Origin of the sequence: Streptacidiphilus sp. MAP12-20, from assembly GCF_041262525.1 — a bacterium.
Classification (GTDB): Bacteria; Actinomycetota; Actinomycetes; order Streptomycetales; family Streptomycetaceae; genus Streptacidiphilus.
On sequence record NZ_JBGCCK010000027.1, the window covers coordinates 1 to 55,148 of the forward strand.

Consider the following 55,148-nt stretch of genomic DNA (forward strand, 5'->3'; position numbering starts at 1 on the left):
ACGCCCGGTTACATTCCGAACCCGGAAGCTAAGCCTCACAGCGCCGATGGTACTGCAGGGGGGACCCTGTGGGAGAGTAGGACACCGCCGAACAATCATTCCAGTGAAGCCCCCTGACCATCGGTCAGGGGGCTTCACTGCGTTAGAGTCAGCCTGCATCGTTCGAAGTGTTCTACAGGAGGCCCCCGGGTGGAGGTCCAGGAGACGCGCGTCCAGACCGACCGCGTGCTCACCATCCCCAATCTGCTGAGCATGGCGCGCCTCGTCGGCGTGCCGATCTTCCTCTGGCTGATCCTCTGGCCGGTGTTCGGCGGGCCGAAGAACGACGCCTGGGCGATCGCGATCCTGATGCTCAGCGGCGTGAGCGACTACCTCGACGGCAAGCTCGCGCGTCGCTGGGGGCAGGTCAGCCGGCTGGGTCAGCTGCTCGATCCGCTCGCGGACCGGCTGTTCGTACTGTCGACGATCGTCGGGCTGACGTGGCGCGAGATCATGCCCTGGTGGCTGACCGTGGTCCTGCTGGCGCGTGAGGTGTTCATCGCCTCCCTGCTCCCCATCCTCAGGCGTCACGGATACGGCCCACCCGAGGTGAACTTCATCGGAAAGGCAGCTACGTTCAATCTGATGTACGCGTTCCCCTTGCTGCTGCTCACGACCTATCACAACTGGCTCGGGACTGTGGCGAGTGTCATCGGTTGGGCGTTCGTCTGGTGGGGTACGACGCTCTATTGGTGGGCAGGGATCCTGTACGCGGTGCAAACTCGCCGTCTCGTGAAGGCGAGCGCCCTGCCCGATTGAGGAGGAGCCAGCCGAGATGAAGGCCGTTGTGATGGCCGGGGGCGAAGGAACCCGTCTTCGCCCGATGACCGCGAGTATGCCCAAGCCCCTGCTGCCGGTGGTGAACCGGCCGATCATGGAACACGTGCTTCGGCTGCTGAAGAGACACGGTCTCACCGACACCGTTGTGACGGTCCAGTTCCTGGCCTCTCTGGTCCGTAACTACTTCGGCGACGGCGAAGAACTCGGCATGAAGCTGACGTACGCCAACGAGGAGACCCCACTCGGCACGGCCGGCAGCGTCAAGAATGCCGAGGACGCGCTCAAGGACGATTCCTTCCTGGTGATCTCCGGCGACGCGCTCACGGATTTCGACCTCACGGAGCTCATGGAATTCCACCGCTCCAAGGGAGCGATGGTCACCGTCTGCCTGGCGCGTGTGCCGAATCCGCTCGAATTCGGCATCACGATCGTGGACGACGAAGGCAAGGTCGAGCGATTCCTGGAGAAGCCCACCTGGGGCCAGGTCTTCTCCGACACGGTGAACACCGGCATCTACGTGATGGAGCCGGAGGTCTTCAACTACGTCGCGGCTGACACCTCCGTCGACTGGTCGGGTGACGTCTTCCCGCAGCTGCTCAAGGAAGGCAAGCCCATCTACGGCTTCATCGCCGAGGGCTACTGGGAGGACGTCGGCACCCACGAGAGCTACGTCAAGGCGCAGGCCGATGTGCTCGAGGGCAAGGTCGACGTCGAGATCGACGGTTTCGAGATCTCCCCGGGCGTCTGGGTCGCCGAGGGCGCCGAGGTCGACCGCGAGGCTGTGCTGCGCGGGCCCCTCTACATCGGCGACTACGCCAAGGTCGAGGGTGGCGTCGAGATCCGGGAGCACACCGTGCTCGGCAGCAACGTCGTGGTGAAGCGCGGGGCGTTCCTGCACAAGGCGGTCATCCACGACAACGTCTATATCGGCCCGCAGGCCAACCTCCGGGGCTGCGTGATCGGTAAGAACACCGACGTGATGCGGGCCGCGCGGATCGAGGACGGCGCCGTCATCGGCGACGAGTGCTTGATCGAGGAGGAGTCGATCATCGCGGGCAACGTCCGCGTCTACCCCTTCAAGACGATCGAGGCCGGCGCCTTCGTCAACACCTCGGTCATCTGGGAGTCGCGCGGGCAGGAGCATCTCTTCGGTGCGCGCGGCGTCTCCGGCATCATCAATGTCGAGATCACCCCGGAGCTGGCTGTCCGGCTCGCCGGTGCCTACGCGACGACGCTCAAGAAGGGCGCCACGGTCACCATCGCCCGTGACCACTCTCGTGGCGCGCGGGCGCTCAAGCGCGCGATGATCTCGGCCCTCCAGGCGAGCGCGATCGACGTGCGCGACCTGGAGAACGTCCCCATGCCGGTCGCCCGACAGCAGACCGCGCGCGGCAGTGCGGGCGGGATCATGCTGCGCACCACACCCGGCGTGCCGGACTCGCTCGACATCCTTTTCTTCGACGAGCGCGGCGCCGACCTCTCCCAGGCCGGTCAGCGCAAGCTCGACCGCATCTACGCCCGCCAGGAGTACCGGCGCGCCTTTCCGGGCGAGATCGGCGACCTGACCTTCCCGGCCACGGTCTTCGACTCCTACGCCGGCAGCCTGCTCAGCGCCATGGACACGCGGGAGGTGGCGGACGCCAGGCTGAAGGTCGTCGTCGACGTCGCCCACGGCAGCGCCTCGCTGCTGCTGCCCAGCATTCTCGGCCGCCTCGGTATCGAGGCGCTGATGGTGAACCCGGGCATGGACGAGGCACACCCGACGGAGACGATCGAGGAGCGGCGGGTCGGCCTGGTCCGGCTCGGCGAGCTGGTGTCCTCCTCGCGCGCGGCGTTCGGAGTCCGCTTCGACCCGGTCGGGGAGCGTGTCTCCTTCGTCGACGAGCGCGGACGGATCATCGAGGACGACCGCGCGCTGCTGGTCCTGCTGGACCTGATCGCGGCGGAGGGCCGGAGCGGCAAGGTCGCGCTGCCGGTCGCCACGACGCGGATCGCCGAGCAGGTGGCCGCGTACCACGGCACGCAGGTGCTCTGGACGACGACGTCCCCGGACGACTTGACTCGTGCGGCGTCGGCTGACGGCACGGTCTTCGCAGGCGACGGGCGCGGCGGCTTCGTGGTCCCGGAGTTCAGCGGCGTCTTCGACGGCACGGCGGCGTTCGTACGCCTGCTGGGGCTGGTCGCCCGGACACAGCTGACCTTGAGCCAGATCGACGCACGCATCCCGCGGGCGCATGTGCACCGGCGTGACCTGGCCACCCCCTGGGCGGCGAAGGGCATGGTCATGCGCAAGGTCGTGGAGGCGGCGGGCGACCGCCAGGTCGACACGACGGACGGCGTCCGCGTGGTCGAGCCGGACGGCCGCTGGACGATGGTCCTGCCGGACCCGGCCGAAGCGGTCACCCATCTCTGGGCCGAAGGCCCGGACGACACGTCGACACAGGCGCTGCTCGATGAGTGGGCCGCAGTGGTCGAGAGTGCCGGCCGGAGTTAGTTGCACTATCCAGGGGCGCGGGGCTCTGCTCGATGAAATGCGTGCGCGACCAGCCACCCTGTGTGGTGAGTCCCCGAACGAGCAGGGCCATCCCCATACGGCGGTTCTCGCGCAGTTCCTCGCGCCCCTTGGGTGAGTGCAGCGTCCCTTCGTTGCACGTGGGACGATATGCGGCATGTCGACGAACGGTCCCGGTGACGCCAAGCGCGCCGACGCGCGGTTTGCGCGCCCCGACGCGTCGATGTCGCTGCTCACCAATGTGATGGAGCACAGCCTCGACGAGGGCTACGCAGAGGCCGCCCGCCGCAAGGGTGTCTACGGAAGCAGTCGGCTGCCCCGCACCACGCAGGGGCGGCTGGTGTTCGGCATCGGGCTCGCGCTGGCCGCGCTCGTGCTCACCATCGGTGTCAGTCAGGTGCACGCGAGTGCGCCCGTCGCGGAGCGCCAGCGGCAGGCGTTGATCGACAGGATCAACCAGTCGACCTCCAGCGCGGACGCGCTCCAGCAGCAGGTGGTCCAGCTCCAGGCCCAGCTCGACCAGGCCCGGTCCACGGCCGTCGGTGGCGCGGAGAGTGCCAAGCTCGCCGAGCTCCAGCTCGTCACCGGGACGACCTCTGTCGCCGGGCCCGGGATCGAGGTCGTCGTTGACGACGCTGTCTCCGCGGGGACGGACCTCAACAATGCGAGCCCGCGCGCCGGCGCGGGATTCGGGAACACCGGGCGGGTGCGGGACAGCGACCTTCAGCTCGTGGTCAATGCACTGTGGCAGTCCGGCGCCGAGGCGATCGCCATCAACGGTCAGCGGCTGACCAACCTCTCCGCGATCCGGGCCGCGGGTGACGCGATACTGGTGAACGACCGGCCGCTGACCCTCCCCTATACGCTGCAGGCGATCGGGGCCCCCGGGCTGGAGCAGGAGTTCCAGAACAACGCCTACGGTGGCCTCTATCTGAGCCAGCTCGCCCAGAGCTACCAGATCCGCCATCAGGTCTCGGCGAACGGGAATCTCGATCTCCCTGCCGCGACGGTCGGTTCGCTGCAGAACGCACATCCCTCGCCCTCCCCGGAAGGAACGAAGCAACCGTGATCGCCGTGCTGGGCCTGGTGCTCGGAGTCGTCGTCGGGCTGTTCGTACAGCCCGACATCCCGGCAGCCTGGGTGCCTTACCTGCCGATCGCCATCGTCGCCGCGCTGGACGCGGTGTTCGGCGGCGTCCGCGCGATGCTGGACGGGATCTTCGACGACAAGGTCTTCGTGGTCTCCTTCCTCTCGAATGTGGTCGTCGCCGCGCTGATCGTCTTCCTGGGCGACCAGCTGGGCGTAGGCTCGCAGCTCTCCACCGGCGTGGTCGTGGTACTCGGGATCCGGATCTTCTCGAACGCGGCTGCGATCCGTCGCCATCTCTTCCGAGCATGAGGCGTCGGCCGTGACGTTCTGTGACATTCGGAGAGTGCAGGCGGTGAACGGCGGGGGTAGGACGGATGGCAGGATGATCAGCACCGATGGAACGGCGAGAGCGAAAGGAGTGAAGCGGTGAGCGACGAGACCCCCGAGAAGCCCGAGCCCGGTACCCCCGAGCCCGAGAAGCCCGAGTCCGAGCAGCCGAAGCCCGAGACGCCCGTGCCCGACAAGGCCGAGCCCGCCGCCTCCGAGCTCACGGGTCGGCAGCGGCTCGCCGCCGCGCTCTGGCCGCCGCGGGTCAACCGCGCCCAGCTGATCGTCGCGCTGCTGCTCTTCGCCCTCGGGCTCGGCGTGGCCTTCCAGGTGCGGGCCAACACCACCCAGAACCAGCTCCGCGGTGCCCGCCAGGACGACCTGGTGCGGATCCTCGACGAGGTCGGCGCCCGACAGCAGCGGCTGGATCAGGAACGCCAGCAGTTGCAGTCGTCGTTGAACCAGTTGCAGACGAGCTCCAACCAGGCGAAGGAGGCGCAGGCGCAGACCCGCCTGAAGGAGCAGCAGCTCGGCGTGCTCGCCGGAACGGTCGCCGCGACGGGCCCGGGGGTCACCCTGACCGTCAAGGACCCGGGCGGGAACGTCCAGGCGGCTATGCTGCTCAACACGCTGGAGGAGCTGCGCGCGGCAGGGGCGGAGGCGGTACAGATCAACAATGTCCGGGTGGTGGCCAGTACCTGGCTGTCCGATGCGGCCAAGGGCTCGGTGACGATCAGCGGAACCACCGTGGCGCAGCCCTACGTCTTCACTGTCCTCGGCAATCCACAGGACCTCGACACCGCGCTCAACATCCCTGGGGGAGTGGTCCAGTCGGTCGCCCGAAATCAGGGCACCGCCACCGTGGTGCGCTCGCAGTCCCTGGCCGTGACCACCTTGATCCCCTTGAGCACTCCTGACTACGCTCACACGACGCATCCATGAACCAGCTGAACCACCCGCGCACTCAAGTCCCGTCCGCACCAGTCCTGTCCACGATGGCTCCACCTCGCCCCACGGGCGGGTCCGTGTCTCGCAAGGGGAATCGCCCGTGAGTCTGTTCTCGAAGCTGTTCGGCCGGAAGTCCCGCCAGGGCGCGGTCGAGGCGCCTACCGCCCGGCACCGCAGGGCGGACGAGGAGTTCGGCGCGGGCGTCCCCGGAATGCGCGGCGCTCCCGCGTCCGACAGTTACGAGCCCGTCGCCGAGCGGCCGCTCTTCCGCGACGAGGACGGCCGACACGCGGGCGCGGCGAGTGACGGACGCATAGCACCCCAGCCGGTACCCTCAACTTCAGGTGGAGGGTTTGCGGCCGACCCGTACTCCCAAAGCCAGTCAGGCGATCCGCGACAGGAGGCCGCAGGCGTGACGGTGTGCACCCGATGCGGATACAACAACCCGGAGTCCGCCCGCTTCTGCTCGAACTGTGGTGCCCCGTTGCGGGCCCGCGTCGGCGGCGGCGAGCGCGCGTCGGAGCAGACGTCCACAATCTCGATCTCCGGCCTCGAGTCCTACGAGCCCGAGACCGCCGCTGCGGTCACCCCCGGGCTCTCGCCCGAGGCCCAGGCCGCGGTCGACGCCCTGCCGCCCGGCTCGGCGCTGCTCGTGGTGCGTCGCGGCCCCAACTCGGGCAGCCGGTTCCTGCTGGACACCGACCTGACCACGGCGGGCCGCCACCCGGAGAGCGACATCTTCCTCGACGACATCACCGTCTCGCGGCGCCATGTCGAGTTCCGGCGCAGCCCCGGCGGCTTCACCGTCGCCGACGTCGGCAGCCTGAACGGCACCTATGTCAACCGTGAGCGGATCGACGAGGTGCCGCTGAACACCGGCGACGAAGTGCAGATCGGCAAGTACCGACTGGTCTTCTTCGCCGCGCGCCCGGGGTACTGAGACGCGGTGCCCCGCCCCTGGGAGGAGTGAGTCAACCGTCGTGCAAGCTGACAGCGGTACCCCCGGGGCGGTGGCGCCCTTCGTGCCGTCCGGCCGCCCGGCGTCCGGCCAATTCTCGACCGGCCAATTCTCGACGGGCCAGGGCCGGTTCGGCGGCCGGCAGCAACTGCTCAGTATCGGTGCCGTGCTGACGGAGCTGCAGGCGGAGTTCCCCGAGGTCACCATCTCCAAGATCCGTTTCCTGGAGGCGGAGCGGCTCGTCGAGCCGCAGCGCACGCCCTCGGGCTACCGGAAGTTCACCGGTGCGGACGTGGAACGGCTGGCCTACGTGCTGCGGATGCAGCGAGACCACTACCTCCCGCTGCGAGTGATCAGGGAACACCTGGCCGCCCTCGACCGCGGCGAGGCCCCGCCCGCCCTGCCGGGCCCCGGAGCGGCGCTGGACGAGCCGCTCGACGTGTCCGAGGGCGTGATCACCCCGGGGCCTTCCGCTGCCGGCCCGCGCCTGGGCCGGGCGGAGCTGTTGGCCGCCGCGGGGATCACGGACGTGCAGCTGCTGGAATGGGAGTCGTACGGCCTCGTCACTCCGGAGCCGGACGGCGGCTTTGATGGAGAGATGCTGCAAGTCGCCAGGCTGGTGGCCGAGTTGGGCCGCTTCGGACTGGAGCCGCGGCACCTGCGCGCGGTCAAGGCGGCAGCCGACCGCGAGGTGGGCCTGGTCGAGCAGATCGTCGCGCCGCTGCGGCGGCACCGCAATCCGCAGACACGCGCACACGCCGCGGCCATGGCCAGGGAGCTGGCGAACCTCTCGGTCCGGCTGCACGCCGCCCTGGTCCAGGCCGGACTGCGCGCCCGCCCGGGTCTCTGACCGCTCTGTCCTGGCCTCTGACCGCACTGTCCGGGCCCGCTGCGGACCCCGTCGGCGCTCGAAAGCGTGGGGGAGGGACCTGGACAACTGGAGTATCCGCCCCGCGCGCCCTAGGGTTGCAGGTGTGAACGAGCTAGACGTCGTGGGTGTCCGGGTGGAGATGCCTTCCAATCAGCCGATCGTGCTGTTGCGCGAGGTTGGCGGGGACCGTTATCTGCCCATCTGGATCGGGCCCGGCGAGGCCACGGCCATCGCCTTCGCGCAGCAGGGTATGACTCCCGTGCGTCCGCTCACGCACGACCTCTTCCGCAATGTGCTGGAGGCCGTCGGCCAGCAGCTCACCGCGGTGCGGATCACCGACCTGCGGGAGGGCGTCTTCTACGCCGAGCTGGTCTTCGCCAGCGGCGTGGAGGTCAGCGCGCGCCCGTCGGACGCGATAGCGCTCGCGCTGCGCACCGGAACGCCGATCTACGGCGCCGATGGTGTGCTCGACGAGGCCGGCATCGCGATCCCGGACGAGCAGGAGGACGAGGTCGAGCGCTTCCGCGAGTTCCTCGACCAGATCTCCCCCGAGGACTTCGGCAGCAGCGGACCGCAGTAGCGCCGCGCGCGGAAGGCCCGGCGCACGCCACGCGGGAGCGTCCGGGGCAAACCCCCGGATTGGGCCAAGCGGCCCCAACGAGTGGGTTTGCCGCCCGTCATTCGGGCGGAAATACCCCCGTACCGGACACGCGAAACCACTCGCGAGGCTGACGTCACCCGCCATGCCGAGCGTGGCGATCGTTGACGCGCTCCTGGCTACTGCCTACCTTCGACTGTGAACGTCCCGGGTGCGCCACCCCGCGCCCCCGCTGCGGCGGTTCCGGAGTCGAAAGGACGGAGGGTCGTGTTGAGCAGCACGGGTGACAGAACAGCCACGGGCGGCTCCTGCCCCATCCACTCCCCGGTCCGGACGCTGTCGCGTGCGGCCCGGCCCGGGTGGGAGGGCATGCCGATGGTGCCGTTTCCTGCGGATCCGCAGGACGATGTGCTGCCGAGTACGGAGCTGATCGGTTACCGGGGGCCCACCGCCTGCGCGGCCGCCGGGATCACCTACCGGCAGCTGGACTACTGGGCCCGCACCGGCCTGGTCGAGCCCAGCGTCCGCCCGGCCCAGGGCTCCGGCACGCAGCGGCTCTACGCCTTCCGCGACATCCTGGTGCTCAAGGTCGTCAAGCGACTGCTGGACGCCGGCGTCTCACTGCAGAGCATCCGGACGGCCGTCGACCATTTGGCCCAACGCCCGCAGGACGCCCTCCCCGGCATCACGCTCATGAGCGACGGCGCGACGGTCTACGAGTGCACCTCGGCGCACCAGGTCGTCGAGCTGCTCCAGGGCGGCCAGGGGATCTTCGGCATCGCGGTCGGCGCGGTCTGGCGCGAGGTCGAGTCCACGCTGAGCCGGCTCCACGGCGAGCGCACCGACACGGGCGAGACCCTGGTCGGCTTCGACCCCTCCGACGAACTGGCCCGCCGCCGCAACCGCGCGGGCTGAACCGCGCGTCCGCCTCGTCAGGAAGATCGACGAGGCGGGGAGCGGTGGGTCGCGGTGCGGATGCGGGTCGGAGTGGGCGGATGGCTGCGTGCGCTGCGCAGGGAACGCAGGGCACAGCGGCGGGTCTTCCAGCTGATCACCGTGCTGGCCCTCGCCGGACTGGTGCCGACGGCCGTGGTCTGGTTCCAGAGCAGCTGGCGGCTGCGGACCGTCGCCGACGCGCCGGCCGAGCCCGTGGTGGTGGTCTTCGGCGCCGGCCTCGACGCACCGGGCAAGCCCTCGCCCTACCTCGCCCACCGCCTGGACGCGGCGCTGGTCCTGTACCGCGAGGGGCGGGTGCGCGCGGTCCTGGTCTCCGGTGACAACGGGCGCGCCACCTACGACGAGCCCGACGCCATGCGGGACTACCTCGTCGCCCGCGGCGTCCCCGCTGCCGTGGTGGTCCGCGACTACGCGGGCTTCAACACCTGGGACTCCTGCAGCCGGGCCCACCGGATCTTCGGCGTGACCCGGGCGATCCTTGTGAACCAGGAGTACGCGATCCGGCGCGCGGTCTCCCTGTGCGAGACCGCCGGCATCGACTCCTACGGCATCGGCGTACAGGAATGGCACGACCAGACCTGGGACTACGGTGCCGTGCGCGAGATCGCCTCGGCGGACAAGGCCGTGCTGATCGACGAACTGTTCCACCCGGACCCGCACCTGCTCGGTCCGAAGGTCTCCACTCTCGCCTCGCTCGAGGCCGCTGCCGCGCGCTGAAACGCGCTGAAACGCGCTCAAACGCGTCACCAGGGCTGTTGTCGTACCTGTGCGCGATGATCGGGCCATGCGCTCCGTCCCGTCGATCCTGCACCTCGACATGGACGCCTTCTTCGCCTCGGTGGAGCAGGCGTCCAAGCCGAGCCTGCGGGGAAAGCCGGTGGTCGTCGGCGGGCTCGGCGCGCGCGGGGTCGTGGCCACGGCCTCCTACGAGGCGCGGCGCTTCGGCGTGCACTCGGCCATGGCGATGGCCCACGCGCGGCGGCTGGCGCCCAACGCGGCGTTCCTGATCCCGCGCTTCGAGCTGTACCGGCAGATCAGCGACCAGGTGATGGCCCTGCTGCGGCAGCTCTCGCCGCTGGTCGAGCCGCTGAGCCTGGACGAGGCGTTCGTCGATCTCGCAGCCGGGCCCTACGGCGAGCTGCTGGAGATGGGCGGCGCGGAGCTGGCGCGCGCACTGGGGGAGGATCTGCGGGCGGACATCCGGTCGAAGGTCGGGCTGACCGCCTCGGTGGGGCTGTCCACGACGAAGTTCCTCGCCAAGATCGCCTCCGAGCAGGCCAAGCCGGACGGACTGGTCCTGATCGAGGCGGGCCACGAGCAGGAGGTGCTGCAACCGCTCCCGGTGCGTGCGCTGCCGGGCGTCGGCCCGGCCACGGCCGAGACGCTGCGCCGCGCGGGGCTGACGCTGGTCTCCGACGTGGCGGCGCTGTCGCAGGAGGAGCTGGTGCAGCTGCTGGGGCGCGCGCACGGCGCGGGCGTCCACGAGCTGGCCCAGGGCCGCGACGAGCGGCCGGTGGTCCCTGACCGGGACGCGAAGTCCGTCTCGGTCGAGGACACCTTTGAGGTGGACCTCGGCGACCGGGACCGGATCATGCAGGAGCTGGACCGCTTGGCGGACCGCTGCGTCCGTCGGCTCAGAGCGGCAGGGCGCTCGGGTCGCACGGTGGTGGTGAAGATCCGCCGCTTCGACTTCAGCACGCTGACGCGCTCGGAGACCTTGCCGGCTCCGACGGACGATCCGCTGGTGATAGCGCAGATGGCGCGGCGGCTGGTCGACTCCGTGGAGCTGCTGGGCGGCATCCGGCTGCTCGGCGTCGGCGTGACGGGTCTGGCGGACTGGACGCAGGAGGACCTCTTCGCGCAGGCGCAGCGGGAGGAGCTGGAGCTGGAGGAGGAACTTGAGGAGGAGATGGAGGAGTCGGACCCCGAGCCCGGCACGGAACCGGCCTACGGCGGCCCCTCCGGCCCACGCGCGTTCCACCCCGGCGGAGAACTGACAGGCCGTCGCTGGATGCCGGGACAGGACGCGGAGCACGAGGACTTCGGTCACTGCTGGGTCCAGGGCAGCGGCGTGGGCCGGGTGACGGTCCGTTTCGAGTCCCCGGACTCACCTGTCGGCCGCGTCCGCACCTTCTCCGTCGACGACCCGGCCCTGACACCGGCCCCAGCGTTGCCGCTCCGGCATGACTCCGACGAGTAGGTGCACCACCAGGGGCGCGAGAACCACCCTGTGCGGATGGCCCTGCTCTGTTCAGGGACTCACCACATACGGTGGCTTGTCGCGCACGCAGTTCATCGAGCAGAGCCTCGCGCCCCTGAAAGGCGCTACGCGCCCATGGCGTGGTCGGGGAGGTCCGGGTTGTGGCCCATGGGGGTGGCCTGGCGGATGCCCGCCGCCGCGGGGGTGCCGGCGAGGGGCGGGCCGCCCAGAGGGGCTCCCGCCGCAGGGGGAGTGACGGGCGTGCCCGCGGGGCGCGAGCCGTCCTGGACCTGGATGTGCTCGCGGTGGAGCTGCTCGCGGACGACCTCCTCCTCCGTGATCCGCTCGGTCACCAGGCGGATCCGCTCCACCGGGACGATGGTCTTGCGGACGACCAGCCGCTCCTCGTGGAGGGTCACCTCCTCCACGCTCTCCGCGATCTCCGCCTCGGTCAGCTGCGCCCGCTCCTCCGCGCTGACGGGCACCCGCTCCACCCGGATGCGCTCGCGGACGACCGGGACGCGCCGCTCGACCTGCTCGGTCGTCACGTACTTGCGCAGTCGCGCGCGGCCGAGGACGCGCCACTCGGTGCTGATGTCCAGGCGCTCCTCGCGGCAGACGAACTCGACAGGCTCAGGGACCGGATCCTTGGCGCTGGTGGACGTCGCCGGGATGCCCATCCCGGGCAGCGGGTCGGTCAGCGGGTCGGGACGACGCTGCGCATCGGTCGCCGCAGACGTCCGGGTCATGTCGATCGCGCCGGTCCTGTCGGTCGTGCCGGTCGTGCCGGGGAACGGCGCCGCCGGGGGAGCCTGGACCGCAGGGGTCGACATCGCCGCAGCAGCAGGCGCCGCCGCGGCGGCCGCACCTGCCGGGCCGGAGATGTCCGGCTTGGGAGCGGTGCCGGTCAGGAAGGACGAGGTCCGGCCCGCGCTCGAGAGCGGCTCCACCACGGGCGTACTCGACAGCGTTCGTTCCACCGGCTTCTCCTCCGTCTTCGCAGCCGCACCGGCTGCTCCGGCCGCACCTGCCGCCATTCCGGCAGCGGCTCCTGCCGCCGCCGTTCCCGCTGCTCCCGCTGTTCCCGCCATGGCCGTCTTCGGGGGCGCGCCCGCTCCGTCCGGCCCGGCGCCCGCGGCAGCGCTCGCCGCCGCGGTGGACTGTGTCGACTTGTCGGCCAAGCGGGCGCCGGAGTCCGCCGCGTGCTGGCCCGTGCCGGTCGGCACCTCGAGCCCGTAGTAGCGGTAGAGCTGGAGCTCCTGCGCCGGCGACAGGTGCTGGCCCACGCCGAAGTCGGGGGAGTCCTTCACCTGCGACTTCTCGTAAGGAACCCGCAGCTCGTCGGAGACGAACTCGCTCGTCGTCAGTGGCACGAAGGCGTCGCGGCCGAAGAGGCCGGTCCGCACGGCGGCCCATTCGGGTTCTCCGGTGGCGTCGTCGAGGTAGACCTCGTCCACCGTGCCGATCTTCTCGCCGTGCTTGTCGACGGCCTTGTGGCCGATCAGATCCCTGGGGTCGATCTCGGTCTGCACGCTGTTCCACTCCTCCGTCGGCCGCGCCGGTCTTTTCAACTGACGAACGTGCTCAACTCATACGAAAAGGCACAATGATCGCTTTGTCGAACGTACGCAGCTCCACCGGGTGTGTCGCTGCTCCGTACGGGTTGACCAGGGCTCGTTCGACGCTCGGGCCACGCTGGTAGGCTGGCGATCGACCGTCGAGCATGCGCGGGAGAGTCCGAGCGTCCAACTGGACGAGCGGCGCCGAAGGAGCAAATCCTCCCCGGAATCTCTCAGGCCGAAGTACCGCGCAGGCGAGGTCACTCTGGAAAGCAGCACCGCGTCGGCAGGTTCGGGGCGGTGCTCACCGACGGTGAAAGCCGGCTTCGGCCGGTGAAGCTCTCAGGTTCCATGACAGAGGGGGAGGTCGTCCGGGTGCCCCACAGCGCCCACCGGGTCCGACCAGGAGGCCACACTCCCCATGACGTCCTCGCTTTCCGCGCTGGAGCAGTCCAGCCCCTTTGAGAACCGCCACATCGGCCCGGACGCCGAGGCCCAGGCGAAGATGCTGGCGCAGGTGGGTTACGCCTCCCTCGACGAGCTGACCGCCGCCGCCGTCCCGGACGCCATCCGCAGCCTCACCGCGCTGGACCTGCCCGCCGCCCGCTCCGAGGCGCAGGTGCTGGACGAGCTGCGCGAGCTGGCCGACCGCAACCAGGTGCTGCGCTCGATGATCGGGCTCGGCTACCACGGCACCTTCACTCCGCCGGTGATCCTGCGCAACGTGCTGGAGAACCCCTCCTGGTACACCGCGTACACGCCGTACCAGCCGGAGATCTCCCAGGGCCGCCTCGAGGCGCTGCTCAACTTCCAGACCATGGTCACCGACCTGACCGGCCTGCCGACCGCCGGCGCCTCCCTGCTGGACGAGGGCACGGCCGCCGCCGAGGCCGTCGCGCTGGCCCGCCGGATGGGCAAGGTCAAGGGCGGCGTCTTCGTCATCGACGCTGACACCCTGCCGCAGACCGTCGCCGTCATCGAGACCCGCACTGTGCCGACCGGCATCGAGACCGTCGTCGCGGACCTCAGCGAGGGCATCCCGGCCGAGATCGCCGAGCGCGGCGTCTTCGGCGTCCTGCTGCAGTACCCGGGCGCGTCCGGTGTCGTCCGCGACCTGGCCCCGGTCATCGCGCAGGCGCACGAGCTCGGCGCGGTCGTCGCCGTCGCGGCCGACCTGCTCTCGCTGACTCTGTTGAAGTCCCCGGGCACGCTCGGCGCGGACATCGCGGTCGGCACGACCCAGCGCTTCGGCGTCCCGATGGGCTTCGGCGGCCCGCACGCCGGTTACATGTCCGTGCGCGCCGAGTACGCCCGCAGCCTGCCCGGCCGCCTGGTCGGCGTCTCCGTCGACGCCGACGGCAACCGCGCCTACCGCCTGGCGCTGCAGACCCGCGAGCAGCACATCCGCCGCGAGAAGGCCACCTCCAACATCTGCACCGCGCAGGTACTGCTGGCCGTCATGGCCTCGATGTACGCGGTCTACCACGGCCCGGACGGCCTGGCCCAGATCGCCTCGCGCACCCACCGCTACGCCGCCGTGCTCGCCGAGGGCCTGCGCCGTGGCGACGTCGAGGTCGTCCACGGCGCGTTCTTCGACACCGTCACCGTCCGCGTGTCCGGCCGTGCCGCCGAGGTGGTCGAGGCCGCCCGCGTCGCCGGGGTCAACCTGCGCCAGCACGGCGCCGACCTGGTCGGCATCGCCTGCGACGAGACCACCACCCGCGCCGACCTCGCCGCCGTCTGGGCCGCGTTCGGCGTCCCCGCCGACCAGGACGTGGACGCGCTCGACGCGGAGGCGGGCACCGCCCTGCCGGAGGCGCTGCTGCGCACCGACGAGTACCTGACCCACCCGACCTTCCACGCGCACCGCTCCGAGACCGGCATGCTGCGCTACCTGCGCAAGCTCGCCGACAAGGACTACGCGCTGGACCGGGGCATGATCCCGCTCGGCTCCTGCACGATGAAGCTGAACGCCACCACCGAGATGGAGGCGATCACCTGGCCCGAGTTCGCGAACGTGCACCCGTTCGCCCCGGAGCAGCAGGCGGGCGGTTACCTGCAGCTGATCCGCGAGCTGGAGCAGCGCCTGGCCGAGGTCACCGGCTACGACGCGGTGTCCATCCAGCCGAACGCGGGCTCCCAGGGCGAGCTGGCCGGCCTGCTGGCCGTCCGCGCCTACCACCACGCGAACGGTGACACCGGCCGTGACGTCTGCCTGATCCCGTCCAGCGCCCACGGCACGAACGCGGCCTCCGCGGTGATGGCGGGCATGCGCGTGGTGGTCGTGAAGACGCTGGCCGACGGTGACGTCGACGTGGACGACCTGCGCGCGAAGATCGAGCAGCACCGCGAGCAGCTGGCCGTGCTGATGGTGACCTACCCGTCGACGCACGGCGTTTTCGAGGAGAACATCGCCGACATCTGCGCCTCCGTGCATGAGGCCGGCGGCCAGGTCTACGTCGACGGCGCGAACCTGAACGCGCTGGTCGGCCTCGCCAAGCCGGGCAAGTTCGGCGCGGACGTCTCGCACCTGAACCTGCACAAGACCTTCTGCATCCCGCACGGCGGCGGCGGCCCCGGTGTCGGCCCGGTCGCGGTCCGCGCGCACCTCGCGCCCTACCTGCCGAACCACCCGCTGCAGCCGTCGGCCGGCCCGGCCACCGGCGTCGGCCCGATCTCGGCCGCGCCCTGGGGCTCGGCGGCGATCCTGCCGATCTCCTGGTCCTACGTCCGCCTGATGGGCGGCGAGGGCCTCAAGCGCGCCACGCAGGTGGCCGTGCTGAGCGCCAACTACATCGCGAAGCGCCTGGCCCCCTACTACCCGGTGCTCTTCACCGGCCCCGGCGGGCTGGTCGCGCACGAGTGCATCATCGACCTGCGGCCGCTGGCGAAGTCGGCGGGCGTGAGCGTGGACGACGTGGCGAAGCGCCTGATCGACTACGGCTTCCACGCCCCGACGATGTCCTTCCCGGTGGCGGGCACGCTGATGATCGAGCCCACCGAGAGCGAGGATTTGACCGAAATCGATCGCTTCTGCGCGGCGATGATCGCGATCCGCGCGGAGATTGACCGGGTCGGTTCGGGTGAGTGGCCCGCGGAGGACAACCCGCTGCGCAACGCCCCGCACACCGCGGCGGCGCTGGCCGGCGACTGGGACCACGCCTACACCCGTGACCAGGCGGTCTTCCCGGCGGGCGTGAATCCGGCGGAGAAGTACTGGCCCCCGGTCCGCCGCATCGATGGTGCGTACGGCGACCGCAACCTGGTCTGCTCGTGCCCCCCGCTCGATGACTACGAGGGGTAGTTGCACTTACCTAGGGGCGCGAGGCTCTGCTCGCGCACGCGGTTCATCGAGCAGAGCCTCGCGCCCCTGACTACGCCGCTTCCGCGTACGCCCGGCGAGGTGCGATCACGCTGCCGTCGGGGAGGATCTCGCCGGTGTCCTCGAAAAGCAGAATGCCATTGCACAGCAGGCTCCAGCCCTGCTCCGGATGGCTCGCGACGACCGCGGCTGCCTCGCGGTCCGGCGAACCGGCTGACGGACACTCAGGACGGTGCTGGCACATAGCTCGTACCTTTCCAATGCCGGTTTGCGGCGCGGTGGTGTGAAGTGCCTTCTCGCCGGGTAAGACGGTTGGCTGGTCGCGCTGGTTCTCAGTCTCCGGTCTCCGAGACCGAACCGCAGCTATTTGGTGACATGGGTCACGTGAGAACCCGCGCGAGCAGCAGAAACCACCCGTTGTGACCAGATGCGGCATGGTCACAACGGGTGGTGTCGGGGGTGCTGCCGGGTCAGGCCGTACTGGTGAGTAGTGCGCCGTTCGTGAGCGCCAGCAGTGCGAGCAGTTCCTCTGCGTGGTGGGGGATGTGCGCGGTGACTCCCAGCGGTGCCGGGACCAGCGGGATCAGCAGGTCCGGCGTCGGGGCCGGGGAGAGCACGGGATGCAGCCAGAGGGCCGTCATGTAGTGGCCCGGCACGGACAGCAGGCGCGGCAGGTACGTCGTCTGCGCGCCCGCCGCGTGCAGGCGGGCCTGCTGGAGGGCGTGCAGCGTGGACGCGGGGTAGGGGCCCTCTGCGAAATGGGCGAAGGTGTGGGTCTCACCCGACTCCTCGGCCACCCGTTCCAGAGTGTCCGCGGCGGCGACGACCTCGTCGCCCGCCTTGATCAGGAAGCGCCAGCCCGTGCGCCTGGCGCGGGCCAGCGGCGCGGCCGCGCCGTCCGAGGCCATCGGGTCGAGCAGATGGACGGGCAGCGGGTGGGCAGGGGTGAGCGGCCCGATGGCTCGTCGCACGGCCGAGGAGCGGACGGGAAGGGCGTCGCTGAGGGCGTCCAGGTCGTCCAGGGCGCCGAGGACGGCGCGAAGGGCGGCGGCGGGCGGCTGGGGCAGCTGCAAGGACATGTGGATTCGCCTCTCGTGGCAGCAGAGACAGGCGGGGCGTTGGTGGTGCGGGAGCTGCTCGGGCGTGCTGGGAGCGCAGTGGAGGGAACTGCGCCGGGTACGGCTGGTTCAGATCGTGGTGCAGGGCAGGCCCGAGGGGGCCGGGTCTCCGTGCGATCCGGAAGCTCCGGCGGCGTCGGGCCGTGCGTACCTGTATCTCGCGAGTCTATACGAACGGGTGCACGGCGTGACTCTTCTACTACTGTCCGTGCATGGTCGCAAGGGAGATTTCGGGCAGTTCGTGTACTCGGCCAGTTATTGGCACATGCCGTTTTCGCGCGTTCTGTCGGACTGTCGATCACGCCTTCGGGGCATCCTCCCTCTACCGCCGACAGAGGGAGGGGCGCCCTATGGGGGAGAAGGTGGCCGCCGGCAGTGCGGACCTGGCGGACCGTCAACTTTACCGCCGTAAGCTGCGCCAGTGCGTCGAGGCGTTGGAGCGGCTGCTCGCCGAGGACCGCTTCGACCGGGCCCGCGCGATGATGGGCCTGGAGATCGAACTCAACCTCGCCGACGACGAGGGCCTGCCGGCCATGCGCAACGAGGAGGTGCTCGCCTCGATCGCCAGCGGGGACTTCCAGACCGAACTCGGTCAGTTCAACATCGAGGTCAACATCGCCCCGCACCGGCTCGGCGGCCGGGTCTTCGAGGAACTGCGCGAGGAGCTCGTCGTCGGCCTCGGCTACGCCGACCGGAGAGCGCAACGCGCCGGGGCGCGGATCGTCACGGTCGGCATCCTGCCGACGCTGACGCTCGACCACGCGGTCCTGGACAACATCTCGCGCGGGGATCGATACCGCCTGCTCAACGACCGGATTCTCGCCGCGCGTGGGGAGGACATCTCCCTCGACATCCAGGGCGTCGAGCGGCTGCGGGCGGACTCGGTCTCCATCGTCGCGGAGGCGGCCTGCACGTCCCTGCAGCTGCACCTGCAGGTGACGCCGCGCCGCTTCGCCGGGGTGTGGAACGCGGCCCAGGCGCTGACCGGAGCACAGCTGGCGATGGGGGCCAACGCCCCGTTCCTGTTCGGTCGGGAGCTCTGGCGCGAGACGCGGCCCATTCTGTTCGAGCAAGCGTGCGATACGCGTCCGGATGAGCTCAAGGCGCAGGGCGTCCGACCGATCACCTGGTTCGGCGAGCGCTGGGTCGACTCGGTCGTGGATCTCTTCGAGGAGAACCTGCGCTACTTCCCCTCGCTGCTGCCGATCTGCGACGAGGAGGACCCGCAGAAGACCCTCGCCGCGGGCGGCGTCCCCGCGCTGCGCGAGCTGCGGCTGCACAACGGCACCATCTACCGCTGGAACCGCCCCGTCTACGACATCGCGGACGGCGTCCCGCACCTGCGCGTCGAGAACCGGGCGTTGCCGGCCGGTCCGACCGTCGTCGACACGCTGGCCAACGCGGCGTTCTACTACGGCCTGGTCCGCTCGCTCGCCGATCAGCCGCGCCCGGTCTGGCAGCGGCTGCCGTTCGAGCTCGCGACGGAGAACTTTCACACGGCCGCGCGGCTGGGCATCGACGCCGAGCTGTGGTGGCCACGTGCCGGCGGCCGCCGGGGCGGCGGCAGCCTGGCGCGGGTGCCCGCGCGGGACCTGGTCCGCGACGAGCTGCTGCCGCTGGCGGCGAAGGGTCTGGACGCGTGGGGCGTGGAACCGGTGGACCGGGACCACTACCTCGGCATCATCGAGGGTCGCTGCCGCACCGGGATCAACGGAGCGGCGTGGCAGAGCGCGGCCTTCCACGACGGCGTGGACCGGCACGGTCTCGACCGGGGCCCGGCGCTGGTTGCGATGACGCGCCGCTACATGGAGCTGATGCGCTCCGGTGAGCCCGTCCACACCTGGCCGCTGCGCTGAGCTGAGGGCCCGCTGAAGGCGAGCCGATCACCGCTCAGGCTGCTGTGCGATGATCGGGCGAACCGCCAGAGCAACCGCCCCCGGAGTCGCCCCCGTGAGCAACACCGAGACGCTTCCCGCGCCGATCCGCCTCACGCGGCGTCTGCTGGGGCAGGAGCTGATCCTCGTCCTCGCGCTCTCGCTCGGGGCGAGCGGCGTCTCCGCACTGATCAGTTTCGTCGGGTCGCTCACGGCGCCCGTCTCGCTCAGGGCGCAGCACGCGACACTCAACGGCTCCATCACCCCGGGCCGCCCGTGGCTGGATCTGACCTGGCACCTCTTCAACATCGCCTCGGCCCTGGTGCCCGTCGCACTGGTCGCCTACCTGCTGGTGCGGGAGGGCTCCTCGATCCGGGCACTCGGCTTCGACCTGACCCAGCGCTGGAGCGACCTCGGCAAGGGCTTCCTGGTGGCCGCCGCGATCGGCGGCTCGGGGCTGCTGCTCTACCTCGGCGCGCGGGCCTCGGGCGCCAACCTCACCGTCGTGCCGAGCGCCCTGCCGGACGTCTGGTGGCGGATCCCGGTGCTGATCCTCTCCGCCGTGCAGAACGCGGTCGTCGAGGAGGTCATCGTCGTCGGCTACATGCTGCGCCGCCTGGGCCAGCTGGGCTGGAGCTGGCCCGCGACCGTCGCGGCGAGCGCGCTGCTGCGCGGCTCGTACCACCTCTACCAGGGCGTCGGCGGCTTCGTCGGCAACGTGGTGATGGGCGTGATCTTCTGCTGGCTCTACTCCCGCTGGCGCCGAGTCGCCCCACTGGTGATCGCCCACGGGCTCATCGACACGGTCGCCTTCGTCGGTTACGTGCTCCTTGCCGGCCACGTCAGCTGGCTGCCGACCTGATTACCTAGGGCGTCGCTGCTGCCGCCAGCGTCCCGTCCCACACGGTGACGGCCCGGCCGCTCAGCAGCACCCGATCGCCTACCAGCCGCACCTGAACCGTCCCGCCGCGTGCGGAGACCTGACGGCCGGTCAGCTCGGTCACCCCCAGCCGCTCCGCCCAGAGTGGAGCGAGCGCGGTGTGCGCGCTCCCGGTCACCGGGTCCTCGCCGACGACGACGCCGGTGCCGAACCAGCGCGAGACGAAGTCGTAACCGCTTGCGTCGGGCGCCGCCGCGCGGGCGGTGACGATCACGCCGCGCGGAATGTCCGCGTCCAGCGCGGCGAGCCGGGTGTGGTCCGGCGTCAGCGCCCGCACGTCCGCCTCGTCGGCCAGCTCGACCACCAGGTCGCCGAGCGCGCCTGTGGTCCAGACGTCCTTCCAGCCGTCCGTGCCCAACGCCTCCGCGAGACCGCTCGGCGCAGCGCCCAGTTGCCGCGTCGGTCGATCAACCGCCGCCGCCACCCTGGTACGGGCTTGCCGGCGCGGCACGACATTTGGCGTCGCACGACGAGCCGAATTGGATGACGAGCCAGGCGCCGCCGACGAGCAGGGCGGTGATGAACAACATGCCCAGGATCCACATGCCGCAGCAGCCGTAGCTGTCACGCCCTCGTGGTCCGGTCCGATCGGTCCGTGTCATGTCTTCCCCCTCACGTGTCAGGGTCCCAGCCCGCGGGTGCGGTGGACAGTCCGCTGCACCGCTGTTCCCGCCCTGCTGTTTCGAACTGGATCGGCCCCGTGCCGTCGGTGGTTGAGTGAGATCATGGACAGCTTCGAGATCAATGAGAACGTGGTGCGCTCCCTGGTGCGAGAGCAGCATCCGGACCTTGCAGAGTTGGACCTGCGTGAGGTGGCCGGCGGTTGGGACAACCAACTGTGGCGTCTCGGGGACGAGTTGGCCGTCCGCATGCCACGAACGGAGCGTGCGCCGTCCCTCCTGCGCAAGGAGTACCGGTGGCTGCCCGCCCTGGCCCCGCGCCTGCCGCTACCGGTCCCGACCCCCACGCGGATGGGTGAACCGTCCGCACGCTTCCCGCGGCCATGGACCATCGCGTCATGGGTTCCCGGCGAACCTGCCGACCGCGCCCCCATCAGCCACGACCGCGCGGCGGATACGTTGGCGGGCTTCCTCAAGGCGCTCCATGTGAAGGCGCCCGCCGAGGCACCGGTCAGTCCGGACCGCGGCGTTCCCCTCCACACGCTCACGGAAGGTTTCGAAAGGGGACTCGAGGAAGTCGCCTCCGGAGGCGTCGGCGCTGATCTCCGGAACGTCCGGGACGTCTGGGAGGAGGCCGTCGCGGCTCCCGATTGGCAGGGCCCGCCGCTATGGCTGCACGGCGACCTCCACCCGGCGAATGTCGTCGTCTCGGAGGGCACACTCGCGGGCGTGATCGACTTCGGGGACATGTGCGCAGGAGATCCGGCGGTCGATCTCGCGGCTGCGTGGGTGCTCCTTCCCGCGGGGGCGGTTGCACGGTTCTTCGCCGCGTACGCAGACGCTGACGAGGCGATGATCCGGCGCGCACGAGGGCTGGCTGCGGCGAAGAGCCTTTTCCTCATCCTCATGGGCCGGGCCGGCGAGCGGGGCCTGCCCGGCGGCAAGCCGACATGGGGACCCGCGGGCTGGGCGGCGCTGGACCGCGTTCTGGAAAGGGGTTGTCGGACGACAGTTACCGATATATCGTTGATGCATCGAGACAGTCTTTGACTGTCGTCGAGATCATTCATCCACCTGTTTCACTTCACGAAGGAGATCGATCATGCGATCCCGACACCACTTCGATCCGAGGAATGACCTCCGCACCAACCCCGGCCGTCCCGCCTTCGGCGAGTTCGGGCCGCCCGGCTTCGGTGGGCCTGGTCCGTTCGGGCCCGGGTTCGGGCCGTTCGGGCCGCGCGGGCGCGGCGGCGGGGGAGGGCGTGGGCGGCACGGAGGCCGCGCGCGGCGCGGGGATGTGCGTGCCTCGCTGCTGGCCCTGCTCAAGGAGCGGCCCATGCACGGCTACGAGATGATCCGCGAGATCGCCGAGCGTTCCGGCGGGAGCTGGCGGCCGAGCCCCGGCTCGGTCTACCCGACCCTGCAGATGCTCGACGAGGAGGGCCTCATCACCAGTGAGGAGAGCGGCGGCAAGAAGCTGTTCAGTCTCACCGAGGCCGGACGCACCGAGGCCGAGCAGGGGCCGGAGGCCCCTTGGGAGGAGGCCGCGCAGGGCGAACACTGGGAGGTCGTGCGCGAGTTCGGCCGGGCCGGTGGCGCCGTCAAGGACGCCCTGCGGCAGGTCATCATGACCGGCACGTCCGAGCAGCGCACCAAGGCGCTCGCCGTGCTCGCCGACGCCCGCAAGCGGCTCTACCTCATCCTGGCCGACGCGGACTCGGAGGCTGCTCCGGCCCCGAAGGACGCTGGCCCGGAGGCGGGGAGCTGAACTGCGCGGCCGTCGGCGGCCGTGACAGCAGCCGGTCCACATGGCCGCGGCGCAGCCCCTGGCCCGGTTCGACCGGCAGCAGCAGCACGTCGCTTCGGTCCGCGTAGCGACGCAGCAGGCGGGGCGGGATCAGATCGTCCACCCAGGCGAACGGCCGCCCCGCCGCGTGGCGCACGATCGGCGCGAAGTCCCCGTCGGCCGCGCCGGCGCTGCTTCCGCAGGCCACCCACGGCAGTTCGGGCAGGCCCAGCAGCGGCGCGATGCAGCGGTTGGCCCAGACCTCCCACGTGCTGGCCCAGGCGAGTTCGTAGACCTGGGCCAGTTCCCGCAGCCACACCCCGTGCGCCGCGCTGAGCAGCACCTCGCTACGGAGCAGCAGGTGCCGGGTGTAGCCGCTGCCCGGACGCGGGCAGACGGGGTTGAGCACGCCGTCGACGTCCAGGTAGAGCAGCGGCTTCGCGACGGTGGCGGGTGCGGCGGGGGGAGGGGTGATCAGGATTGCGCTCCTGGTTGGCTGCGTGCGGGGCCCACGCTCTGTTCGACGGCTGGGGCACGGGTGTGGTTGCAGCCGAATGGGGGCGTCCGTACGGCGCGCGCGCCGGGCGCATCGAGCGCGCGCCGGTGGCACGCTACTACTGCCCCCGCGCATCCTCGCAGGTCATGCGACCCACCTGCCGGTGAACGCGGGTCACGACCGGTCGAGGACGAGTCGAGGATGAGTCGAGGACGATGGGAAGATCGTATCTGTGGGTTGACGAATGGTCACCCTGCGCAGCAGACTTCCGGAGGTAGCGCAGGGCCGACACTCGCATCGGTCCCGCCCGTCCGCGCGCCCCGGCCCACAGCGGTGGGGCCTGGAAGGGCCACCCCAGCAGAAGCCTCCTCGCAGAACCCTCGCCCCTCGACGACGTGGTGGACGCCCGTGCCTGTAGAACCCCGGCGAAGTCTGTCCGCCGCCGCCCCCCGAGGTGGGCCGGCGCCCGTGGGCGTGCTCGCCTCGGTGGCCGCGCGGGCTCGACGCCGGGCCCTGCGGGCGGGCGACCCCGAGGTCGACACGGGCCATCTGCTGCACGCCCTGCTCGAGTCGGACGACTCGGCGCTCGGCGTCGCCGCGCCGCTCCCGGTGCAGGCGACCCGGCTGATGGGCTACCTGGTGCAGCGCAGCATCGGCTTCGGCAGGTTGTGGCGGCTGGGCGAGGGCGTCGCGGACCGCGAGTCCGAACGCTCGGCCGGGCTCGCCTGGAGCGCGTCCGCCGCGGGCGCGCTGGAACGGGCGGGGCAGGGCGGCGTGGGCACGATGCTGGATCTGCTCGGCGAGCTGGCCGCGATCGCGGACTCCCGCGCGGCGGAGATCCTTCGCGGCGCGGCGATCGACCCCGGCGCCGTCGTCCAGCGCTGCCGCGCGCACGCGGCGGCGGAGCGCGCCAGCTGGTAGCGGATCCTGTCGGGCCCCCTGTAGGGCCCCCGGGGCTGCGAATATTGCTGCCGGACATCGGCGCGCCGGGCGTAGTCTGACGCGGGTGAAGCCCGGCGATGCAGTTCTCCGCACTCCCCGCCTGCTCCTGGCTGCGCCCGGCCCCGAGCATGCCGACGACGTTCTCCGCCTCGCCCGGGATCCGGAGGTGGCGCTGTGGAATCCGCTGCGCGGGGTCGTCGACGAGGCGAGCGCGCTGAACTGGTGCGTGCAGTCCGGCGACTGGGGCGACGGGACGCACGCGACGTTCCTCGTTTTCGAGAGCCGCAGCGACACCGGCAGCGACACGGGCAAGGGCAGCGACGACGGCATCGACCACGGCTTTGACCACGGCTTTGACCGCGGCATCGTGATCGGCAACATCGCCGTGCACAGCATCAGTGAGCGGAGTGCCTCGGCGCAGGTCGGCTACCGGGTCGCGCCGCAGGCGCGTGGTCGGGGCATCGCCGGAGAGGCGTTGCGGGCCGTGTCCGCGTGGGCCTTCGAGGCGTTCGGTCTGGTTCGGCTCGAGTTGTGCCATGCCGCGGAGAACCCGGCGTCATGCCGGGTCGCGTCGAGGGCCGGCTATCTGCACGAGGGCACGCTGCGCCAGTCCTATCGCTACGGCGACGGCCGGCTCCACGACGAACACATCCACGGCCGCCTGGTGACCGACGACGTCAGCTGACTGCTCGCTGACGCGGCCGGACCGCCGGGCGGCCGTGGCTGTTTCGTTGAACGCCGGCCTGTCAGGAGGCCGACTGCCCGCCGTCCACCGGAGGCGGTGCCTGATCGTCGGCCCCCAGCTGCTTCTTGGCCTGGTCCTGGACCATGTCGACCTGGCCGGCGAACTTTCCGCCGGTCTTGTCGTCGACCATGTCTCCGGCCTTGTCCACGGCCTGTCCGGCCTGGCTCTCATGGCCTTTGAGCATGCCCTTGACCTTGTCGAGAACGCTCATGGCAGATCTCTCCTCCCGGATTGCGGTAGCACCACCTTGCGCCGCAACCACCGATGTCGCCACTCGGGTAGCGGCGTACGGTGCGCCGCCGCACGCTGGGGCCATGAGCGAGACTGAGCCTCCGGTGCAGGTCGGCCTCTTCGGCGACGACCACCAGTACCGGCTGATCTCCTTCCGCGGCGCGCATCATGTACCGATGTCGCGCCGCGAGTTCGAGGAGCGCATGGAAGAGGACTATCCGGGTGAGGACCACTACTCCCCGGAACTGGTGGCCTGGCTGGACCGACCGGGGGAGTGGCCGGGGGAGGACTGACCACAGACCCGCCCGAACGGCCCGGCTCACAGCGCCAGGTGACCGCCCGGTGCGAGGCGGTGCAGCCGGTGGACGAGTCCGGCCGCCTCGAAGGCGGCGACCAGGCTGTCGCCGTCCTCGGAGAAGTGCGCCCAGTGCTCGAAGTGCAGCGGAACGACGTGGCGCGCCCCGAGCAGCGCGGCCGCGCGGGCCGCGTCCGCGCTGGTCAGGGTGAGCGGGGCGTCCGGAATCAGTGGCGTGCGCGCGGCGCCCGCGAAGAGGACGGCGATGTCGACCTCGCCGACGCGCTCGACGATCGTGCGGACCACGTCGAGCGAGGCGTTGTCGCCGCTCACGTACACGGTCGGCAGCCCCGCGCCGCTCAGCACGAAGCCGATCACCTCGCCGACCAGCGGCTCGGAGCCGTCCGGTCCGTGCTGAGCGGGGACGCCGGTCACCACGACCTCGTCGCCGCCCCCGACCGGACGCGGCAGCGTCACCCGCTCCCAGTTGGGCAGCGCCCGGACCGGGCCGCCCAGGCGCTGCTCGGCCGAGCCGGTGGAGAGGACCACCGGTGCGGCGAGCGCGACCGCGCGGCCGGCCTCGTCCAGGTTGTCCGGGTGCTGGTCGTGCGAGAGCAGCACCGCGTCCACCGGCCCGACCTCGGCCGCGCTGAGCGCCGGACCCACCGTCTTCGTCAGCACGCGGTTCCCGACGGGGAACTCGCGCGGCGGGTCGAAGGTCGGGTCCACCAGCAGACGCAGTCCCCCGTACTCGATCACTGCGGTCGGCCCACCGAGGTAGGTGATTCCGAACGTGCTCATGCTCTGCCCCTCCCGAAGATCCGATCGCAGTGATCATCTCATTCGATCAGTTGAAGATCTCGTTCATCGGCTGCGCGTAGGCGTCGTTCTGCGTCATGGACGCGAGCCCCAGTGCCTGCTCGATCGTGCGGGCGGTGCTGTAGTGGGTGTAGCGGGAGCCGAAGCGGGAGCCGGCCTTGACCGTGCCCTGCGAGCCGAGCGCGAAGGTCGCGACCTGGTTGGTCTGGCCGGGGCCGAAGCCGCCGGGCAGGTTGTTGCCGTCCTCGTCCCAGGTGATCAGCAGCAGCGAGCGCTGGGTGGTCCAGGCGGGGGAGTTGAGGATGGTCGGCAACGTGTTCTTCAGCCAGGTGTCGCCGGCGGAGACGCCGCAAGCCTCCATGTCGTTGCAGTCGTCGGCCGCGAACCAGACGAAGTTCGGCGTGGTGGCGGTGGACTGCAGGTCGGTGGTCATCTGCGTGAGCGGCTGCCAGTGCGCCTGGCAGTAGGACGGGTTGTTCTTCATGTTCGCGAAGTAGCCGAAGGGCGCGTCATCCGGGTAGTACGAACCGTGGGTCGTGGTGTCGCAGTTGCCGTTGGCTCCGTCGGTGTACTGCTTCCAGCTCTTGCCCGCGGAGACGACCCGGTCGGCGAGGCTCGGCGTGCTGTAGGTGCAGGTCGCGATGCAGTTGCTGGTGCCGCCGTTGCCCGCGCTCTGGCCGAAGGTGCTGCCGCCCGCCAGAGCCAGGTAGTTGGGGTCGGAGTTGTGTACGACGGCGTGGTAGTTCGTGAGCAGCGCGGCGCTCGAGGTCAGGCTGTTCAGGTACGGCGCGGCCGAGTTGCCGATGATGCCCGCGCCGCCGTCGACGGTGTTGCTGGTCGCGGAGTAGTTCTCGTTCTCCATGTAGACCACGAAGACGTGGTCGAAGCCCGGCACGGTGGAGGCCGGGACGTTCAGTACCGGCGTGGGCACGGACGGACTGACGGTCAGTGAGAGTCCCTGCGCGTAGCCGTCGGTGGTACCGCCGGAGGACCAGGTGAAGTTGAGGTCCAGCCGGATCGAGCGGGTGCCGACGGGAAGCGTTCCCGCCGCGGTGCGCTGCAGGAACTCGGTCCTGCTCTTCCGGTCGGCGGCGGTCACCGGACCGATCTGCGAGCTGCCGAGCGCCGCGCCGGTCGCGGACTGGAAGGTGGCCACCAGGGCGACGGTGTCGTTCTGCTTGCCGAAGCCGCCCAGCCAGCCGGAGAGGTTGTAGCTCGCGGTGCCGGTGTCGATCGCCGTCGCGGCGGCGGAGACGTCGGCGGTCTGGCGCAGCCCGCTGCTGCCGTGCGTACCGCCGGTGAAGTAGCCGCTGCCGGACTGGGCGCCGGGGGTGGAGGCACTGGGGAAGCCGCCGTTGTTGACGTAGCAGACCACGTTCGGGGCGCCGGAGGTGACGGTCCAGCCGGGGGCGGTGGTCTCGTCGTAGCCGGAGCCGGAACAACTCGCGTTCTGGCCGCTGCCATCGAGAATCAGGTTCGGACTGCTCGCGGCGCTCGCCGCGGGCGCGCTCGTGGTCAGGCCGAGCAGCGCCGCGAGCAGGGCGAGCACGACGGCGGGCACCAGGTGTCGCTTCGGGGACATGACAACCTCTCTGCCGAGGGAATCGGAGGGAGTTACCCAATGACATGGCCGGAGGGAACGGCCGGGGGAAGTGTGCCGTGCGCGGGTTGGACGCCGAAGGGGCGGCGAAGGGGCGACGAGCCGAACAGGCGACGAAATCCGGGGCGTTGCTCAGTTCTCCAGCTTCGCCGCCACCCAGGCGTGGAACGCCTGGATGTGGTGCTCGCTGGGCACCAGCACGCCGCCGCGCGCGTAGGCGCGCGAGGACATGCCGGGTTGGCAGCGCTCGCAGGCATCGAAATCCTGCAGGTTGACGCGGTGGAACAGCTCCACCGAGCGCGACAGGTCCGTGCCCGCGTCGACGACATCCTTGCGGAAGAGCCAGTCGCACTCCACGATCGTCCGGTCGGCGGCCAGGGGGAACATCCGGAGCACGATGACCTGGTCGGGGACGAGGTTGACGAAGGTCTGCGGCTTGACGGTGATGGCGTAGTAGCGGCGGTCCTGCTCCGGGGTGACGTTCGCGATCCGCGCCACGCCGGCGCTGCCGTCGATGGTGAAGCCCTCCGCCTTCGGCGCGAACTCCGCACCGTGGCCCACGTAGTACTGGGCTGCGTAGCCGCGCGCGAACTCCGGGAGAACGTCGGTGAGTTCGGGGTGGATGGTGGCGCAGTGATAGCACTCCATGAAGTTCTCGACGATCAGTTTCCAGTTGGCCGCGACGTCGTAGCGGATCCGCCGCCCGACCGCCAGTTCGGCGGCCTGGTAGCGCTCGATCGCCTCGGGGTCGCCGAGCCGTTCGGTGGCGGCGCCGACGACGTCCAGCTCGAAGGAGGGCGGCTCGTCGGCGAGGCAGACCCAGACGTAGCCGAGCCACTCGCGGACATGGACCGCGATCAGTCCGTAGGTCGTGCGGTCGATGTCGGGCATGGTGGCCAGGTTGGGCGCGGCGACGAGCCGCCCGTCCAGATCGTAGGACCAGGCGTGGTACGTGCAGCGCAGTGTGCGACGGACCTCGCCGGACTCCTCGCTGCACAGCTGCGCGCCCCGGTGTCGGCACACGTTGAGGAACGCCCGGACCGCGCCGTCGCGCGAGCGGGTGACGATCACGCTCTCGCGGCCGACCTGGACCGTCCGGAAGCGCCCCGGCGCGTCCACGTCGGAGGCGCGGACGGCGCAGAACCAGAGCGACTCGAAGATCCGCTCCTGCTCGGCAGCGAAGACCTCCGCCGAGGTGTAGGCGTCGCCGGGCAGGGTGCTGAGCAGGCTGGGCGGAAGCTCGGTCGCGGTCACGGGCGGGCTGCCTCTCTGCGGGTCTGAAACAACGACTTGGACGGACCGTCTTACGCGCGGATGCGGGCCATGGTCGGGTCGAAGAGCGGCTCGGCGGCGACCCGGGCGGGCAGCAGTTCGCCGAAGTACTCGACCTCGACGCGCGTGCCGGGCGTAGCGACGGACGCGGGCAGCCAGGCGTAGGCGATCGAGGCGCCGACGCTGTAGCCGAACGCCGCGCTGGTCACGTAGCCGACCGGCTCGCCGTCGACGTGGACCGGCTCGCGGCCCATCACCACCGCGTGCGGATCGTCCAGCAGCAGTGGGCAGAGCCGGCGCGCGGCACGGGACTCGTCCAGGCCGAGCAGCGCCTCGCGGCCGAGAAACGGGCCCTTCTCCCTCCGCACCGCGAAGCCGAGCCCCGCCTCGTAGGGGTTGTGCTCGGCCGTCAGGTCGGCGCCCCAGGAGCGGTAGCCCTTCTCCAGCCGCATGCTGTTGAACGCGCTGCGCCCGGCCGCGAGGACGCCGAGCGGCTGCCCGGCCCGCCAGAGCGTGTCCCAGAGCCGCTGCCCGAGATCGGCGCTGGTGTAGAGCTCCCAGCCGAGCTCGCCGACGTAGGAGAGGCGCATCGCGGTGACCGGGACCTCGCCGACGAAAGCCTCCTTCGCCTTGAAGTAGCCGAAGCCGCGGTGCGAGAAGTCCGCCTCCGTGAGCGGCTGGACGAGCTCGCGGGCCAGTGGCCCCCAGACGCCGACGCAGCAGGTTCCGCCGGTGATGTCGCGGACCTGGACTGCGGAATCCACGGGCAGATGTCGGCGGAACCAGTCCAGGTCGACCGGGCCGTTGGCGCCGACCTGGAACCTGTCTGCGCCGAGCCGGGCCACGGTCAGGTCGCTGCGCACGCCACCCGACTCGGCGAGCAGCAGCGTGTAGGTCACAGAACCGACAGGTCGCTCCAGTTGATTGCTGGTCAGGTATTGAAGGAAGGGGAGAGCACCCGGTCCGGACACCTCCAGCCGCTTGAGCGGCGTCATGTCGAAGAGCCCCACGCGTGCGCGCACCGCCAGGGCCTCGGCCCCCGCGATCGGGGACCAGTAGCGCGACGCCCACGCCCCGCGCTCCGGCACCTCGGCGACCTCGGGGAGCGTGGCGTTCGCCTCGTACCAGTGCGGGCGCTCCCAGCCGCCGGCCTCCAGGAAGACGGCGCCGAGTTCGCGCTGCCGCGCGTGGAAGGGCGAGACCCGCAGCGGGCGCGGCTCCTCCATCGGCTGGAGCGGGTGCAGGATGTCGTAGACCTCGACGAAGTTCTGGCAGCTGCGCCGCCGCACGTACGCGGGGGCCAGCTGCACCGGATCGAAGCGGTTCAGCTCGCATTCGTGCACGTCCGTGCCGGGCTCGCCGTCGACCAGCCACTGGGCCAACACCCGTGCGACGCCCGCCGAGTGCGTCACCCACACGGCCTCGGCGACCCAGAAGCCGCGCAGCTCGGGGGCCTCGCCGAGCAGCGGGAAGCCGTCGGGGGTGAACGAGAAGACGCCGTTGATGCCCTCCTCGACCTTCGCGCCGCCGAGCGCGGGCAGCAGCGTGCGCGCGTCCTGCCAGGCGGGCGCGAAGTCCTCCTCGGTGAACGGCAGCACCGACGGCATCGCCATGCCGTCCGGCAGCCTGTCGACGTCCACGGTGAGCGGCCGGTGTGCGTAGGAACCGATGCCGAGGCGGTCCACGTGTTCGCGGAAGTAGAGATCCCGGTCCTGGTGCCGCAGGATCGGGCGGGAGGCCTCCAGCGCCTCGGAGTTGACGCCGGCCAGCGCGGCGAGCGGCGTCGTGCGCGCGTACTGGTGGGCGAGCGGGACCAGCGGCACGGTGAGTCCGGCCATCCGACCGATGCGGGGGCCCCAGAAGCCCGCGCAGCTGACGACGAGGTCGGCGGGGAAGTCGCCCTGGTCCGTGGCGACGCCGCTGACCCGGCCGCCCGCCGAGGCGATTCCGGTCACCGTGTGCCCGCCGAGGAAGCGCGCTCCGCGCGCCATGGCACGGCGGGCCTGCGCCTCGCCGGCGCGGACGGCCTTGGCCAGGCCGTCGTCGGGCGTGTGGAACCCGCCCAGGACCTGCTCGCGGTCGAGCAGCGGGTGCAGCGTCACGCACTCGTCCGGGCCGAGCAGTCGACCGCGTACGCCCCAGGACGCGGCGAAGCCGGCCCGGCGCTTGAGCTCCTCGACGCGCTCCGGAGTGGTCGCGACCTCCAGACCGCCGACCGGGCGGAAGCACCACTCGCCGTCGAGCGTCAGCTCCCGGTACTTGGCGACGGTGTAGGCGGCGAACTCCGTCATCGCCTTCGAGGGGTTGGTCTGGAAGACCAGGCCCGGCGCGTGCGAGCTGGAGCCGCCGGTGGCGAAGAGGGGGCCCTGGTCCAGGACGGTGACGTCGGTCCAGCCGCGCTCGGTGAGCTCGTCGGCCAGCGCGCAGCCGACGATGCCCGCGCCGATCACCACGACCTTCGGTTGGGCTGCCACGTGGTCCGTCCCCTCTGTCGGATGGGCGAGTGTTGCGGATGGCGCATGGCAGTGCGGGATATGAAACAGGGTCGGTCCGGCGCGAGGGGCATGTCAAGGGCGAGTCGGACGCCTCGTCAAAGAGCAGGGTCACAGCGGAAATTGTGGGCCTGCAGTGGCTCTTGACACCCCTTCGGGGCGATCCCCATACTCGGCGGCACGTTGCGCATCGAGGCAGTTGTCTCACTTGGCGCAACCCTCCTGAGGAGGCGGCCATGCGTCCCGACACCACGAGCGCCGTCAGACCCGGCGACGACACCCACGACCTGGCCCGGTTCGGATACAAGCAGGAGCTCGAGCGCTCGCTCGGCTCCTTCTCCAGTTTCGCGGCCGGATTCAGCTATATCTCCATCATGACCGGCGTGTTCCAGCTCTTCGGCTTCGGCTTCGCCTCGGGCGGACCGGCGTTCATCTGGAGCTGGCCGCTGATCTTCCTCGGTCAGCTGTGCGTCGCGCTCTGCTTCGCGGAGATGGCCGGGCAGTACCCGCTGGCCGGCGGCGTCTACCAGTGGTCCAAGCAGATCGCCCGGCCCGTCACCTCGTGGATGGCCGGCTGGATCATGGCCGTGGGCGCGGTCGTCACCGCGGCGGCCGTGGCCGTCGCGTACCAGGTGATCCTGCCGCAGGTCTCGCTCGCCTTCCAGATCGTCGGCGGCGCAGCCGACGCGGGGCAGACCGCCACACCGAACGGCGCGAAGAACGCGATCCTGCTCGGTCTGGGTCTGGTCGTCTTCACGACGGTCGTCAACATGGTCGGGGTCCGGCTGATGGCGAAGATCAACAACATCGGCGTCGCCGTCGAACTGACCGCCGTCACGCTGCTCATCGTCATGCTGGCCGTGCACATCCGACGCGGTCCGCAGGTCGTCCTGCAGACACAGGGCGCTGGGGCGGGCACCTCGCTCGGCTATCTGGGAGCCTTCATGATCGCCTCGATCATGAGCGCCTACGTCTTCTACGGCTTCGACACGGCGGGCGCCCTCGCCGAGGAGACCCGCGAACCGCGCCGCCACGCGCCCCGGGCCATCCTGCGCGCCATCACCGCGGCCTTCGTCGCGGGCGGGCTGCTGATGCTGGTCGGCATGATGGCGGTCGGCAACATCAAGGCCCAGGAGCTCGGCACGCTCGGCATGCCCTACCTGATCAAGTCCACGCTGGGGAACGGCCTGGGTGACGTCTTCCTGGTCTGCTCGGCCATCGCCGTCACCGTCTGCTGTCTCGCCGTGCAGACGGCGGCGATCCGGCTGGTCTTCGCGATGGCGAGGGACGGGCGACTGCCCTTCGGGCGGGCGCTGTCCCAGGTGTCCCCGCGTTCGCGGACCCCCGTGGTTCCCGCGCTGCTGACCGGCGTGCTGACGATCGTGCTGCTGCTCGTCAACATCGGCAACCAGCGGGCCTTCTACATCCTGACCTCGGTCGCGATCATCCTCTTCTACATCCCCTACCTGATGGTGACCGCGCCGATGCTGCTGCGGCGGCTGCGCGGCGACTGGCCCGCGCCCGGTCACGGCCCGTGGTTCAACCTCGGGCGGTGGGGGCTTCCGGTCAACCTGGTCGCGGTCGTCTACGGCGCGGCGATGACCGTCAACCTCGCCTGGCCGCGCCCCGAGGTCTACGGCACCGACCACTGGTACTACCAGTGGGGCGCGATCGTCTTCACCGCCGTCATCGTCGCCGTCGGCCTCGGCCTCTACCTGCGCTACCGGCGCGGGACGGCGGCGAACCCGGCGGCCCCGGTCGTCGCGGGGCAACCTGCCGAGGGCTGACGGGCCGAACGGTCCCGCTAGCCCGCCTGCCACCCGTCCGCGCGAGTCGTGGGTGGGTGGCCCAGGCGCGTGGAGATCTCGGCGGCGGCCGCGCACACGGCGGCCGCCGTCGCCCGCAGCCGCGCCCTGGTCAGGCGGAAGGACGGGCCCGATGCGCTGACCGCGCCGACGACCTGGCCGTGGTAGGCGAAGAGCGGCGCGGCCACGGCGTTCAGGCCCGGCTCCAACTCCTCCACCGTGCTGGCGAATCCGTCGCGCAGCACCGACACCAGCTGGGCGCGCAGCGCGGCCGGGTCGGTCAGCGTGCGGTCGGTGAAGCGCGTGAGCGGCGCGGCCAGGGCCTCCTCCAGCAGGGCCGGGGCGAGATGGGCGAGCAGCACCTTGCCGCTGGAGGTCGCGTGCAGCGGAGTGCGCTGACCGACCCAGTTGTGCGTGGTCAGCGCGGAGGGGCCGAGCACCTGGTCGATGTTGACCGCCGCATCGCGGTCCAGGATGGCGATGTTGATGGTCTCGCCCAGCTCGGCCGCCAGCCGCTCGCAGACCGGACGGCTCTGCTGCGACAGGTCCAGCCGAACCGTCGCCGCCCCGGCCAGCCGGACCAGCCCCAGCCCCAGCCGGTACTTGCCGCGCTCCCCGGACTGCTCCAGCAGCCCGCGCAACTCCAGCGCGGCGGCGAGCCGGAACGCGGTCGATTTGTGCACGCCCAGCTCGGCCGCGATCTCGGTGACCCCCGACTCGCCGGTGCGAGCCAGGAGTTCGAGTATCGTCACGGCCCGGTCGACCGACTGGACCGGGGACTCACCGTTGCTCATCCTTGCCTCATCGCGCTTCGTCTCGGCTCCGCTCCGGCGGGACGCCGGCTTCGTTCGTGCCTCACTACGCCGGCCCCCCACCTGCGCTGCGCCTCGACTCGCCGCTTACCCCGCAACATTATGTCGGTAGAACGGCAAGTCCTCCGGCGGCAGCGGAGTGTTGCCGAGAATCAGGTCCGCCGCCTTCTCCGCCAGCATCATCACCGGCGCGTAGATGTTGCCGTTCGTCACGTAGCGCATCGCCGACGCGTCCACGACGTGCAGGCCCTCGACCCCGTGCACGCCCATCGTGGTCGGGTCGACCACCGACATCTCGTCCGTGCCCATCCGGCAGGTGCAGGAGGGGTGCAGGGCGGTCTCTCCGTCGCGGGCGACCCAGTCGAGGACCTGCTCGTCGCTCTCCACCTGCGGGCCGGGGGAGATCTCGCCGCCGCTGAACGGGGCGAACGCGGGCTGGCCGAGGATCCGCCTGGTGACCCGGATCGCCTCTACCCACTCGCGGCGGTCCTGCTCGGTGGACAGGTAGTTGAAGCGCAGCTCCGGCTTGACCCGGGGGTCGTTCGAGGTGATCCGCACCGAGCCGCGCGCGTCCGAGTACATCGGCCCGATATGGACCTGGTAGCCGTGGCCGCCGGCCGGGGCCGAGCCGTCGTAGCGGACGGCGATCGGCAGGAAGTGGAACATCAGGTTGGGGTAGGCGACCTCCTCGTTGCTGCGGACGAACCCGCCGCCCTCGAAGTGGTTGGTCGCCCCGGGCCCCTGGCGCAGGAAGAGCCACCGGGCACCGATGAACGGCCGTCGCCAGAGCTTGAGCTGGGGCTGCACCGAGACCGGTTGTGTGCAGGCGTGCTGGACGTAGACCTCCAGGTGGTCCTGCAGGTTCTCGCCGACGCCGGGCAGCGCGTGGACCGGCTCGATGCCGAGGGAGGCCAGCAGCTTCGGGTCGCCGACGCCGGAGAGCTGAAGCAGCTGCGGGGAGTTGATCGCGCCGCCGCAGAGAATCACCTTGCCTGCCCGGAGCTGTCGCACCACCCCACCCCGGGTCGCGGAGTACTCGACGCCGACGGCCCGCTTGCCCTCGAAGAGCACCCGGTGCACCAGCGTGCGGGTGCGCACCTCCAGGTTCGGGCGGCCGAGGACCGGGTGCAGATAGGCGCGGGCCGCGCTCAGCCTGCGGCCCCGGTGCAGATTCCGGTCGAAGGGTGCGAAGCCCTCCTGGCGGAAGCCGTTGACGTCGTCGGTCAGCGGGTAGCCGGCCTCCTGCACGGCGTCGAAGAACGCCGCGAACAGGGGACTGCCCGCCGGGCCGCGCTCCAGGACCAGCGGGCCGTGGTGGCCGCGGAAGCTTGCCTTCTCCTCCTTCTCCTCGCCCTGGTCGGCGAGGCAGTTCTCCATCCGCTTGAAGTAGGGCAGGCAGTGGGCGTAGTCCCAGCTCTCCATGCCCGGATCGGCGGCCCAGCGCTCGTAGTCCAGCGGGTTCCCGCGCTGGAAGATCATGCCGTTGATGCTGCTGGAGCCGCCCAGCACCTTGCCCCTGGCGTGGTAGATCCGCCGGTCGTTCATGTGCGGTTCGGGCTCCGACTGGTACTTCCAGTCGTAGAAACGGCTGCCGATCGGAAAGGTCAGCGCGGCCGGCATGTGGATGAAGACGTCCCACAGCGAGTCGGGACGTCCGGCCTCCAGCATCAGGACGCGGTGGGTCGGGTCGGCGCTGAGGCGGGCCGCGAGCGCGCAGCCCGCCGAGCCGCCGCCGACGATGACGAAGTCGTACTGACGCAGGGTCATGTGGGGTTCCTCCGCAGAGTGACGACGGGTCAATGTTCGACGCAGTGTTGATGGTTACGCAACCCATTGCGTAGTCTGAAACAAGCACGAGGAGCCCAACGCACCATGCCGACCGCCTGCCACCAGGAGTCCGGTGATGTCCTCTCAAGCGCCCGACACCGCTGCCCAGCTGCCCGAACACCCCGACTGGCTGTGGCGCAACCCCGATCCGAAGCCCGGCTACGACGTCGTGATCGTCGGCGGGGGCGGTCACGGCCTCTCCACGGCCTACTACCTCGCCCGCGAGCACGGAATCCGCAACATCGCCGTGCTCGAACGCGGCTGGCTGGCCGGCGGCAACATGGCGCGCAACACGACGATCATCCGCTCCAACTACCTCTGCGAGGCCAGCGCCGCGATCTACGAGCACGCGCTGGGGCTCTGGGAGGCGTGGCCGCAGGAGCTCGACTACGACTTCCTGTTCAGCCAGCGAGGGGTGCTCAACCTCGCGCACACCCTGCAGGACGTGCGCGAGGGCGTCCGCCGCGTCAACGCCAACCGGCTGGGCGGCGTGGACGCCGAGTGGCTCGAGCCCGACGAGGTGAAGGCGTTCTGCCCGATCGTCGACGTCTCGCCCGACGTCCGCTACCCGGTGCTCGGCGCGACGTTGCAGCGGCGCGGCGGCATCGCCAAGCACGACCACGTCGCCTGGGCCCTCGCCCGGCAGGCCGACGCGCTGGGCGTGGACCTGATCCAGGGCTGCGAGGTCACCGGCTTCGTGCGGGACGGCCGGGACGGCGGCCCGGACGGTGGCGGCGCCGTCGTCGGCGTGGAGACGACGCGTGGACGCATCGCGGCAGGCCGAGTCGCTCTGGCCGCAGCCGGCCACACCAGCGTGCTCGCCGACATGGTCGGACTGCGGCTGCCGCTGCAGAGCCACCCGCTCCAGGCGCTGGTCTCCGAGCTGTTGGAGCCGGTCCACCCGTGCGTGGTCATGTCCAACCACGTCCACGTCTACGTCAGCCAGGCCCACAAGGGCGAGCTGGTGATGGGCGCGGGGGTGGACTCCTACAACGGTTACGGGCAGCGCGGCTCGTTCCACTTGATCGAGCATCAGATGGCGGCCGCGCTGGAGCTGTTCCCGGTCTTCGCGCGCGCGCACGTGCTGCGCACCTGGGGCGGGATCGTGGATGTCACCCCCGACGCCTCGCCGATCATCGGGCCGACGCCCATCGACGGCCTCTACCTCAACTGCGGCTGGGGGACCGGCGGCTTCAAGGCGACGCCCGCCTCGGGCCGCGTCTACGCCCACACGATCGCGACCGGCACGCCGCACCCGCTCGCGGCGCCGTTCGGCCTTGAGCGCTTCACGACGGGCGCGCTCGTCGACGAGCACGGCGCGGCAGCCGTCGCGCACTGATCTTTCATGCCCGGCCATCTGTCACCCGTGGAGGGAGAGACTGTGCTGCTCATTCGCTGCCCCTGGTGCGGGGAGCGCGACGAGGTCGAGTTCCGCTACGGCGGCCAGGCCCACGTCGCCTACCCGGCCGATCCGGAGGCGCTGACCGACGCCCAGTGGGCGGAGTACCTCTTCGTCAGGGACAACCCCAAAGGCGCGTTCGCCGAACGCTGGGTCCACGCCGTCGGCTGCCGACGCTGGTTCTCGCTGGTCCGTGACACCGTCAGCTACCGGATGACCAGCGAGGCGGCGCAGTGAGGCGGCTCGACGCAGGCGGTCGGGTGGACCGCTCGGCACCGCTGCGCTTCACCTTCGACGGCGTCGAACTCACCGGCCTGCGCGGCGACACCCTGGCCTCGGCGCTGCTCGCCAACGGTCGGTGGGGCGCGGCCGCGAGCCAGTACCGTGGCCGACCGCGCGGGATCGCGGCGAGCGGCGTGGCGGAGCCGCACGCGCTGGCGCAGGTCAGGCGTCCCGGTTCGGCCGCCTCCGAACCGATGCAGCTCGCGACGACTGTCGAGCTCGTGGACGGCTTGCAGGCATGGAGCCTCCCCGGGCGTGGCAGACTCGAACCGGAGGATGTCCCGGCCACCCCCGCTGCCTTCACCACCTCCGCAGTCTTCGACAAGATGCACGTCCACGCGGATGTGCTGGTCGTCGGCGCCGGCCCGGCGGGCTTGGCCGCCGCGCTCACGGCGGGCCGGGCGGGCGCGCGCGTCGTGCTCGTCGACGACCAGCCGGAGCCCGGCGGGCAACTGCTCTCCGGCCACGAGACCGTCGACGGCCTCCCCGGGCCGGAGTGGGCCGCCCGCGTAACGGCCGAGCTGGCCGCCCTGCCGGACGTGCGGGTGCTGCCGCGTACGACGCTGCTCGGCTACCACGACCAGAACTACCTGACCGCCGCCCAGAGTTTCGAGGCTCCCGCGCCCGGCAGGCCCGAGCAGCGGCTGTGGCACATCCGCGCCCGACAGGTCGTGCTCGCGACCGGCGCGCTCGAACTGCCCATGGTCTTCGCGGGCAACGACCGCCCCGGCGTGATGTCGGCCGCGGCAGTGCGGACCTACCTCAACCGCTATGCCGTCGCGCCCGGCAGCAGGGCCGTCGTCGTCACCACCAACGACCACGCCTACGCCGCCGCCCTCGACCTCGCCGCCGCCGGAGTCCCGGTCGCCGCCCTGGTCGACACCCGGCCCGAGCCGCCCGAGGGCCTCGTCGACGCGGCGCGCAGGGCCGGGATCGAAGTGCTGACGGGCTCGGCGGTCGTGGCCACGGAGGCGTCCGGGGACGCCGGGGACGTCAGGGCCGCAGGGGACGCCGGGACGAGCGGTCGTGTGGCCGCCGTCCGCGTGGCTCCGCTGACCGCCGAGGGCGAACTCGCCGCCCCCGCCCGCCGACTGGCGTGCGACCTGCTCGCCGTCTCCGGCGGCTGGGCCCCGGCCGTCCAACTGTGGAGCCAGGCGCGCGGAAGTCTGCACTGGGACGAGGAGAGCGCCGCCTTCCTACCGGGCGACTGCCCGCAGCCAGCGGTCACGGTAGGCTCGGCGCGCGGCAGTCACGGGCTGGCGGAGTGCCTGGCCGAGGGCGTCGAGGCCGGCGCCCGGACGGCCGCCGCCGTCGGCTTCCTCGCCACCTCACCGCAGGTCCCGCTGTGCGCGGGCGACCCGCGCCCGACCGCGCCCAGACCGGTCTGGCTCGTGCCGGGGGAGAGCGGTGGCGCGGGGGACTGGCGGGACCACTTCGTCGACACGCAGCGGGACGCCACCGTCGCCGACATCGACCGCGCGATCCGCGCGGGCATGCGCTCGGTCGAGCACATCAAGCGCTACACCACCATCGGCACCGCCCACGACCAGGGCAAGGCGGGCTCGGCGGTCAGCGCCGTCGGCGTCATCGCCCAGCTGCTCGGCGCGGCGTCCCCCGGCGAGGTCGGCACCGCGACCTTCCGGGGCCCGTCCATCCCGGTCTCCTTCGCGCTGCTGGCCGGGCGGGAGCGCGGCGCGCTCTTCGACCCGTCCCGGACCACACCGCTGCACCCCTGGCACGTCCGGCGCGGCGCGGTCTTCGAGAACGTCGGCCAGTGGCTGCGTCCGCGCTACTACCCGCGCCCGGGGGAGTCGATGGACGAGGCGGTGGCGCGCGAGTGCGGCGCCGCACGCGAGTTCGTCGCGGCGATGGACGCCTCGACGCTCGGCAAGATCGACGTCATCGGCCCGGACGCGGGTCTCTTCCTCGATCGGATCTACACCAACGGCTTCGCCAAGCTGCCGGTCGGCTCCGCGCGCTACGGGATGATGTGCCACGCCGACGGCATGGTCTTCGACGACGGCGTCACCGTCCGGCTCGCGGAGGACCACTACTACCTGACCACCACGACCGGCAACGCAGCCGCCGTCCTCGACTGGCTGGAGGAGTGGCTCCAGACGGAGTGGCCCGAACTGCGGGTGCGGTGCACGTCCGTGACCGAGCAGTGGGCGACGGTCGCCGTCGTCGGACCGCGCTCACGCGAGGTCCTCGCCGTGCTCGCCCCCGATCTCGACGTCTCGCGCGAGGCCTTTCCGTTCATGACGGTCCGCCACACCTCGCTCGCGGACGGGCTGCCGGCGCGGATCTGCCGGATCTCGTTCTCCGGAGAGCTCGCCTACGAGATCAACGTGGCGGGCTGGCACGGCCTGGCGCTCTGGGAGGCCGTCCTCGCCTACGGCGCCCACCTCGGCATCACCCCCTACGGCACCGAGACCATGCACGTGCTGCGCGCCGAGAAGGGCTTCCCGATCGTCGGCCAGGACACCGACGGCACAGTCACCCCGCTGGACCTCGGCATGGACTGGATCGTCGCCCGCCACAAGGACTTCATCGGCAGACGTTCCCTCCGCCGCCCGGACACCGTCCGCCCCGACCGCCGCCACCTGGTGGCGCTGCTCCCGCACGACCCGGACGAACTCCTCCCGGAAGGGGCCCAGCTGGTGGCGCCGGGGGCGGACCTCGACCGGCCACCCGTGCCGATGCTCGGCCACGTCACCTCCAGCTACCGCAGCGTGGCCCTCGGCCGGACCTTCGCCCTGGCCCTCGTCGCCTCCGGGCGCGAACGCCTGGGCCAGACCCTGCACGCGCCGCTCGCCGACGGCCGCGTCATCGCCGCGACCGTCGCCGACCCGGTGCTCTACGACCCGAAGGGAACCCGCCGTGACGGCTGACGACCTGCGCCGCGGCGCGCTCACCGCGCTCGCCGCGCTTGCCCCCGCCTTCCCCGCCGAGGGCGCGGTGACCTTGCGCGAACTGCCCTTCCTGGCCCAGTTCTCCTTCCGCTTCCGGGACGTACCCGCGGTGCCCTGTCCGCCGCCGGGGCGCTTCGTATCCATGACAGACAGGCTCGACGCGCTCTGGCTCGGCCCGGACGAATGGCTGGTCGTCGGCCCGGACGGCGCGCAGGACGCCATCCGCGAGCTGCTCCGGCCGGTGCTGGATCCGTCCTTCGGCTCGCTCGTCGACGTCTCCGCGAACCGCGCCGTCCTCGAACTCGCGGGCCCGGCCGCGCGAGCGGTGCTGGAGAAGGGCTGCTCGATCGACCTCCACCCGCGCGCGTTCACGCCCGGATGCTGCGTGCAGACGCTGGTCTCCAAAGTCCAGGTCGTCCTCCGACAGACGGCCTCCGACCCGGCCCCGGTCTACCAGCTGTTCGTCCGGCCTTCCTTCGCCGACTACCTCGCCCGTTGGCTGCTGGACGCGATGGCGGAGTTCGCGGGCTGAGCGTCGTGGGATCGGCGGTCGGCAGGCGGGCCCGGCGGTCCCGCCTGCCTCCCTTGCAGCAGGCTTTCACAGAATTGCGGTGTGCCGCGCGCATATTCCGCGCAAGCGGTGGTCAGGACGACGCAACCGGCCAGGCCGCGAGCCGCGTCCGCGGCCACGTCGGAGCTGGGCGGGTCACTCGGCGGACGCGGCGTCCCGCACGGCGGTGTCCAACTGCCGCCGGCTCACGTCGAGATGTTCGGCGGCGGTGGCGAGACGTTCGGGGGCGGGCTGGTTGAGATGCCAGCCGATCTCGTGCAGCGCCTCGATCGCTGCGGCGAGCGCCTGCAGGGCCGGGCCGTTCGCGGCCATCGTGTCGCGGTCGGTGTTGAGCAGCAGCCAGTTCGTCCCGGCGAGCAGATTCGTCAGGTAGATCCGCCGCCGCAGCGGCTCCTCGTCCTCGGGGGTGTCGTGGTGCTCGACGTGGTCACTGCGGTGGTCCTCTGTCATGGCCAGAACCCTAGGCCCTGCCCGGGAGCGCCCACCTGCGCTCTGTCCTGGCACGTGCCTCCGGCAATCCGGATTCGTGACCTGATCTTCCGCGTTCTCCCGTACAGGGCAAGGCCTTTGACGCACACTGGAGCCATGGCGCAGACGACTCCAGACCCCGCCAAACCCTACGGGGGCCTGTGGACTCCCCCCGAGAGGTACCTCGCGCCCGGCTGCAAGGGCGCCGAGCCCGGCGAGTCGCACACCTGCGCGGTGGGCGTCCGCGTCATCGCGGGCAAGCTCCACGGCTGCGAGCACGAATGCCACGACCTGGAGATCGCCCACCTCAGGGACGTCTCCGCCCGCTTCGGCGAGACGATCACCTGAGACTGGACGTCGTCGCCTGCCGAGCCTTCCGTGCGGCCCAGCCGAGCTCGGCCCAGCCCACCTCGGCTCAGTGCGGGATGCCGGTGATGACCTCGTGCGCGCCCTGGCGCAGCAGCGTCGCCGCGACGCTGGTGCCGAGTGCGAGCGGATTGTGGTCCCACTCGTGGGCGTCGAGGCAGATCTTCCCGTCCGGGGAGAACACGCGTGCGCGCAGGCCGAGCCGACCGTCGGGCTCGGTGGTGGCGTAGGCGCTGATCGGGGAATTGCAGTGACCCTGGAGGACGTGCAGGAGCATCCGCTCGGCGGTGGTCTGCCGGTACGCCTCGGGGTCGCCCAGCGCGGCGAGCGCGTCGATCGTGGCCGACTCGTCGGCGCGGCACTGCAGGACGAGGGTCCCCGAGCCGACGGCGGGCATCATCTGCTCCACGTCGAGGATCTGCGCGATCCGGTCCGTCCGTCCGATGCGTTCGAGGCCGGAGACGGCGAGGAGCAGCGCGTCGTACTCGCCGGCGTCGAGCTTGGCCAGGCGGGTGTTGGCGTTGCCGCGGCACGGCACCGGTTCGATGTGCGGCCAGTATCGGGCCAGGTGGGCGACCCGGCGCACCGACGAGGTACCGACCCTCGCCCCGGCGGGGAGCTGGTCGAGCCGCAGGCCGTCGGGCTGGACGACCGCGTCGCGGATGTCGTCACGGCGCAGGTACGCGGCGAACGCCGTGCCCGCGGGGACGGGCCGGTCACCGGGGACGTCCTTGACGCAGTGGACGGCGAGGTCCCAGTCGCCGCGCAGCAGTCCGTCGTCGAGTTCCTTCGTGAACGCGCCCTTGCCGCCCAGGTCGGACAGGGCGCCGGTCCATCGGTCGCCGGAGGTGGTCACCGGGACCACCTCCGTGACGACGCCGGGGTGGTGCGCGGCGAGCTCGGCGCGGACACGCTCGACCTGAGCGAGGGACATCGGCGAGGAACGGGCCCCGATCCGAAGCAGTGGAGGGACTGACATGCACTCAGGCTAGCGCCCCGCGACCCGCCGCCGAGCGCGGCCCGGTCGACTCGCGGTCGGGCCTCAGCTCACGTCGTCCAGTACGGTCACCGGAGACCCCATGGCGTGCGGGCACCGGAGCGGCTCGGTCAGATGCACGACGTAGGGGCCGTTGCCACGGCAGCTGTCGATCGCGACGATCTCCTCGTCGATCCGGGCCCGGCAGGGAACCGGCACCGGCTCGGTGATCGGCAGGTTCCAGTTGCGCCAGTGGATCGGGTCCGATGGGTGCGCGGTACTGACCGGGGCGACGGCGGAGGCGAGCACGGGGTTCATGGCAGAGCACCGTAGCGGTCGGAATGCCTGAAAGGGAGACCCTGGGTCCGCTTGATTTTCGCAGGCCACAGGGGTCCGCGCCGCTTTGGGAGCCGGATTGCCGTGCCTGGCACGGGTGGTGGCTACGGCCGCCTGGTCAGGGTGACGATGGCGGAATCCGAATCGTTGCCGTGCGGGACGACGGCGGTCAGGACGACGTCGGTATGGTCCGTCCACGCATCGACGGGAGACTGCGTGTTGGCCTCGCACGCCCTTGTGACCGCGTCGCCGCCCCAGTAGCTGCCCAGGTGCATGTTGACGGCCTTCACGGACTCGACGTAGCCGCGCAGCCGGTATCCGCTGCTTTCGCGGGTCACCGTGAGGTCGGAGACCCCGTCGGAGGATCTGTCGCCGCGGTCGCGTGGAGGTAGATCGACTGTTGCGGCAGCATGTCCCGGGGCGTGGGGGACGCGGCGGCCGCGGCGGGGATGAGGACGCTGAGGGCTGCGGCGATGGCGTAGGCGAGGTGGCGCATCCGGGACTCCCGTGGTTGATCTTCGATCAGCCAACCGATCCGGGCCCCGCTCGGTCACGCGCCACCCGGGTGATCTTCCCGCGGCCACCCCTATTGCACTGGCTCCGCCTCGTCACGGACTGGTCGGCGAGGGAATCAGCGGCGTCGGCCTCGGCGCGGGCTCCGACTCCAGGGTCTGGACCGCCGCATGGATCGCGGCGATCGCCGCAGCCGCCGCCGGCGAAGCACCCGCCGGGACGACACCCGAGATCGCGTGCTGCCACCACCACAGGTTGTCCGCCACGGCCGTCGCACGCTCGGCCTGCAGCGCCGCCGCGGCGCCCTGCTGCGCGAACTCCACCAACTGCTGAGGGGTGTAAGGCATGTCATCCTCCTGAGGGTCCACACCGGGCCAGTAGTCGGCCACGGAAGAGAGGTCGTACGGGCCCGGATCGGCGTACTGCTTCGCCACCGCACCAGGGAAGATCGTCGGATCGCCGTCGTACTGGGCGATCCACCAGTGCGGCTCGGCGACGCCCTGCGCCTGAAAAGCCGCCCGGACCGCGGGCCAGGTCGAGGAGTTGCAGTAGATCGTCGGGTCGACCCCCGCCGTGCGGCGCCTCTGCACCCAGCCCGGCGCCTCCCCGGGCGTGGCGTCTCCGGTCTCGACGTCGAGCACCACCCCGAGGTCGTCCGCCGAGCTGACGGCGATCTCGACGATCGTCGCGTGCGGGAACCGCGACCGGTACTCGGCCACGTTGGCGTAGTAGCCGTCCCCGTACCCGGCGATCAGCGTCGCCCCGGCCGGGACGTTGGCCGCCGTGACGGCGTCGTACATGATCCGAGTCATCGTGCACTCGCCTTCTTCGTTGCGGAGGCGAGCAGGTGAGCATGGATCACGTCGACCCGCGCCCGCGCCTCGGCCGCCACCGTGGCGTCCGGATCAGCACCTTAGCGCTCTGCCGCGGGCCGCCGCGCGACCTCGACCAACTCGTCGAGCCGCCCACCAGGCGGGGCCCGTCGACGGCCGAGGGTGAATCCCGCCGCGCCGAGCTGACGGTTCACGCCGACGGTGGAGCGCGGATCATATGCCTCCGGTTGCTGTCGTGGCGCACGGCTGAGCAGGCAGCCCGGGGTTAGCGTGGCCGGGCAACGCGATCGTCAGAGTGAGGAATTCACCGTGAGCTTCGACCGCAACCGCGGCAACCTCGGCCGTGGTCGGCCCTTCCGTCTGATCGTCACCGGCGGCGGCACAGGCGGCCACACCTATCCGGCCCTCACGGCGATCCGGACCCTCCAGGCAACTCTGGCGGCCGGCGGACGGGCCCTGGAGGTGCTGTGGGTCGGCACCGCGGACAGCCTGGAGCAGCGCGTCTCAGCAGGCGAGGGGATCGCCTTCCGGGCGGTGGCCACCGGCAAGCTGCGTCGCGCCGGCCACCAGCTCAAGCCGGGGTCCCTGGCGTCCCTTGCGAACATCAGGGACATGGGCCGGGTGCCGTTCGGCGTCGCCCAGGCCCGGGCGATCGTCGCCGAGTTCGAGCCGGACGTGGTGCTCGCGACGGGCGGTTACGTCTCCGTGCCGGTCGGCCTCGCCGCGAAGCTGTGCCATCGGCCTCTGGTGGTCCACGAGCAGACGGTGCGGCTGGGTCTCGCGAACAAGGCACTGGTCAGGGTCGCGGCGCGCGTCGCCGTCTCCGCCGAGTCGACACTGGCCCTGCTGCCGGAATCGGCCCGCAAGACTGCGGTGGTGACGGGGAATCCGGTGCGGCCGGAGGTGCTCACCGGACGGGCGGACAAGGCCGTCGAGTCGCTGGCGCTGCATGGCTTCGACCGGCGGTTGCCGACCGTGTACGTGACGGGCGGCGCGCAGGGATCGCAGCAGATCAACTATCTGGTGCGGGGCATCCTGCCGTGGCTGCTGACCGAGGCGAACGTGGTGCACCAGTGCGGGCCGGAGCACCTCGACGAGCTGCGCGGGTCGGCTGCGGCGCTTCCCGCCGATCTGGGAGGCCGATATCGCCTGATCGGGTATATCGGCTCGGAGCTACCGGATGTGCTGGCCCTCGCCGACGTGGTGATCTCCCGCGGCGGCGCCGGCACCATCGCGGAGCTGACGGCGCTCGGCAAGGCGGCGGTGCTGCTGCCGCTGGCGGGCTCCGCGGCCGACGAGCAGGCCCACAACGCCCGCCGGCTGGCAGAGGCCGCTGCCGCGGTCGTCCTCCTGGGCGAGGTGAGCGCGGACGACCTGCGCGAGGCGGTGGGCCCGCTGCTCGCCGACGAGGCCCGCCGCGCCGACCTCGCGACCCAGGCCCGGTCCCACGGGCGTCCGGACGCGGCGGAGCGACTGGTGGAGGTGATCCTGGCGGCTGCCGGTCACTGAAGATGTGGCATCTCAGTGCTCGTGGGGCCATTTGCCGGGGTGGTCGGCCCAGTAGATCTGGGTGGGGTCGTCGAGGTCGGTATCGGGGCGTTCGTGCTCGACGAAGCGGTGCATGGCGCGAGGCGAGCGGCAAGGCTGAGGGGCGGTGAGGCTACCGTCCGCGCGGCAGACGACGACGTTGCGGTCGCTGCTGTTGGTGTCGTAGGGGCCGACGAAGACGGGCGTGTTCTGGTTGGGCGGCTGCAGGCTGGTCATGCGTCCAGCGTCGACCCGGTTCGATACTCCCGCATCCGGACAGCCTCGCTGCTGATCTTGGGAGCGGGGTCACCGCGCCGTGCGGTTGAGCGGTACCCGGCCGTCGAATCGCACGCCGGACCGGAGGGGGCAGGGCGTCAGCCCATCTCCTCCAGGGATTTGCCCTTCGTCTCCTTGATGCAGAAATAGACGAACGGGATCGACAGCAGGGCGAAGCACGCGTAGATCACGTACGTCGCCGACAGGTTCCAGTCCGACATGGTCGGGAAGCTCACCGTGATCAGCCAGTTGGCGATCCACTGCGCCGACGCGGCCACCGAGAGCGCCAGGGCGCGGATCTTGTTCGGGAACATCTCGCCGAGCAGGACCCAGACCACCACGCCCCAGGAGAACGCGAAGCAGAGCACGTAGAGGTGGGCCGCGACCAGGGCGACCGTGGCCTGCGTGTCGGCCAGCTTCGCGTTCGTGCCGGTGCCCACGCGGAAGGAGAAGGCCCAGGCTGCCATCGCCAGGGTGATCGTCATGCCCGCCGAACCGGCGAGGGCGAGCGGGCGGCGGCCGATGCGGTCGACCAGGACGACGGCGATGACCGTGCCGACGATGTTGACCAGCGAGGTCGAGACGCTGATCAGCAACGAGTTGCTGGCGTTGATGCCCACCGACTGCCAAAGCAGGGAGGAGTAGTAGAAGATCACGTTGATGCCGACGAACTGCTGGAAGACCGAGGCGCCGATGCCGATCCAGACGATCGTCTGCAGCCCGACGCGGCCGCCCATCAAGTCCTTCATCCGCGGCTTGTGCTCCGTCGACATCACGTGCTGGATCTCCGCGATGCGCGCGTCGACGTCCGTGCCGGGGGCTTCCACGTCGGCGAGGACCTTCTTCGCCCGGGACAGGTCGCCGGAGGAGATCAGGAAGCGCGGCGACTCCGGGATGGCCAGCGAGAGCAGGCCGTAGATGAGCGCCGGGACGGTCTCCGCGCCGAGCATCCACTGCCAGGCCTGGATGCCGGCCAGTTGGTCGTTCGGATTGCCGCCCGCCGCCTGGTTCAGGGCGTAGTTGACGAGCTGTGAGATGAAGATGCCGAGCACGATCGCCGCCTGCTGGAACGACGCCAGCCGGCCGCGTACCGCCGGTGGTGCGACCTCTGCGATGTACGCGGGGGCCACCACCGAGGCGATGCCGATCGCGATGCCGCCGATCACGCGCCAGACGCCCAGCATGACGATGTTCGGCGGGAACATCGTGCCCAACCCGCTCGCGGCGAAGAGGATCGCCGCGATCTGCATCACCTTGATGCGGCCCAGGTGGTCCGCCATCCAGCCGGCGCTGACGGCGCCGATCGCCGATCCCAGCAGCGCCGAGGAGACCACCAGCGAGGTCTCGCCGTTGTGCACGTTGAAATGGTGCTGGATGCCGGTCACGGCGCCGTTGATGACGGAGCTGTCGTAGCCGAAGAGGAAGCCGCCCATCGCCGCCGCCGCGGCGATGAAGACGACGTGCCCGAGGTGGCCCTCGGCGGTGGAGGACGAGGAGGCTCGCGTGCTGGACAGTGGGGACTCCCGATCGTGCGCGGCGCGGATGATCCTCCCCCAGCCTCCGGCCGGGGGTGCCTGGGCAGCCTAGGAACCCCGCTCTCCCACGCGGCGAAGGCGCGGCGCGAGGTGCGCCGTCCGGAGTGGCGGCTCACCCGGACGGCGCAACGAACGGACGACGCAACGAACGGACGGAGCAACGAAGCAAGGGCCGCCGTCAGCCGCGCTGGAGGCGGGCGGCGACCGCCGCGTCCTGCGGCAGGCCGCGCTCGCCGAGGCCGGCCCGGACCCGGGCCGCGAGCTCGTCGTCCTTGTGGCTGTCGTACTTCGCCTTCGCGCGGACCTCGTCGATTCGCAGCCGCAGCCCTCGGATCGAGGAGAGCATCCGCCCGAACGGCGGCTCGCCGGGGACGATCGGCCGGTGCGTGGACTCGGGCTGGAAGCGCACGTACTGGCGGTCCATCAGGGCCGCCTTCTCGTGCGGGTCGTCGACCACGGTCGCGGTGCAGAGCAGCTGGACGGAGCTGTAGTAGCTCGTCGGCACGCCGTCCTCGGGGGCCGTGTCGGGGGCGGCCCGCCAGGTGCCGGGGATGAAGGCGTAGTCGTCGGTGACCGCGAGGACGACCTGCGGGTTGGCCTCGACGGCGGCCCAGAACGGGTTGGGGCGGGCCAGGTGCAGGATCACCTCGTCCTCGCCGTCGTAGGCAAAGTGCGTCGGCACCAGCACCGGCGGCCCGCCGTCCGGGCCGTTCGCGGCCAGGGTCCCGAAGTCGCGCGGCGCGAGCCAGGCTCGCCAGGCTGCCTCGTCGGCCTGGTCCCAAGGATGGATGAGCACGTCGCCCCCTACGGTGATGTCGGGACTGGTCCCGCACTTTGAACTAGTGCATAATGTTCTTTGTGCTAGGAGATTATCGGATCATGGGTCGGCGTGCCAACGAGATCGCGGCGGAGATCGAAGCGCTGGTCACGGCGGGTGAGCTGGCCCCCGGCGCCGGGCTGCCGCCGCTGCGCGATCTCGCCCTCGACCTCGGCGTCAATCCGAACACCGTCGCCGCCGCCTACCGCGTGCTGCGCGAGCGCGGCGTCATCGAGACGGCCGGCCGCCGGGGCAGCCGCGTGCTGCCGCGCCCCGCGCTGACGCCCAGGGACTACGCGCCGCTCGACATTCTCCCCGGCGTCCGCGACCTGGCGGACGGCAACCCCGACGCGCGGCTGCTGCCCGACCCCGGACCGGCGCTGGCCCGGGCCGGCCGGGGGCCGGACCCGCAGGCGGGCCGCTACGGCGGTACCGACCTCGATCCGGGGCTGCTCGCGCTCGCCCGGCACTCCTTCGCCGCCGACGGCCTGCCCGCCGACGCGATCGGCATCGCCTCCGGCGCGCTCGACGCGCAGGAGCGGATCTTCCAGGCCTGGCTGCGCCCCGGCGACGCGGTCGCGGTCGAGGATCCGGGCTGGGGCAGCCTCTTCGACCTGCTGCCCGCGCTGGGCCTGCGGCTTCAGCCGATGCCCGTGGACGACGACGGTCCGACCGTGGCCGGCCTGCGGCAGGCGCTCGACGCGGGCGTGCGCGCCGTGGTGCTGACGGCGCGCGCCCAGAACCCGACCGGCGCGGCACTCGGCGAACAGCGCGCGACGGCACTGCGTGCGCTCCTCGCTGAGCGTCCGGACGTGCTGCTCGTCGAGGACGACCACGGCCACGGCATCGTCGACGGGCCGTACCACACGCTCTGCGTGGGACCGGCCGCCGCGAGCGGCCCGGACGGCGACCGCCGCCCGCAGCCGACGGTCCGTCACTGGGCCGTCGTCCGCTCGGTGGCCAAGTCGCTCGGGCCTGACCTGCGGATCGCCGTCATCGCCGGCGACCGCGACACCGTCGACCGGGTGCGCGGACGCCAGCGGCTCGGCGCCGGCTGGGTCAGCCACCTGCTGCAGCGCACGGCCGCCGCGCTCTGGGCGGACTACGACCCGGCCCCTGGCGTCGCCTCCTACCGGCTCCGGCGCGACGCGCTGGTCGACGCACTCGCCGCGCGTGGCGTCGAAGCGCACGGTCGCAGCGGCCTCTGCGTCTGGGTGCCCGTGCCGGACGAGACCGCCGCCGTCACCGGACTGATGCAGCGCGGCTGGGCCGTCTCCCCGGGCGCGCGTTTCCGCTTGGAGACCGCGCCCGGCATGCGGCTGACCGTCTCCACGCTGGACCTGGAGGAGATCCCGCGCCTCGCCGACGACGTCGCCGCACTGCTGCGCCGCCGCACGGACCGCGCCGACGCGGTGCGCGGCGTCTGACCCGGTCCCCCCGGACCCCCTAGGCAGGCGGCAGCAGGCCGCGGGAGCGGGCCTGCTGCAGCCAGGACGGGTACTCGTTCATCATCAACTCGAACAGTTGCTCGTCGCTCACGTTCTGCGGGTCCTGGACCGCGAAGAAATCCGCGTTGTCGACATAACGACCCGGCAGATCGTCCAGCTCCTCCAGGAAGCGGAAGGTGCCGTCGCCCCAACCGCCCGCCAGCGCCCGGGAGAGCCCCCCGAACAGTCCCCGGCCGCCGCCCTGCGGCGGGGACGGGGGAGCGGACTGCTGCGGCGCGTCGACCGAGCGCGAGGAGCGGCCGATGCCCATGAACTGCCAGAAGATCGGTTCGTAGCTGGACGCGGCGACCTGCGCCCGGGTCAGCTGCTCGCTGGTGGTGTGGCCGTCCGTCACGAACATGACGTAGACCGGTTGCCGGTCCTGGACCGGCGCGTTGCGCGGCCCGGAGTGGCCGAAGTACTGCTCGCGGATGAGCCGCATCGCCCCGGCATAGTCGGTGCCGCCCTCGAGCGGGTACTGGCGCAGGAGTTGGCCGACCCACCCCGCGTACGAGCGTGCACCCACCGAACCGGCCACATGCCCCTGGTTGCCGAAGAGGAAGACGTCGACCTCACCGTTGTCGTCGAAGCGCAGACCCAGCGCGAGCACCCGCTCGACGAGGGCCTGCACCTTGCCGCTGCGGTAGAGACCGTGCATCGAGCCGGAGATGTCGAGACAGAGCGCGACGCGGGCCGTGTGCTCGCCGAGGCCGCGCTTCTCCAGGCTGACGCCGGCCTTCTTGGTGAGGTCGAGCAGCGCGCGGTCGCCGCGGTCGGCGAGGTCCTTCTCCATGGAGAAGAGCTGCTGCTTCTTGAGGCTGACGCTGCCCGGCGCTGAGGCGGGGGCCGGCGCCGGAAGGTCGATTCTGGTGGGCGCTGACGGCCAGGACGGCGGCGGAGGTTGCCCCTGTGGGCCCGGGCCCGGGTCCGCCGGGCCGTAGCCGGGCTGGACGGGCGCGCCGCCGAAGACGGCCGGCGCGCCGGCGGGAGGTGCCGCGGGTGCCGCGGGTGCCGCGCCGGGGGCGTAGCCGTATCCGGCCTGCGGCCCGTAGCCCTGCTCGCCGTAACCCTGCTGCGGATACCCCGCTTGGGGGTAGCCCTGTCCGGGCAGGGGCGCCTGCTGACCGCCCGCTCCGAAGACGGCGGGGGCGGGTGGCGCGGGCTCGATCGGCGGGAGGCCCGCCAGGCCGGGCTGAACGTGGCCACCGCCGCCGAAGATCGCCGGTGCGGCGGGGGCGGTGCCGGGCGCGCCGTAGCCGGGGTCGGCAGTGGGCGCCGGCGTGTAGACCGGTGGGCCGGCTGCCGCAGGTGCTGCCGCGGGCGGGGCGGAAACCGGTGGCGGCCCGAACCCGGCAGGCGGCACAGACTGCGCGGGCTGCGGGCGCATCGGAGTCGCAGCCGGAGCGGGAGCCGGGGCGGCCACCGGAGCCGCCGGGTCCGCGTCGATCGCGATGCCGTAGTCCGTCGCGAGCCCGGCCAGGCCCGAGGCATAGCCCTGGCCCACCGCCCGGAACTTCCAATCCGCGCCGCGCCGGTAGAACTCGCCGAAGACGAACGCCGTCTCCGTCCTCGCCGAGTCGATGTCGAAGCGCAACAGCTCGGTGGCGCCACCCGCGTCGAGGACGCGCAGTGCCAGGCCCGGCACCTGCCCGAACGTCCCGCCGTCGGCCGACGCGCCGACGACGATGCGGTCCACGCCCGGCTCGACCGCGCCGAGCACGACACGCACCGTGTCCGTCGCCGTCGGGCCGGCCGCCCGCTTGCCCTCGTGCCGGACGGCGCCCGACGCGTGCACGGGCTGGTTGTAGAAGACGAAATCCGCGTCCGAGCGGACCTTGCCCGAGCCGTCCACGAGCAGGGCCGACACGTCGACGTCGGGAACGCCGGCGCCGGTGGCCCAGGAGATCTCCGCACGCAGGTCCGCCGTGGGAACGGGGGCGTTCGCGCCCTTGCTCATCGCCGTCATGGGCCCATCCTGCCGTCTTCGCGACCGGTGGCAAGGCCGTTCGCCCTCTTGAGTCCCGACCGACCGTTCGGTAGTCTGGAGACAGCAACGGATCCGGAGGGGTGGCTGCCATGACCGGCACAGACGCGAACGCGTCGGACGACGCGTCGACGACCGCGCTCGCGGCGCACTTCGATGCGACGATCGGGCACGATCAGCGGATCGAGCCGCGCGACTGGATGCCCGAGGGCTATCGCGCGACGCTCGTGCGGCAGATCGCGCAGCACGCGCACTCGGAGATCATCGGCATGCAGCCGGAGGGGGAGTGGATCACGAAGGCGCCCTCGCTGCGCCGCAAGGCGATCCTCTTCGCCAAGGTCCAGGACGAGGCGGGCCACGGCCTCTACCTCTACTCCGCCGCCGAGACCCTCGGCACCGACCGCACCGAGCTGACCGAACGGCTGCTCTCCGGTCGGCAGAAGTACTCCTCGATCTTCAACTATCCGACCCTGAGCTTCGCCGACGTCGGCGTGATCGGCTGGTTCGTCGACGGCGCGGCGATCTGCAACCAGGTCCCGCTCTGCCGCTCCAGCTACGGCCCCTACGCGCGCGCCATGGTCCGGATCTGCAAGGAGGAGTCCTTCCACCAGCGGCAGGGCTACGAACTGCTGCTCACCATGATGCGCGGCAGCGACGCCCAGCGGGCTCAGGTGCAGGACGCGGTGGACCGCTGGTGGTGGCCCTCGCTGATGATGTTCGGCCCGCCGGACACCGACTCGCCCAACAGCGCGCAGTCCATGGCCTGGCGGATCAAGCGTCACAGCAACGACGAACTGCGTCAGCGTTTCGTCGACATGACGGTGCCCCAGGCCGACCGGCTCGGCGTCACGCTCCCCGATCCGGAGCTGCGCTGGAACGAGGAGCGCGGCGCGCACGACTTCGGCACGCCCGACTTCGACGAGCTGATGCGCGTGATCAAGGGCGACGGCCCCTGCAACGAGCAGCGCATGACGCGTCGCCGTCAGGCCCACGAGGACGGCGCCTGGGTCCGTGAGGCCGCCGCCGCCCACGCGGCAAAGCAGCAGACCCCCACAGCGCAGACGGAAGGAACGGCGGCATGAGCAGCGAGACCGCACGCGGCGGCTGGCCCCTGTACGAGGTGTTCGTGCGCGGCAAGCGCGGCCTGAACCACGTCCATGTCGGTTCGCTGCACGCCGCCGACGACCGGATGGCGCTGACCAGCGCCCGCGACCTCTACACCCGCCGCAACGAGGGCGTCAGCATCTGGGTGGTCCGCTCCGACCTGATCACCGCCTCCACCCCGGACGAGAAGGACCCCTTCTTCGCCCCGAGTGGCGACAAGGTCTACCGGCATCCGACGTTCTACGCCATCCCCGACGACGTCCCGCACATCTAGGAGCCGGTACGCACATGAGCGACGACGACCACGTCTACCTCTCCCTGGCCGAGGAGCACGGGGACGACACCCGCTGGGCCTTCGGGACCGGCTTCACCGACCCGCTGCACGGCGTCGACACCGCGCTGCCGCCCGGCCTCGACGCGCGCGAACTCACCGCGCTCTGCCTGGCGCTCGCGGACGACGCTCTCGTCTCCGCCCAGCGGCTGGCCGAGTGGTGCACCCGCGCCCCGGAGTTGGAGGAGGAGGTCGCCCTCGCCAACATCGGTCTCGACCTGCTCGGCCAGGCCAGGCTCCTCTACGCCCGCGCCGGCCAGGCCGAGGGCGAGGGCCGCGATGAGGACGCGCTCGCCTACTTCCGGGACCCCGCCGACTTCCGCAACGTCACCCTCGCCGAGTTGCCGAACGGCGACTTCGCCCACTGCGTCGTCAAGCTGCTGCTGTTCTCCAGCTGGCGGCTGTCCCAGTCGCAGCAGTTGACCGGCCACCTCGATCCGGTGCTGGCGGCCGTCGCCCGCAAGGGCGTCAGCGAGCTGACCTACCACCGCGACCACGCGGCGCAGTGGGTGGTGCGCCTCGGCGACGGCACCGAGGAGTCGGCGCGCCGGATGCGCGCAGCGCTCGCCGAGCTGTGGCCGTACCGCGCCGAGCTCTACGCCGCCGCGCCGGAGACCCGCGGCGAGGTCGAGTCCGTCCTCGCCCAGGTGCTGACCGCCGCCCGCCTCGACGCGCCCGCCGACAGCCCCGCCCAGCCTGGCGGCGGCCGCGACGGGCAGCACAGCGAACACCTGACCGCGCTCCTCACCGAACTGCAGAGCGTGGCCCGCGCCGACCCGGAGGCGACATGGTGAGCAATCTTGCCCAGCGCAACCGCACTGCTGCCGCCACCGCGGCTGCCGCCGCCGTGCGGGACCCGGAGCTGCCCATGCTCACGCTCGCCGACCTCGGCGTCCTGCGCGAGGTGCGCCTCGACGCAGACGGCGGCGTCACCGCCGTGCTCACCCCCACCTACACCGGCTGTCCCGCGCTCGCCGAGATGCGTGCCGACGTGGACGCCGCGCTGCGCGACGCGGGCTTCGCCGACGTACGGGTGGAGACGCAGCTGAGCCCGCCGTGGAGCACGGACCAGATCACGGCGGCCGGCCGCCGCAAGCTCGCCGAGGCCGGTATCGCCCCGCCCGGCTCCGCCCCCGTCCGCGTCGAAGGCCCCGTCCCGCTGACGCTCGGACCGACCTGGTCCGCCGTCGTCCACTGCCCGCTCTGCGGCTCCCCGGACACCGAGGAGACCAGCCGTTTCGGCGCCACCGCCTGCAGGGCGCTGCGCCGTTGTCGCGCCTGCCGCGAGCCCTTCGAGCAGGTCAAGGAGATCTAGTGCGCACCAGCTTCCACTCGCTGCGGGTCGCCGCCGTCGAGCCGCTCTGCGAGGACGCGGCGGCGGTCACCTTCGACGTCCCCGCCGAACTCGCCGAGCGCTACGCGTTCCGCGCCGGACAGTCGCTGACGCTGCGCCGGGTGGTGGACGGGCGCGACGAGCGCCGGTCGTACTCGCTGTGCGCGCCGGAGGGCGGGCCGCTGCGGATCGGCGTCCGGGAGGTGCCCGGCGGGCTCTTCTCCGCCTGGCTGGTCCGCGACCTGCGGCCGGGCGACCTGGTCG

Annotated in this window: 55 protein-coding genes, 1 rRNA gene, 1 pseudogene and 1 riboswitch (1 of these 58 running past the window's edge); of the genes and pseudogenes, 33 read left to right on the plus strand and 24 right to left on the minus strand. The window is 71.4% G+C overall.

Translation table 11 applies throughout. From position 1 onward, the window contains the following. The 12 genes from rrf to ABIA32_RS28680 form a co-directional block, all read left to right on the plus strand. Window positions 1-93 (plus strand): 5S ribosomal RNA (rrf, locus tag ABIA32_RS28625); the annotation flags it as partial. 96 nt (window positions 94-189) lie between these two features. Beyond that, window positions 190-798, plus strand: coding sequence for a CDP-diacylglycerol--glycerol-3-phosphate 3-phosphatidyltransferase (pgsA, locus tag ABIA32_RS28630; protein ID WP_370101571.1), 609 nt, complete (start codon window positions 190-192; stop codon window positions 796-798). Window positions 799-814: 16 nt separating this feature from the next. Next, window positions 815-3,313 (plus strand): sugar phosphate nucleotidyltransferase, encoded by a 2,499-nt coding sequence (locus ABIA32_RS28635; RefSeq protein ID WP_370101574.1) that lies wholly within the window; start codon window positions 815-817, stop codon window positions 3,311-3,313. Between the two features lie 175 nt (window positions 3,314-3,488). Next, complete coding sequence (locus ABIA32_RS28640) at window positions 3,489-4,400, plus strand: DUF881 domain-containing protein (RefSeq protein ID WP_370101577.1); 912 nt, start codon at window positions 3,489-3,491, stop codon at window positions 4,398-4,400. Then, entirely contained in the window at window positions 4,397-4,729 is a 333-nt protein-coding gene (locus ABIA32_RS28645) for a small basic family protein (RefSeq protein ID WP_037604363.1), read from the plus strand. Before ABIA32_RS28640 ends, ABIA32_RS28645 begins: the two co-directional genes overlap by 4 nt. A gap of 117 nt (window positions 4,730-4,846) precedes the next feature. Next, complete coding sequence (locus tag ABIA32_RS28650) at window positions 4,847-5,689, plus strand: DUF881 domain-containing protein (RefSeq protein WP_370101579.1); 843 nt, start codon at window positions 4,847-4,849, stop codon at window positions 5,687-5,689. After that, window positions 5,682-6,635 carry an FHA domain-containing protein gene (locus ABIA32_RS28655; protein WP_370101847.1) on the plus strand — a complete coding sequence of 318 codons (954 nt, stop codon included), beginning with the start codon at window positions 5,682-5,684 and terminating at the stop codon, window positions 6,633-6,635. Before ABIA32_RS28650 ends, ABIA32_RS28655 begins: the two co-directional genes overlap by 8 nt. 166 nt (window positions 6,636-6,801) lie before the next feature. Next, complete coding sequence (locus tag ABIA32_RS28660; RefSeq protein ID WP_370101850.1) at window positions 6,802-7,503, plus strand: MerR family transcriptional regulator; 702 nt, start codon at window positions 6,802-6,804, stop codon at window positions 7,501-7,503. 124 nt (window positions 7,504-7,627) lie between these two features. Beyond that, window positions 7,628-8,104: a bifunctional nuclease family protein gene (locus ABIA32_RS28665; protein WP_370101582.1), complete on the plus strand. Its 477-nt coding sequence runs from the start codon at window positions 7,628-7,630 to the stop codon at window positions 8,102-8,104. Window positions 8,105-8,497: 393 nt separating this feature from the next. After that, on the plus strand, window positions 8,498-9,037 hold the full coding sequence (locus ABIA32_RS28670) for a MerR family transcriptional regulator (RefSeq protein WP_370101584.1): 540 nt from the start codon (window positions 8,498-8,500) through the stop codon (window positions 9,035-9,037). Between the two features lie 60 nt (window positions 9,038-9,097). Beyond that, window positions 9,098-9,796 carry a vancomycin high temperature exclusion protein gene (locus ABIA32_RS28675; protein WP_370101587.1) on the plus strand — a complete coding sequence of 233 codons (699 nt, stop codon included), beginning with the start codon at window positions 9,098-9,100 and terminating at the stop codon, window positions 9,794-9,796. A 67-nt stretch (window positions 9,797-9,863) separates the two neighbouring features. Continuing rightward, window positions 9,864-11,279 (plus strand): DNA polymerase IV, encoded by a 1,416-nt coding sequence (locus tag ABIA32_RS28680; RefSeq protein ID WP_370101589.1) that lies wholly within the window; start codon window positions 9,864-9,866, stop codon window positions 11,277-11,279. Between the two features lie 125 nt (window positions 11,280-11,404). On the opposite strand, the gene ABIA32_RS28685 is transcribed toward ABIA32_RS28680, so the two are convergent. Next, the gene (locus ABIA32_RS28685; RefSeq protein WP_370101592.1) at window positions 11,405-12,811 is read right to left on the minus strand and encodes a DUF2382 domain-containing protein; all 1,407 of its coding nucleotides are present in this window, start codon (window positions 12,809-12,811) and stop codon (window positions 11,405-11,407) included. A gap of 186 nt (window positions 12,812-12,997) precedes the next feature. Next, window positions 12,998-13,097, plus strand: a riboswitch (glycine riboswitch). Between the two features lie 162 nt (window positions 13,098-13,259). Between ABIA32_RS28685 and gcvP the strand changes: the two genes are divergently transcribed. Next, a complete protein-coding gene (gcvP, locus tag ABIA32_RS28690) occupies window positions 13,260-16,142 on the plus strand; it encodes an aminomethyl-transferring glycine dehydrogenase (RefSeq protein ID WP_370101594.1) in 2,883 nt (960 codons plus the stop codon). Between the two features lie 70 nt (window positions 16,143-16,212). Here gcvP and ABIA32_RS28695 read toward each other — a convergent pair whose 3' ends face one another. Together ABIA32_RS28695 and ABIA32_RS28700 are read right to left on the minus strand one after the other, a co-directional pair. Beyond that, window positions 16,213-16,404, minus strand: coding sequence for a DUF5999 family protein (locus ABIA32_RS28695; protein WP_037604355.1), 192 nt, complete (start codon window positions 16,402-16,404; stop codon window positions 16,213-16,215). A 226-nt stretch (window positions 16,405-16,630) separates the two neighbouring features. Further along, complete coding sequence (locus tag ABIA32_RS28700) at window positions 16,631-17,239, minus strand: hypothetical protein (RefSeq protein ID WP_370101596.1); 609 nt, start codon at window positions 17,237-17,239, stop codon at window positions 16,631-16,633. Between the two features lie 389 nt (window positions 17,240-17,628). On the opposite strand from ABIA32_RS28700, the gene ABIA32_RS28705 reads away from it, so the two are divergent. Both ABIA32_RS28705 and ABIA32_RS28710 read left to right on the plus strand, forming a co-directional pair. Next, the gene (locus tag ABIA32_RS28705) at window positions 17,629-19,134 is read left to right on the plus strand and encodes a glutamate--cysteine ligase (protein ID WP_370101599.1); all 1,506 of its coding nucleotides are present in this window, start codon (window positions 17,629-17,631) and stop codon (window positions 19,132-19,134) included. Between the two features lie 49 nt (window positions 19,135-19,183). Next, entirely contained in the window at window positions 19,184-20,014 is an 831-nt protein-coding gene (locus tag ABIA32_RS28710) for a CPBP family intramembrane glutamic endopeptidase (RefSeq protein WP_370101602.1), read from the plus strand. A gap of 4 nt (window positions 20,015-20,018) precedes the next feature. Here ABIA32_RS28710 and ABIA32_RS28715 read toward each other — a convergent pair whose 3' ends face one another. Both ABIA32_RS28715 and ABIA32_RS28720 read right to left on the minus strand, forming a co-directional pair. Continuing rightward, a complete protein-coding gene (locus ABIA32_RS28715; protein ID WP_370101605.1) occupies window positions 20,019-20,516 on the minus strand; it encodes a PhzF family phenazine biosynthesis protein in 498 nt (165 codons plus the stop codon). Next, entirely contained in the window at window positions 20,500-20,694 is a 195-nt protein-coding gene (locus tag ABIA32_RS28720; protein ID WP_370101608.1) for a hypothetical protein, read from the minus strand. Before ABIA32_RS28720 ends, ABIA32_RS28715 begins: the two co-directional genes overlap by 17 nt. A gap of 123 nt (window positions 20,695-20,817) precedes the next feature. Here ABIA32_RS28720 and ABIA32_RS28725 point away from each other — a divergent pair, with 123 nt between their 5' ends. Then, window positions 20,818-21,762: an aminoglycoside phosphotransferase family protein gene (locus ABIA32_RS28725; RefSeq protein WP_370101611.1), complete on the plus strand. Its 945-nt coding sequence runs from the start codon at window positions 20,818-20,820 to the stop codon at window positions 21,760-21,762. 52 nt (window positions 21,763-21,814) lie between these two features. Then, window positions 21,815-22,480 (plus strand): PadR family transcriptional regulator, encoded by a 666-nt coding sequence (locus ABIA32_RS28730; RefSeq protein WP_370101614.1) that lies wholly within the window; start codon window positions 21,815-21,817, stop codon window positions 22,478-22,480. Here ABIA32_RS28730 and ABIA32_RS28735 read toward each other — a convergent pair. Next, window positions 22,410-22,907, minus strand: coding sequence for a hypothetical protein (locus ABIA32_RS28735; protein WP_370101617.1), 498 nt, complete (start codon window positions 22,905-22,907; stop codon window positions 22,410-22,412). The genes ABIA32_RS28730 and ABIA32_RS28735 overlap by 71 nt on opposite strands. A 555-nt stretch (window positions 22,908-23,462) precedes the next feature. Here ABIA32_RS28735 and ABIA32_RS28740 point away from each other — a divergent pair. Then, window positions 23,463-23,915, plus strand: coding sequence for a Clp protease N-terminal domain-containing protein (locus ABIA32_RS28740; RefSeq protein WP_370101620.1), 453 nt, complete (start codon window positions 23,463-23,465; stop codon window positions 23,913-23,915). 85 nt (window positions 23,916-24,000) lie between these two features. Further along, entirely contained in the window at window positions 24,001-24,621 is a 621-nt protein-coding gene (locus ABIA32_RS28745) for a GNAT family N-acetyltransferase (RefSeq protein ID WP_370101623.1), read from the plus strand. 61 nt (window positions 24,622-24,682) lie between these two features. On the opposite strand, the gene ABIA32_RS28750 is transcribed toward ABIA32_RS28745, so the two are convergent. After that, window positions 24,683-24,892 (minus strand): antitoxin, encoded by a 210-nt coding sequence (locus ABIA32_RS28750; protein ID WP_370101626.1) that lies wholly within the window; start codon window positions 24,890-24,892, stop codon window positions 24,683-24,685. 103 nt (window positions 24,893-24,995) lie between these two features. Here ABIA32_RS28750 and ABIA32_RS28755 point away from each other — a divergent pair, with 103 nt between their 5' ends. Continuing rightward, window positions 24,996-25,205 (plus strand): hypothetical protein, encoded by a 210-nt coding sequence (locus ABIA32_RS28755; protein WP_370101629.1) that lies wholly within the window; start codon window positions 24,996-24,998, stop codon window positions 25,203-25,205. Window positions 25,206-25,231: 26 nt separating this feature from the next. Here ABIA32_RS28755 and ABIA32_RS28760 read toward each other — a convergent pair whose 3' ends face one another. The 4 genes from ABIA32_RS28760 to ABIA32_RS28775 form a co-directional block, all read right to left on the minus strand. Beyond that, a complete protein-coding gene (locus ABIA32_RS28760) occupies window positions 25,232-26,008 on the minus strand; it encodes an MBL fold metallo-hydrolase (RefSeq protein WP_370101631.1) in 777 nt (258 codons plus the stop codon). Window positions 26,009-26,054: 46 nt separating this feature from the next. Then, the gene (locus ABIA32_RS28765; RefSeq protein WP_370101634.1) at window positions 26,055-27,608 is read right to left on the minus strand and encodes an alkaline phosphatase family protein; all 1,554 of its coding nucleotides are present in this window, start codon (window positions 27,606-27,608) and stop codon (window positions 26,055-26,057) included. Window positions 27,609-27,758: 150 nt separating this feature from the next. Beyond that, window positions 27,759-28,880 (minus strand): aromatic ring-hydroxylating dioxygenase subunit alpha, encoded by a 1,122-nt coding sequence (locus ABIA32_RS28770; protein WP_370101636.1) that lies wholly within the window; start codon window positions 28,878-28,880, stop codon window positions 27,759-27,761. A gap of 50 nt (window positions 28,881-28,930) precedes the next feature. Further along, on the minus strand, window positions 28,931-31,372 hold the full coding sequence (locus ABIA32_RS28775; protein WP_370101639.1) for an FAD-dependent oxidoreductase: 2,442 nt from the start codon (window positions 31,370-31,372) through the stop codon (window positions 28,931-28,933). Window positions 31,373-31,626: 254 nt separating this feature from the next. On the opposite strand from ABIA32_RS28775, the gene ABIA32_RS28780 reads away from it, so the two are divergent. Next, entirely contained in the window at window positions 31,627-33,177 is a 1,551-nt protein-coding gene (locus tag ABIA32_RS28780; protein WP_370101642.1) for an APC family permease, read from the plus strand. Window positions 33,178-33,194: 17 nt separating this feature from the next. Here ABIA32_RS28780 and ABIA32_RS28785 read toward each other — a convergent pair whose 3' ends face one another. Continuing rightward, window positions 33,195-33,989: an IclR family transcriptional regulator gene (locus ABIA32_RS28785; RefSeq protein ID WP_370101645.1), complete on the minus strand. Its 795-nt coding sequence runs from the start codon at window positions 33,987-33,989 to the stop codon at window positions 33,195-33,197. 105 nt (window positions 33,990-34,094) lie between these two features. Further along, window positions 34,095-35,774 carry a choline dehydrogenase gene (gene betA, locus ABIA32_RS28790; protein ID WP_370101646.1) on the minus strand — a complete coding sequence of 560 codons (1,680 nt, stop codon included), beginning with the start codon at window positions 35,772-35,774 and terminating at the stop codon, window positions 34,095-34,097. A 136-nt stretch (window positions 35,775-35,910) separates the two neighbouring features. On the opposite strand from betA, the gene ABIA32_RS28795 reads away from it, so the two are divergent. The 4 genes from ABIA32_RS28795 to ABIA32_RS28810 are packed head-to-tail and all read left to right on the plus strand — an operon-like array spanning window position 35,911 to window position 40,959. Further along, window positions 35,911-37,173, plus strand: a complete 1,263-nt coding sequence (locus tag ABIA32_RS28795) for a sarcosine oxidase subunit beta family protein (protein ID WP_370101648.1) — start codon at window positions 35,911-35,913, stop codon at window positions 37,171-37,173. A 42-nt stretch (window positions 37,174-37,215) separates the two neighbouring features. After that, a complete protein-coding gene (locus ABIA32_RS28800) occupies window positions 37,216-37,470 on the plus strand; it encodes a sarcosine oxidase subunit delta (protein ID WP_370101651.1) in 255 nt (84 codons plus the stop codon). 23 nt (window positions 37,471-37,493) lie between these two features. Next, the gene (locus tag ABIA32_RS28805) at window positions 37,494-40,406 is read left to right on the plus strand and encodes a 2Fe-2S iron-sulfur cluster-binding protein (protein ID WP_370101654.1); all 2,913 of its coding nucleotides are present in this window, start codon (window positions 37,494-37,496) and stop codon (window positions 40,404-40,406) included. Beyond that, window positions 40,396-40,959, plus strand: coding sequence for a sarcosine oxidase subunit gamma (locus ABIA32_RS28810; RefSeq protein WP_370101656.1), 564 nt, complete (start codon window positions 40,396-40,398; stop codon window positions 40,957-40,959). Before ABIA32_RS28805 ends, ABIA32_RS28810 begins: the two co-directional genes overlap by 11 nt. Window positions 40,960-41,133: 174 nt before the next feature. Here the strand turns inward: ABIA32_RS28810 and ABIA32_RS28815 are convergent, their stop codons facing one another. Beyond that, window positions 41,134-41,448 (minus strand): hypothetical protein, encoded by a 315-nt coding sequence (locus ABIA32_RS28815; protein WP_370101659.1) that lies wholly within the window; start codon window positions 41,446-41,448, stop codon window positions 41,134-41,136. A 135-nt stretch (window positions 41,449-41,583) separates the two neighbouring features. Between ABIA32_RS28815 and ABIA32_RS28820 the strand changes: the two genes are divergently transcribed. After that, window positions 41,584-41,814, plus strand: coding sequence for a hypothetical protein (locus ABIA32_RS28820; RefSeq protein WP_370101662.1), 231 nt, complete (start codon window positions 41,584-41,586; stop codon window positions 41,812-41,814). A 67-nt stretch (window positions 41,815-41,881) separates the two neighbouring features. On the opposite strand, the gene hemC is transcribed toward ABIA32_RS28820, so the two are convergent. The 5 genes from hemC to ABIA32_RS28845 form a co-directional block, all read right to left on the minus strand. Then, the gene (gene hemC / locus ABIA32_RS28825) at window positions 41,882-42,811 is read right to left on the minus strand and encodes a hydroxymethylbilane synthase (RefSeq protein WP_370101665.1); all 930 of its coding nucleotides are present in this window, start codon (window positions 42,809-42,811) and stop codon (window positions 41,882-41,884) included. A 63-nt stretch (window positions 42,812-42,874) separates the two neighbouring features. Then, a complete protein-coding gene (locus ABIA32_RS28830) occupies window positions 42,875-43,126 on the minus strand; it encodes a hypothetical protein (RefSeq protein ID WP_370101668.1) in 252 nt (83 codons plus the stop codon). Between the two features lie 122 nt (window positions 43,127-43,248). Further along, complete coding sequence (locus ABIA32_RS28835) at window positions 43,249-43,482, minus strand: hypothetical protein (protein ID WP_370101671.1); 234 nt, start codon at window positions 43,480-43,482, stop codon at window positions 43,249-43,251. Further along, the gene (locus tag ABIA32_RS28840; RefSeq protein ID WP_370101672.1) at window positions 43,479-43,640 is read right to left on the minus strand and encodes a hypothetical protein; all 162 of its coding nucleotides are present in this window, start codon (window positions 43,638-43,640) and stop codon (window positions 43,479-43,481) included. The genes ABIA32_RS28835 and ABIA32_RS28840 overlap by 4 nt, the downstream gene beginning before the upstream one ends. Window positions 43,641-43,752: 112 nt before the next feature. Then, window positions 43,753-44,469: a hypothetical protein gene (locus ABIA32_RS28845; protein WP_370101675.1), complete on the minus strand. Its 717-nt coding sequence runs from the start codon at window positions 44,467-44,469 to the stop codon at window positions 43,753-43,755. 330 nt (window positions 44,470-44,799) lie between these two features. Here ABIA32_RS28845 and ABIA32_RS28850 point away from each other — a divergent pair, with 330 nt between their 5' ends. Next, complete coding sequence (locus tag ABIA32_RS28850) at window positions 44,800-45,999, plus strand: glycosyltransferase (protein WP_370101678.1); 1,200 nt, start codon at window positions 44,800-44,802, stop codon at window positions 45,997-45,999. Window positions 46,000-46,011: 12 nt separating this feature from the next. On the opposite strand, the gene ABIA32_RS28855 is transcribed toward ABIA32_RS28850, so the two are convergent. From ABIA32_RS28855 to ABIA32_RS28865, 3 genes are all read right to left on the minus strand, one after another. Continuing rightward, entirely contained in the window at window positions 46,012-46,254 is a 243-nt protein-coding gene (locus ABIA32_RS28855; protein ID WP_370101681.1) for a hypothetical protein, read from the minus strand. Window positions 46,255-46,391: 137 nt separating this feature from the next. Then, window positions 46,392-47,726, minus strand: a complete 1,335-nt coding sequence (locus tag ABIA32_RS28860) for a sugar porter family MFS transporter (RefSeq protein ID WP_370101684.1) — start codon at window positions 47,724-47,726, stop codon at window positions 46,392-46,394. A 280-nt stretch (window positions 47,727-48,006) separates the two neighbouring features. Beyond that, window positions 48,007-48,624 carry an FMN-binding negative transcriptional regulator gene (locus tag ABIA32_RS28865; RefSeq protein WP_370101688.1) on the minus strand — a complete coding sequence of 206 codons (618 nt, stop codon included), beginning with the start codon at window positions 48,622-48,624 and terminating at the stop codon, window positions 48,007-48,009. Window positions 48,625-48,707: 83 nt separating this feature from the next. On the opposite strand from ABIA32_RS28865, the gene ABIA32_RS28870 reads away from it, so the two are divergent. Further along, complete coding sequence (locus ABIA32_RS28870) at window positions 48,708-50,072, plus strand: aminotransferase class I/II-fold pyridoxal phosphate-dependent enzyme (protein ID WP_370101691.1); 1,365 nt, start codon at window positions 48,708-48,710, stop codon at window positions 50,070-50,072. Between the two features lie 19 nt (window positions 50,073-50,091). On the opposite strand, the gene ABIA32_RS28875 is transcribed toward ABIA32_RS28870, so the two are convergent. Beyond that, window positions 50,092-50,925, minus strand: coding sequence for a VWA domain-containing protein (locus tag ABIA32_RS28875; protein ID WP_370101853.1), 834 nt, complete (start codon window positions 50,923-50,925; stop codon window positions 50,092-50,094). Window positions 50,926-51,423: 498 nt separating this feature from the next. Then, window positions 51,424-52,089, minus strand: a pseudogene (locus ABIA32_RS28880) (TerD family protein); the annotation flags it as partial. 119 nt (window positions 52,090-52,208) lie between these two features. On the opposite strand from ABIA32_RS28880, the gene paaA reads away from it, so the two are divergent. The 5 genes in view from paaA to paaE are tightly spaced (at most 14 nt apart) and all read left to right on the plus strand, a layout consistent with a single transcriptional unit that may run on beyond the window. Continuing rightward, window positions 52,209-53,198 carry a 1,2-phenylacetyl-CoA epoxidase subunit PaaA gene (gene paaA, locus ABIA32_RS28885; RefSeq protein WP_370101694.1) on the plus strand — a complete coding sequence of 330 codons (990 nt, stop codon included), beginning with the start codon at window positions 52,209-52,211 and terminating at the stop codon, window positions 53,196-53,198. Then, a complete protein-coding gene (gene paaB / locus ABIA32_RS28890; protein WP_370101696.1) occupies window positions 53,195-53,494 on the plus strand; it encodes a 1,2-phenylacetyl-CoA epoxidase subunit PaaB in 300 nt (99 codons plus the stop codon). Before paaA ends, paaB begins: the two co-directional genes overlap by 4 nt. 14 nt (window positions 53,495-53,508) lie before the next feature. After that, complete coding sequence (paaC, locus tag ABIA32_RS28895) at window positions 53,509-54,345, plus strand: 1,2-phenylacetyl-CoA epoxidase subunit PaaC (protein ID WP_370101699.1); 837 nt, start codon at window positions 53,509-53,511, stop codon at window positions 54,343-54,345. Continuing rightward, window positions 54,339-54,866, plus strand: coding sequence for a 1,2-phenylacetyl-CoA epoxidase subunit PaaD (paaD, locus tag ABIA32_RS28900; RefSeq protein ID WP_370101702.1), 528 nt, complete (start codon window positions 54,339-54,341; stop codon window positions 54,864-54,866). Before paaC ends, paaD begins: the two co-directional genes overlap by 7 nt. Then, a protein-coding gene (paaE, locus tag ABIA32_RS28905) for a 1,2-phenylacetyl-CoA epoxidase subunit PaaE (protein WP_370101705.1) crosses the window boundary here: on the plus strand, window positions 54,866-55,148 show its beginning. It continues 782 nt past the right edge of the window; the window shows 283 of its 1,065 coding nt (coding positions 1-283); the start codon lies at window positions 54,866-54,868; its stop codon lies off the right edge, out of view. The genes paaD and paaE overlap by 1 nt, the downstream gene beginning before the upstream one ends.

What these genes read in the sequence shown, in the direction of transcription:
- ABIA32_RS28635 (WP_370101574.1), top strand. Translation starts at nt 815, where the DNA reads ATGAAGGCCGTTGTGATGGCCGGGGGCGAAGGAACCCGTCTTCGCCCG.
- ABIA32_RS28640 (WP_370101577.1), top strand. Translation starts at nt 3,489, where the DNA reads ATGTCGACGAACGGTCCCGGTGACGCCAAGCGCGCCGACGCGCGGTTT.
- ABIA32_RS28670 (WP_370101584.1), top strand. Translation starts at nt 8,498, where the DNA reads ATGGTGCCGTTTCCTGCGGATCCGCAGGACGATGTGCTGCCGAGTACG.
- ABIA32_RS28675 (WP_370101587.1), top strand. Translation starts at nt 9,098, where the DNA reads ATGCGGGTCGGAGTGGGCGGATGGCTGCGTGCGCTGCGCAGGGAACGC.
- ABIA32_RS28680 (WP_370101589.1), top strand. Translation starts at nt 9,864, where the DNA reads ATGCGCTCCGTCCCGTCGATCCTGCACCTCGACATGGACGCCTTCTTC.
- gcvP (WP_370101594.1), top strand. Translation starts at nt 13,260, where the DNA reads ATGACGTCCTCGCTTTCCGCGCTGGAGCAGTCCAGCCCCTTTGAGAAC.
- ABIA32_RS28695 (WP_037604355.1), bottom strand. Translation starts at nt 16,404, where the DNA reads ATGTGCCAGCACCGTCCTGAGTGTCCGTCAGCCGGTTCGCCGGACCGC.
- ABIA32_RS28700 (WP_370101596.1), bottom strand. Translation starts at nt 17,239, where the DNA reads ATGTCCTTGCAGCTGCCCCAGCCGCCCGCCGCCGCCCTTCGCGCCGTC.
- ABIA32_RS28705 (WP_370101599.1), top strand. Translation starts at nt 17,629, where the DNA reads ATGGGGGAGAAGGTGGCCGCCGGCAGTGCGGACCTGGCGGACCGTCAA.
- ABIA32_RS28710 (WP_370101602.1), top strand. Translation starts at nt 19,184, where the DNA reads ATGATCGGGCGAACCGCCAGAGCAACCGCCCCCGGAGTCGCCCCCGTG.
- ABIA32_RS28720 (WP_370101608.1), bottom strand. Translation starts at nt 20,694, where the DNA reads ATGACACGGACCGATCGGACCGGACCACGAGGGCGTGACAGCTACGGC.
- ABIA32_RS28725 (WP_370101611.1), top strand. Translation starts at nt 20,818, where the DNA reads ATGGACAGCTTCGAGATCAATGAGAACGTGGTGCGCTCCCTGGTGCGA.
- ABIA32_RS28730 (WP_370101614.1), top strand. Translation starts at nt 21,815, where the DNA reads ATGCGATCCCGACACCACTTCGATCCGAGGAATGACCTCCGCACCAAC.
- ABIA32_RS28750 (WP_370101626.1), bottom strand. Translation starts at nt 24,892, where the DNA reads ATGAGCGTTCTCGACAAGGTCAAGGGCATGCTCAAAGGCCATGAGAGC.
- ABIA32_RS28755 (WP_370101629.1), top strand. Translation starts at nt 24,996, where the DNA reads ATGAGCGAGACTGAGCCTCCGGTGCAGGTCGGCCTCTTCGGCGACGAC.
- ABIA32_RS28760 (WP_370101631.1), bottom strand. Translation starts at nt 26,008, where the DNA reads ATGAGCACGTTCGGAATCACCTACCTCGGTGGGCCGACCGCAGTGATC.
- ABIA32_RS28765 (WP_370101634.1), bottom strand. Translation starts at nt 27,608, where the DNA reads ATGTCCCCGAAGCGACACCTGGTGCCCGCCGTCGTGCTCGCCCTGCTC.
- ABIA32_RS28780 (WP_370101642.1), top strand. Translation starts at nt 31,627, where the DNA reads ATGCGTCCCGACACCACGAGCGCCGTCAGACCCGGCGACGACACCCAC.
- ABIA32_RS28785 (WP_370101645.1), bottom strand. Translation starts at nt 33,989, where the DNA reads ATGAGCAACGGTGAGTCCCCGGTCCAGTCGGTCGACCGGGCCGTGACG.
- betA (WP_370101646.1), bottom strand. Translation starts at nt 35,774, where the DNA reads ATGACCCTGCGTCAGTACGACTTCGTCATCGTCGGCGGCGGCTCGGCG.
- ABIA32_RS28795 (WP_370101648.1), top strand. Translation starts at nt 35,911, where the DNA reads ATGTCCTCTCAAGCGCCCGACACCGCTGCCCAGCTGCCCGAACACCCC.
- ABIA32_RS28815 (WP_370101659.1), bottom strand. Translation starts at nt 41,448, where the DNA reads ATGACAGAGGACCACCGCAGTGACCACGTCGAGCACCACGACACCCCC.
- ABIA32_RS28820 (WP_370101662.1), top strand. Translation starts at nt 41,584, where the DNA reads ATGGCGCAGACGACTCCAGACCCCGCCAAACCCTACGGGGGCCTGTGG.
- hemC (WP_370101665.1), bottom strand. Translation starts at nt 42,811, where the DNA reads ATGTCAGTCCCTCCACTGCTTCGGATCGGGGCCCGTTCCTCGCCGATG.
- ABIA32_RS28830 (WP_370101668.1), bottom strand. Translation starts at nt 43,126, where the DNA reads ATGAACCCCGTGCTCGCCTCCGCCGTCGCCCCGGTCAGTACCGCGCAC.
- ABIA32_RS28840 (WP_370101672.1), bottom strand. Translation starts at nt 43,640, where the DNA reads ATGCGCCACCTCGCCTACGCCATCGCCGCAGCCCTCAGCGTCCTCATC.
- ABIA32_RS28845 (WP_370101675.1), bottom strand. Translation starts at nt 44,469, where the DNA reads ATGACTCGGATCATGTACGACGCCGTCACGGCGGCCAACGTCCCGGCC.
- ABIA32_RS28855 (WP_370101681.1), bottom strand. Translation starts at nt 46,254, where the DNA reads ATGACCAGCCTGCAGCCGCCCAACCAGAACACGCCCGTCTTCGTCGGC.
- ABIA32_RS28860 (WP_370101684.1), bottom strand. Translation starts at nt 47,726, where the DNA reads ATGGGCGGCTTCCTCTTCGGCTACGACAGCTCCGTCATCAACGGCGCC.
- ABIA32_RS28870 (WP_370101691.1), top strand. Translation starts at nt 48,708, where the DNA reads ATGGGTCGGCGTGCCAACGAGATCGCGGCGGAGATCGAAGCGCTGGTC.
- ABIA32_RS28875 (WP_370101853.1), bottom strand. Translation starts at nt 50,925, where the DNA reads ATGGAGAAGGACCTCGCCGACCGCGGCGACCGCGCGCTGCTCGACCTC.
- paaA (WP_370101694.1), top strand. Translation starts at nt 52,209, where the DNA reads ATGACCGGCACAGACGCGAACGCGTCGGACGACGCGTCGACGACCGCG.
- paaB (WP_370101696.1), top strand. Translation starts at nt 53,195, where the DNA reads ATGAGCAGCGAGACCGCACGCGGCGGCTGGCCCCTGTACGAGGTGTTC.
- paaC (WP_370101699.1), top strand. Translation starts at nt 53,509, where the DNA reads ATGAGCGACGACGACCACGTCTACCTCTCCCTGGCCGAGGAGCACGGG.
- paaD (WP_370101702.1), top strand. Translation starts at nt 54,339, where the DNA reads ATGGTGAGCAATCTTGCCCAGCGCAACCGCACTGCTGCCGCCACCGCG.